This window comes from Geotalea daltonii FRC-32 (assembly GCF_000022265.1).
Classification (GTDB): Bacteria; Desulfobacterota; Desulfuromonadia; order Geobacterales; family Geobacteraceae; genus Geotalea; species Geotalea daltonii.
The window spans coordinates 3,727,476-3,785,146 of sequence record NC_011979.1; the positions used below are offsets into that span (position 1 = coordinate 3,727,476).

Sequence of the window (57,671 nt, forward strand, 5' to 3'; positions counted from 1 at the left end):
CCGTTGGGCATTTTGCATGGCGCCGGCAGAAATCATCTGTTTCAGTTCATCCGGCTCAGGGGATCTTCCCAAAGCATCATCAACGGATATGATACGTCTTTTATAAAGGGTGAACAGGCATTGATTCATGGTCTGCATGCCGAACTTGTCCTGGCCTACTTGCATCTGGGAATAGATCTGATGTACTTTATCTTCCCGGATCAGGTTGCGGATGGCCGGGTTCGGCACCATTACCTCCAGGGCCAGTGCTCTACCTCCCCCGTTCATTTTTGGGATGAGGGTCTGGGACAGAACTCCTTCAAGAACGAAGGAGAGTTGCGTCCTTACCTGGGTTTGCTGATAAGGCGGAAACACATCTATGATGCGGTTGATGGTCTGGGCACAGGAATTGGTATGGAGAGTAGCAAAACACAAATGACCTGTTTCGGCCAGGGTCAAGGCCGCTTCAATAGTTTCAAGGTCTCGCAGCTCACCGACAAGCACAATATCAGGATCCTGGCGCAACACATATTTGAGTGCATTTTTGAAGCTTTTGGTATCGGCCCCCACCTCTCTCTGGTTGACCAGACACCCCTTGTGGGGATGCAGGTACTCGATGGGGTCTTCAATGGTGATGATATGATCGTGACGGTCGGTGTTGATCTTGTCGATGATTGACGCAAGGGTGGTTGATTTGCCGCTGCCGGTAGGCCCGGTAACCAAGATCAAGCCTCTTGGCCGCTCGGACAGGTCCTTTACGACCGGCGGCAGGCCCAGTTCCTCAAAGGTGAGAATTTTATAGGGAATGACCCTGAACACCCCGGCCACTGCGCCACGCTGGACGAAGACATTGCCCCTGAACCTTGACAGCCCTTTGACGCCAAAGGACAGATCCAGCTCGCTCTCTTCTTCGAATTTGTGTTTCTGTGCATCAGTGAGAATGCTGTAACAGAGTTGTTTTGTTTCGATGGCAGTTAGCGGAGGAAAATCCATCGGGGTGACTTTGCCGTCGATCCTTATCTGGGGTGGAGTATTGGTCGTGATGTGGAGGTCCGAACCACCTCGCTCAACCAGTTCTTTCAGTAATTGATGTAAATTAGCCATCTTTGGATCTCCCCCTAATCGTCAGCAACGGTTACCCGCAGCACCTCTTCGAAAGACGTAACCCCTTCCTTCAGCTTGGTCAGCCCCGATTGGCGCATGGTTTTTATGCCCAGGCGCATGGACTCCCGCTTGATCTCGGCTGTGTTCGCACCGTTGAGAATAAGTTCCCGTATTTCTTCCAGCATGGGCATGACCTGGTAAAAGCCAACCCTCCCCTTGTAACCGGTACCGTTGCATTTGGGGCAACCGGCCCCCTTGTAACAGACAAAGGAGGAGGCTTCCTCGGCTGGAACGCCTGCGGTGATCAAAGCGTTGACAGGAATTTCATCGATAATCTTACACTCTGAACATACCCTTCTGGCGAGCCGCTGTGCTGTAATCAGGTTTACTGCAGAGGCAACGAGAAAGGGTTCAATGCCCATGTTCAACAGACGGTTGATAGTGGACGGTGCATCGTTGGTATGCAGGGTGGAAAGTACCATATGGCCGGTCAATGCCGCCTTGACGCCGATTTCTGCCGTTTCGAAGTCACGGATTTCGCCGATCATGATAATGTCCGGGTCCTGGCGCAAAAAAGAACGGAGGGCTGCGGCAAAGTTGAGACCGATATCCTCGTGCATCTGCACCTGGTTTATCCCGGCAAAGTTGAATTCGACCGGGTCCTCGGCAGTTGATATATTTTCACTTATCTTGTTGAGCTCGGATAGGGCTGAGTAAAGCGATACGGTTTTGCCGCTGCCGGTTGGGCCTGTGACCAGAACCATACCAAACGGCTTATGGATTTCCTTTTGAAAGGCCGCCAGAGCGTCCTCTTCATATCCCAGCTTGGTCATATCCAGCTGCAGGTTTGATTTGTCCAGAAGCCGCATAACGATCTTTTCGCCAAACAGGGTAGGCAGAACGGAGACGCGGAAATCCATGTCCTTGCCCCCGCCCAGCTTGATCTTGATGCGGCCGTCCTGTGGCAGGCGGCGTTCGGCGATGTCCAGCTCGGCCATGATCTTGATTCTCGAAGTAATGGCATTTTTGAGCTTCATCGGCGGTTTCATGACTTCATACAAAATGCCGTCAATCCTGTATCTGACTCTGAAACTTCTTTCATATGGCTCTATGTGAATGTCACTGGCCTTCTTCTTGATCGCGTCGGTAAGGATCAGGTTCACCAGTTTGACAACCGGAGCATCCTCTGTGGCCCGCTCAAGGGACGAGACATCTATGTCCTCTTCATCCCCGACAACTTCCAGGTCATCCAGCTCGAAATCGTTCATTACATCGGCCAAAGAGGCCGACTGATCGTACAGCTTGTCAATGGCAGCTTTGATCGAGGTTTCAGACGCCACAACCACTTCAATGTTGTAGCCGGTCATGAACTTGATGTCATCTATGGCGAATATATTGGAAGGATCGCACATGGCGATTATCAGGGTGCCACCTGATCTGTTCACCGGCACGATCTGGTACTTCTGGGCAATGTCGACTGGAATAATCTTGACGACAGCAGGATCGACTTCAAAATCCTGCAGGTTTATGGAAGGGAAGCCGTATTGCTTGGAGAGAAAGGATGTCAGGTCAGGTTCGGAAATAAGACCGTTTTTTATGAGAATAGAACCCAAGCGCTGCTGGCCGCCCGCCTCCTTCTGTTCCTGGAGAGCGTTGGTCAACTGCTCTTTGGTTATGATGTTGTTTTTGACCAGGAGCTCTCCCAGCCTGCTTACATGCATAAGAAATCCTCAGATTAATTAAGTCGAACCCTACGAATAGTATTTTGTAACGACTATTAAGTCAAGCATTAGTTCCCCTTCACCGCCGTCAAAAGACAGCTTTTCATAAGGCCTCTCGGGGGGGCTAAGCCAGTCCAGTGTGAAAAAGCAATTTCCCCTTGTGCCGCAAGCATGCCAAGTCCGTTGGCCGTTCTGCACCCGTGTAAGCGAGCCAACTCAAGAAAGGGGGTTATGGGAGGTGCATAGACCATGTCGTAAAAGGAGGCAGATACCCCTTTTATTGAGGATCCGGAAAATCCGTTAAAAGACGTATTATTCATTCCCACCGATGTGGTATTGATCACCAGATCGAACCGTTGCAAGTGCTCTGCCGATAAGAGCACCTCCAAAGAAATGGAATGGAATTCGATCTTGTTGAACACCCCTGCAAAATGGCCGATCAGCTCATTTGCCTTCTCTCTGTTTCTGTTTGCCACAGTGATCGAAACCGCCCCCCCATTGCCAAGGGCAGCAAGGGTGCCCCTTGCGGCGCCACCAGCCCCGAGAATGAGAACCTTCGCTCCGCCAGGCTCAAATGCCAAATCTTCTTTCAGGGAAACCAACAGACCGGCGCCATCCGTATTATATCCCACCAGCAAGTCCCCTTCCCTGTTGACGGTATTGACAGCCCCCGCCAACTCAGCCTCTGGGCTCAATCTGTCAAGATATGGAATAATGGCCGATTTATGGGGAATAGTCACATTGAAGCCGACTATTCCCAGGCTTTTCAATCCTTGGATCGCCTCTCCCAACCGATCTGGAGAGACAGGAAAAGGAACATAGACATAATCAAGGCCAAGCGCATCAAGGGCAGCATTATGCATGAGCGGAGAAAGGGAATGGCTCAGCGGTGAGCCTATGATGCCGAGAACCTTTGTCCAACCTGAGATTGCTGGTTTCATCTGATTCCGTACCCACTGAGGATCTGTGCTACCTGCATCTGCATCTGCGGTGCGATTCTCTCAGCAGCCCGCAATTCCGCCACTCCCTGACCAAGCTGGCGCATTCGCAGCAATGTTTCTCCAGATTCCAGATGACTGTTTGCATAAATGAGGATCGCCTTGCCCGTATCCAGATCTCGGAAAAACATCTCACCGGAAATGCCACGCAGGATATAGTTGTCCCAGACGGTGAGATCGGGGTAAAGCTCTTCCCCCTTTCCTCGAATCAATTGATAGCAGATACCCCGTTGTAAAAGCCGGTAATCCGGAAACTGAATCGAGTAGCGAGTGGAGAAATCCACAAAGACCGGCTTTCGGTCGTATTGTTCCACAATGACCAGTTGCAGTGCATTTTCCGGGGCCTGCGACTCCAGTGGAATGGACCTGAGCATGCTGTGTCGGAAGAGCTGGGGAAAAGTGTCGAGGTACCAGTTGAAAACCAGATGTGGAGTATGGGGAAGATCCAGGTCTTCTCGCATTTTTTCCACGCCCTGCAGGTACCAGAGCGGAAACGCACCGCTGTCACCCCAAGTGAAGAGAATGGCGCCCTGTGGCAGGGACCGGAGCGTATTGCTGGCATAGTCATAGGCTATATAGTTTTCATGTTGGTCGTTTTCAACGTAGTGCAGGGCGCATACAGTTGCTGGAAAAGCAAGCAGGAGAAGTGCGACAGCTGTTTTAACGGGCAAGGTCGAGACAATCGAGGAGGGAAATAGAGCCAGTGCATTCTGCACCAGGGCAAAAAGTCCCAGGCCGATGAGGACCGCAGAAAGCAAATACAGGGGGGTGAAAAATTCCTCCGTAAGGAAAATCATGTCAAGGGGGGTATTGAAATACCCGGCAATAACCAGCAGAAAAAACAGGATGCCTATCAGGTAAGCCAGGATCTCGTCCCATCTCTTTTTCAGAAAAGCAAAGACTCCGATTAAAACCAGCACCAGCCCGACCCAGGTAAATTCATAGGGTATATTGAAGGCATTTATCTGGTCCCAAAGCAGGCTCAGGTCCCTCACCGGCTTTTCTGAAGGATAACCCCTGCGCAGCAGGTTCCAGAGAAACTGGGTCAAGGTCTTCGAATCACCCCAGTTAAGAAGCGGGTTTTGCATCGCCCTGACCGGCAAATGAAGATGAACCGCAAACCCGAGGACGCCGAAGAACAGGGCAAGGATAAATTCCTTGATCCGCCAGATCAGCCGCCAGTTCATGGTAAGAATAAGGACCGCATAGGAAGGTAGCAAAAGAACGATCGTCTGATGGGCGCCAAAAGCCAGTCCGCAAAGAAAGGCACCCAAATAGATATAGGCAGAATGCTCCTCTCCCTGACGGTAACGATCTCTCCAGAGAAGGAGAAGATAAAAGACCATTGCGGACAAGAAGGCTATCAGAGGGTAAGGCTTGTCGTGATTGGACTGCAGCCAGAGTCTGGCTGAAAAGGCAAAGCTGGTTGCAGCACAGAGAGCGATGATTTTTTTATAAATTTCGGACTGCCTGGCATTTGCATCTAATTCTTCGCCGGCCAGCAGATGACAGACAATGAGATAAACGCCATAGCAAGCAGCAGCTGCAGAAACAGCAGTGGCAAAGTTCACACGAAAGGCAATACTGCCAAAGGGCAGATAGGTAAAAGGTTTGGCATAGTTGACAAATAACGGGTAGCCAGGGGAGTGGGCGGTACCCAGGGAGAAGATGGCCGTGAGAAATTCGCCGCTGTCAAAGAATGTGACACTGGGAGCGAGAGTCAGCAGATAAATGGTAAGCGGCACCGTAAAGGCAAGCACCGCAAATGGATCAATTCTCTCAGTCCACCTGAAATTACTCAATCAATTTCTCCTTTGACCGCTGTTTTCGCTTATTTTTTTCAGAGAAACCTTGTCGCGCCAGAGATAGTAGAATCCTGCCACGATCACAGGGAAAAAACCGGTCCCGTGCATAACCAGAGCCACACTGAGAGACTGCTCCTTGGAAATGTTGAATGCCATAAGGCCATAAACGCACGCTGCGTGGTAGGTTCCCACATAGCCCGGCGACGCCGGCACCATAACGGCAAAGACAAGAAAAACCATGATCAGCATGGAAGCGGTAATGGGCAGAGTTATGTTGAACGACTGAAGAATCAGATGCAACGGCCAGATGCAGGTGGCCCAGACAGCGAAGGAAGTAAACAGGAGGATGAGTATTTCCGAGGGCCTGGAAGAGAGACGAATGCCGGAGATGAATGACCCCAGGAGAGGTATCACCTTCTCTGAAACCTTGGCAGGAAAAGGTCTCAGCAATACGCCCACCACATGTATGGTGCGCATGGTTCTCTTTTTCAGCAGAAAGAGAAATGCCAGCACCACAAGGTAAACGCCGAGGGTGACGTAGCCTCCCATTTTCAGGCCATCCTGGACATTTTCCATGCCGGCCGGCAGCTTTACGGTAAAAAAGGTTATGAGCAGTATGAGCAGAACAGTGAAACCATCGAAGAGCCGGTCCACAACCAGCGTCGCAAAAACAGCGCTGGTTTCGATCTCCTCTTTCTGTCCCAGAACATATGCCCTGACGAATTCACCCAATCGCGCCGGCAGGATGTTGTTTGCCATGTAGCCGATAATGGTGGCGGGGAAAAGGTTTGCCATGACTGTCCGCTTGATGGGCAAAAGCAGATATTTCCACCGTACCGCTCGCAGATAGTAACTGACAAACGTCAGGAACACCACGGGCAACAGATAGCGGTAGTCCATCGCCCTGAAGGCCTCTAATACCTTGTCGAAGTCTATCTTGCGAAAGAGCAGCACCATGAAGCAAAGGCTGATTCCTACCCCCGCCAGAAGCTTTTTGTCGATCGTTTTCCCGGACAAGTTCAATCCTTCAGGTATTCGTCGTATTCGATAACGAAAGCCTTGCTCAAAATGTCACGGCACCGCTGAATATCATCGGCTATGGCCTGCTGCAGGGAAGAAACGTCCGCAAAGCTTTTTTCATCGCGGATCCTGTCGATGAAGTAGACCCTGATTTCCTTCTGGTAGAGATCCCCCTCGAAGTCGAAGAGAAAGACCTCGACAGACAAGGCGTGGTTTTTGAACGTGGGATTGGTTCCGATGTTACAGGCGCCGGCATAAAAAACCCCATCCACTTTCACCTTGACTGCATAAACACCGTCTTTAGGCAGTAACTCCTTTTCCGTCTCCAGGTTTGCCGTGGGGAAACCAAGCCCCTTGCCGCGGTGATGGCCGTGGACAACCGTGCCACCTACCGAGAAATGCCTCCCCAGCAGGGGAACCACCCCCTTGACGTCGCCGCTTGCAATCATCTTTCTGATGGCCGTGCTGCTGAAAATGGTACTCCCATTGCTTATCGGTTTCAACTCCTCGACCTTAAAGGAAAATTCATCTCCCAAAAGGGTAAGTAGCGACACATTGCCTTCACGGTTGCGGCCGAATGCATAATCGTAGCCTATGATCAACTTGCTCATCCCCAGCTTGCCAACCAGAATATTTGCGACAAAGTCTCTGGCTGTGGTCGAGGCAAATTGATGATCAAAGGCAATCTCCACCAGATAATCGATGCCCGACGCCTCGATAAGTGTTTCCTTCTCGGCATAGGTATTGATCAACTGCGGGCTTTTCTGGGGAGCCAGGACCTTCAATGGATGGGGGATAAATGTCACGACTACCGACACTCCTCCCGAATCGGCTGCAGCCTTTTTTACCTTGCGGAATATTTCCCGATGCCCCAGGTGTACACCGTCGAAATTGCCGACAGTGACCACGGCATTGGTCAATGGCTCTGTTATCCGGGAAAGATCTTTTATTATTCTCATAGATTTGTCTGAAGCCAAAGGCTCAGCCTGTCCTGGTTTCGCTCGGATTGATTTTCTTTTTGCCGAAGATAAGCGCCACCCAGACACTGACCTCGTACATGAGGTACAGTGGCACCATGATGACGAACATGGTGATCAGGTCCGCATGGAAGGCAGCTATTATGGAACTGGCCAGGAGGGCGTATTTGCGGTTTCTGGCCAGCAATTGATAGTTGACGATGCCGAACCGGGCCAGCAGGAGGGCCAGCACCGGCAGTTCGAAGATCAGGCCGAACATGAGGATCAGACGGAGGCAGAAGTTGACATAGGCGCTGAGATTGAACCAGCTCTGAAGTCCCTGTGCCTCATAGGAAAGGGAAAAGTTGATGATGACGGGCCAGATGACGATGAGAAAAAATGCTGCACCGGCGCAGAAGCTGATGGTACTGGCCGTAACGAATGGGATGACCATTCTCCGTTCCCTGCCGGTCAACCCAGGCGCCACAAACAGCCACACCTGATGGAAAAGCACCGGCAGCACCAGGATCAATCCGGCAATGATGGAAATCTTGCACTGGATAAAGAAAGGCTCAAGGGGCGCACTGTAATTGAGTACCCTCTCCTTTGCGGAGGTCTTGAATTCCTCATCCAGTTTATAGCGGCTGTAGATCGAGGGATAGCGTTCCTTCACCTCGTTATAGACCTGTTTTTTCAGTTCGGTCAGATAGGTCTTGCCAGTCAAGGGCTTTTCGACAAAAGTAAGCAGATCGTTGGAAAAGTTCCATGATATTCCCATGCCGATGACAACAGCAATGAAGGAAATGATGATCCGTTTTCGCAGCTCCACCAGATGTTCTATAAACGGCAGGACTTTCTCATCGGCCATGGAATACCCTCTTTTCGACCACCTTGACAGCACCGAGCTTTATAACACAGCAGAAAGCCAAAGCGCAACAGCTAAGAGGGCTCGTCCCGTGAGCCGGAGGTTTATTCCAACGCCGGAAAAGTTTGCGGGTCAAAAGGACCGGATCATGGTCTCTGCCACCTTGTCGAGAAGAATTTCACCATCTATATTTACAGTATCCATAACCGCTTTGGGCATGCCGAAAACGATACAGGTTTTCTCCGACTCGATAAAAACTTTGCCTCCTGCATCCTTGACGGCTTTGGCGCCCGAGGCTCCATCCCTGCCCATTCCGGTCAGGACAAAGGAAAGGATTTTACCGCCACAGGCAGCTGCTGCTGATTCAAAGAGCACATCTACCGAGGGCCGGTGCAACGTCCCCTCCGGAAGGGAATCCAGGACAACGAGCAGGTGATTCCCCTCCCTTTTCAACTTCAGGTGACTTCCGGCCGGAGCGATATAGACCGTACCGGGCATTACCGCCTCATCGTTTTTCGCTTCCTTGACAGGTACAGCACAAAGGCGATCGAGCCGTTCCGCTAATGGCGCAGTGAAACCGGCAGGCATGTGCTGGACGATCAGTATGGGACAGGGGAAAGAAGCGGGAATCCTGGTCAGAATGTTCTGCAATGCCGGTGGCCCACCTGTCGATGTACCGATCAGCACGACCTCCGTTTCCCTCTTTTCCGCCACCACCTGGACCGGCGGCGAGACCTCTCTTCCCTCCCCCACCCGGAGTTTGTCCACATCCACCTGGGCCGCCATCCTGATTTTGGAGATCAGTTCCCGGGCAAGCACGGAAATATCCATAGCACCGCCTGCGGCAGATTTGTCGACAAAATCCACTGCCCCCAGTTCCAGGGCGCGCAGTGTGTTGTCGCCCCCTTTCTCCATCAGGGAGCTGAGCATGATCACCGGCGCCGGGCATTCCTTCATGATCCTTTCCAGGGCGGACAGACCATCCAAAACCGGCATCTTCACATCCAGGGTCACCACGTCCGGTTTCAGGGATTTGATCATATCTATGGCCATTTCTCCATTGGAGGCCACATCAATGACCTGGATGTCCGAACTGTTCTCGAACATCCGGACTATGGCCCTTCTCACGAAGGCCGAATCATCGACCACCAACACCCGTATTTTCCGTTGCCCATTTGCGGTCATGTGGGATTTTTCCCTTTCAGCTGGTAGATAATTGCCTCCGGCAAGCGCAGAGGAAGATAACAGGTAGTAATCCTGGACAGGGATTCGGAATGGCCGAGAAAAAGAAGCCCCTCATCCCTCAGAGAGTGGGCGAGATTTTCCACGATGCTTTTGATTGTTTCATCCCCGAAATAGATCAGCACATTCCTGCAGAAGATAATGTCCAGACCACCTTCCGGCAGGAGGTCCACATCCAGCAGGTTGCCCACCATGAAGCGGGTAATGCTTCGAACCGCCTCATTTACCTGATAGCCTTCACTGCATTCATTGAAATAGCGCTTGAGATACCGAGCAGGTGTCGATTGAAAGGCTCGCCCCGCATAAATGCCCTTCTTCGCCTGTGCAATAGCTTTATGGTCCACATCAATGCCCGTTATGCGCACATCCCAACTCCAGGCAAAACAGCCCGATTCCAGAACAAGCATGGCCAACGTATAGACCTCTTCCCCCGTAGAGCAGCCTGCTGAAAGGATCCGCAGCGTTTTATCGCCATCTCTCAGCTTCTTCTCTTTCAGGGCAGGAAGCATAGCTTGGGAAAAAGCATTCAATTGACTCTCTTCCCTGAAAAAATAGGTCTCATTGTTGGTCAGGAGGGAAATGAAGGTGTTGAGCTCTTCCGCAGCTTGCGGGCCGAACTTGAGGTAAGCATAATATTCGGAAAAGGTGGAAAGCCTGAGCTGTCGGAGGTGGGGTAACAGCTTGAGAGACAGTGCCTCCCTCCTGCTGCTCTCCAGTTTCAGACCGAATTTCGACGCCACGTAGTCCTTCAAAAGCCTGAACTCTTCTGAAGTCATGACCGGTTTGGCAGAGCTTCCCATCATTTAGTGTCCCGTTTCTCCAGGACATTCGTCCTGGCCAGCATCAGGCCCGGCCTCCTCTGAGGACAAGAGCATGACTGGCTGCTGTCCGTATCTCTTCAACAGGGTCATTTTTTACCAGGTCAGCCAGGACTCCCATGCTCTGCTCATCATCAAATTTGCCGATTACGGAAAGTACTCCCTGACGCAACAACAACGGTTCATTGCCTCCAGCCAATGCATGGAGCTGGGAAAGATGAGCCGATCCCAGCTCATAAAGCGCTTCACTAGCGTATTTGACAAGTTCCGGGTCGGCAAGGCATTTCGCCAGTTCCGGCACGGCAAGACAGTTTCCCGTTTCTGCCAGAGCAGACACGGCATTTTTCTTCACCATAATATCAGGATCTTTCAAGGCTGCGGCAATAAAAGGAATAGCAGAATCGGAGCCAGATCTTCCCAGTCCCTGCAATGCCGCTGCCCGCACACTCCAGTGCCGGTCCTGTGTGGCTTCGGCAATTTCCTCGACAAATTCGCCAGCCGCAATGCTTGCCAGGGCCTGGACGGCCAGCCGCCTGATATCGGGATCGCCATGACCAAGGTATCGGGACAGGGTTTGCCATCCTCCTCCTTTTCTGCTGCCGATCTTGCCGAGGGCTTCAATGACGGCAAATTCCAGGCGGGTGGAAATGCCGCCATCTGCCAGGTAGTCTACCAGTGTCATTTCAGCTTCTGTCCTGCCGATTCTGCCCATGGCCATGATGATCTCATAATCGAGCCGCTCATCCTGCCTGCCAAGTTGCTCCAGGATATGGTTCACAGGCATAGCCTCCCCATACTCGGTCAGGGAAAACAGCGCTTCCCGCCTGACCAGTTCTTCTTCATCCGAAAGTGCGGAAACCAATAGGGACAAGAACTCCTTTTTCTTCCATTTTCCGGCCGCTTTCACCGCTTCCAGGCGGACAAGAACTTCCCTGTCGTCAAACAGCCCCGACAGGTGATCGGTGAAGATATCAGCTTCGGCATAGCCTGAAACGAGGGCGGCAACCATTCTCTGCTGCAGATCGGCAGATTGGAAGAGATGATTGCACAGAGGGCTGATCCTGTCGGGAGAGAATCGCGAAATCACCTTTGCTGCCATGTCAGTCATGGAGTTGGCGGTACTGCCGTTCTCCAGCATGGATTCCGCCAGCTTGAATACCTCGGGCTCCGTTGTGCCGGCCAGAGAAGCAAGCACCTCCAGCTGGACCTCGGGAGAGCCCTGATGAAAGAGGGACAGCAGGTGATCCACCGAAACCTTGCCGTTCAGATTGCGCAACAGACACAGGACTACCGCCTGGACCTTCTGACTGTTGCGGAGCAGTCCTTCCTCAAGGGTGGTGGCGGCAGAGGCCATGCCTGTTATGGCTTTTTTCACGACTTCCTCGTAATCGTGCTCTTCCAGGAGTCTCAACAGTGTCGGGATTGCAGCCTTCTCGCCCACAAGCCCCAACAATGCCACAGCGGCCCCCTTGCCATCCCCGTTTCCGCTGGAAAGGTGCCGCAACAGGTTTTCTATGCCTCGCCTGGTAATGGAGGACACCAGGTAGTCCTTTGCAACAGCGCCCCCCTTCTCGACAACGGCAACGATGGCCCCGGCAGCTGCAGCAATGTGCTTCTCCGGATCGTCACAAAGAACTTTCAGCAAATGGGGCAGCGCCCTGGCATCGCCAATCTTGCCCAGAGCCTTCAATACCGGGTCCATCAGCAATTCATGGTCAAGGAGAGGTATCAGGTGGGGTACTGCGCGGCTGTCCGCCATTTCCCCCATGGCGACCACGGCAGGATATTGCAGCCAGAAATCTCCTTCCAGCAATTGGATGAGGGGCAGCAAAGCGGCATCGTCACCGATTTTTCCCAGTGCCTCGGCTGCAGCATGACTGACATTGATATCCGGGTCCCGCAAAGCTTCGATCAATGGGTAAAGGGCCTCGCGACTGGCGATATCCCCGAGCATTACCGCGCTGAAATTCCTCACTTCCTCATCCGCATCCCGCAAAAGCGCAATCAGGGCAGGAACCGCCTGTCGGCCGAATCTGACCAGGACTTCCATTGCCCCGTTCCTCAGGTCGGCATTACCGTCGTTTCTCACCGCACTTTCCAGCACTGGATAAATTTCCGGAAAGCCAATGGAAAGTGCCTGATCCATGGCCTCAGCCCTGAATCCCAGATCCTGATCCCCCACAAGCAGCAGCAAATCTTCGACAGATTTGTCGGCCATGCAGGAATCAATCGGCTTTTTACCCTCAAGCGGCTTTGCCATGTCCATTTTTCTCCACTCTCGTATAAATCAGGCATTCAGCATCATTAACCGTCTGAAACCCGTGATCGTAAATATGCAGGGCCTCCGCATCACCGGTAAAGAGGAACCCGCCGGGCAACAGCAGGTTGTACAGGGAATTTACCAGGCGCTGCTGGGTATCGATCGAAAAATAGATCATCACGTTTCTGCAGAATATGAAATCAAAACCACTGAAGCCGTTTTCCACCGGCAGAGACTCGCCATTGACAACCCCAAGCAGGTTGAGCGGAAAAAAGCGGATCAGTTTCTTCACCTCTTCCCGAACCATGGCACCGCCGTCAACACATTCCAGGTACTTCTCGCGAAATGCCGGCGGCAATCCCTTCAACCGTTCTCCCTCATAAAAGCCCGTTTCCGCCTTTTTCAGACAGGCCGAACTCAGATCGCCGGCAAGGATCTCCACGTCCCATGCCTTTGGATAGCGCAGGGATTCAAGCAGAGCCATGGCAATGGAATAGGGCTCTTCTCCGGTGGAACAGCCCGCGCAGAGTACCCTGATTTTCATGATGGAAGCAGAAGGGGGCGATTCTGCCTTTCCCCAGGAACTTATGATTTGCATCCCTCTCTTTATTTCCATAGCCGGGATGATGTTCTTCATCAGATAATCGAATTGGGAGCCGTTTCTGAAAAAGAAGGTCTCGTTGGTGGTAACCAGATCCATGAGAGCAGATTCCTCACTGCCGGAATTCTGCAGAAAATCAAGGTAAGAGGCCAGGTCCGGCAGGCCCAGAAAAGCCACGCGCTCCTCCAGCCTGGCCTTGAGGACCTGCCTCTTGTTTCCCTTGAAGTAAAGCATGCTCCGGTCACGGATGAACTTCTCAATGGCAATAAACGCAGTATTTACCAAAATTTCACCATCTAGTTGACCTTGAACTCAGCCACCAGGCCAGCCAAGTCAACCGCCTGTGCCGAAAGGTTCTGGGCAGCTTTGGAAAGCTGCTCCACCGAAGACAGATTTTCGCGGGTGATGTCGCTGATGTTCTCCACAGCCGCAACAACCATCTCGCCCCCTTTCTTCTGCTCCGCCGTGGCATTGGCAACCGACTGGGTCATGCTGTTCATGGTTGTGATGGCATCGGCAATCTGGCGGGCAGAAAGGGCCTGTTCCTTTGTGGCAATCGCCACCTGGCCGGTGACATGATTCATGTTCTCCACCGCCACCCTGATCTGGCGGCTACCCTGTGTCTGTTCCTTGGTGGCTCCGGTTACTTCCTGGGTGAGGTTGTTCATCCTCTCCACGGCCGTCCTGATCTGACGTCCTCCCAGTGCCTGCTCCTTGGCAGCATTTGCAACGAGAGCCGATGACTTGCTCATCCTGTCCACCGCCTGCAGCACCTGGGTCGAGGCCTTCGCCTGCTCGTTGGCGGTTGCAGAGATGGAGGTCATCAGGTTGCTGGTCTGCTCCACGCTACTGACGATGTTCTCCAGGGCATTTCCCGCCACATTGGAAAGCTCCATGGAGGCCTTGGCTTCCTTGGATGCCAACTCCCCGTACTTCACCGAATTGCTGGTATCCACCTGCACCTGCTTGATGACCAGGCCGATTTCCTTGGTGGCATTGACACTCCGCTCCGCCAGCTTTCTCACCTCTTCGGCGACGACGGCGAAACCTCTCCCCGCATCGCCGGCCCGGGCCGCTTCGATGGCAGCATTGAGGGCCAACAGGTTTGTCTGATCTGCAATCTCGTTGATGACCTTGACGATGCTGCCGATCTCCTCCGAACGCTTGTCCAGATTGAGAATGGAGTCGGCGGTCTTTTCGATGACCCCTGCCACCCTGTTCATGGAAGCAAGTGCCTCTTCAACGGCCTGCTTACCCGCATAACCTTCCTTTGCCGCCGTTTTGGCCACAGAGTCAGCCTCTTCCACATTTTTTGCCACCTGGCCCACCGATACCGCCATCTGTTCCACTATGGCCGCTGTTTCCGTTACCACGCTCTGCAGCTCCTGGGAGTTGCCGGCAACCTGGTCTATGGATACGGTCATCTGCTCTATGGTGGAAGAAGTTTCCGCTACGGATGAAGCCAGCTCTTCGGCATTCTGCGCCACCTTGTCGATGGAAACGGTCATCTGCTCGATGGTTGCGGAAGTCTCGGCGACAGAGGAAGACATGACTTCCGCCCCCTTGGCCAGCTGCTCGCTGGTCGCCCCCAGCTCCTGAACCGTGGATGCCACCTCATCGGCGTTGCTGGCCAGGGAATCGGCATTGCCCGCCACCGTCTGGATGGAGGCCGCCATCTGCACCATGGTGCTGGAGGTTTCCTCGGCCGCCGATGCCTGGCTGTGGGCTGCCTTTGTCAGCTGGTCGGAGCCGGCGGAGATCTGGTTGGCAGCTGAGGCCACCTGGTCCGAGCTTGTCATTATCTTGCCGATCATACTGCGCAGGCTTTCGGTCATGGTGTTCATGGCCGACATGAACTGACCCACCTCATCCCTTGATTTCACCAGTACTGTCGCGGTAAGATCGCCTGCGGCAAGTCGGTTGGCAGTGTCAACGGCTATGCTCAGGGGTCCGGTGATACTTCTGGTCAGCAAAACGCCGGTCAGAACGCTCAAACAGAGTGCCACAATGATGCAGATCACGATGATCGATACCGTCTGCCGGGCAAGCTCCGTCATCACCTTTTGCATGGATTGCATGCGCTCGATGCCCTGTTGGGCCAGTTCCGTGGCCACTGCTTCCAGCTTGTGAATCGGCTCTTTAAAATCAGATATCGCCTTGTTACCCTCCTCCGGCGTTTTCACCTCTCCGGCGGCTATCATGGCCATGACACCAGCCATCCCCTTGTCATACTCAGCCATGTCACTTTTCATGCTTTTTACAGCATCCTTGTCCTTGTTCGAGCTTACCACCTTCTCCAGATCAGCTATACGAGCAGCCAGGTGTTCCTGCATCTCCTTCCATTTTCCCTTGTATTCAGTGACCTTTGCACTGTCCTTCACATTAAGGAACAAGTCCTTTTCGAAGCGGCGCAAGGCCAGTACGTCTGCCCTGGCCCTGGCTGAATTCTCAGCGATCTCGGAGTCGGTTTGCAGCATCCTGATAGTGGCGCCGGTACTGGTCTTGACCCCCCAGTACCCCACTCCGCCCACAATAATCATCAGCATCAGCAACAGCAGAAAGCCCAATCCCAACCTGACTCCGATTCTCATGTTTGCCAACATCATATACCTCCCTTTTTTCCCTATGTGACTATTCAAAAATGATTTAAATTGCAGCGCCATCGGTAAGGAAGAGCGAACGATTCAGATCGAGGATGATGATCAGCCGGCCGTCCAGTTTCCCCACCCCTTTGATGTAATTCTGGTCGACACTGATTGCCTCTTCGGGAATCTCCTCGATAACGGAAGCGGAAAGCTTGAGCACCTGGGAAACGCCGTCTACCAGCATGCCGAGCCTTTTGTTCCTTATGTCGATGACGATGATCCGCTGCTCTTCCGAATCCTCCACCTCAGCCATGCCGAAACGTGTGCGCAGGTCCACCACCGGAATGATCTTGCCCCGCAGGTTGATAACCCCACGCACATGGGAGGGTGCACCCGGCACCTGGGTAATATCGGCAGCTCGGATGATTTCCTGGACAGAGCTGATATCGACACCATACTCCTCCCGTCCCAGCCTGAAGGTGACCAGGTGGTGGAGCAGGTCCTCCTGTTGTGCGGCAGCCACAACCAGATCCGAATCCAGCGACCTTTGCGCCTTGTCCATGTACTGGGCCAGGATGTCTTCAGCCAGTCCCGAAGACGGCAGTGTTTTCGTGTCATTTTCCTGCATCGATTCTCCCTCCTTTTGCCTTGCCGATAAGAGACGCTATGTCAAAGATGAGCGCTATTTTTCCATTCCCCAGTATCGTTCCCCCGGCAATGCCGGGCAGTGCGCCCAGATAATCGTCCATGGCCTTGATGACGATTTCCTGCTGACCGATCAGCCGGTCGACCACGAGACCGCCCCGACGCTCTCCGCTGCCGACAACGACCACATATTCCGTCTCTTCCTGCTTTAGCTGGGGAAGCCCGAAGAAACTGCCGACGCGTACCAGTGGTAGGAGCCGGTCCCGCAGCTGTATCACCTCACCGTCCGCCACCTCATGAATATCACCCCTGTCAACCTTGATGCTCTCCAGCACACCCGAAAGGGGAATGGCGTAAGTATCACCGGACACCTCCACCATCAGCGACGTGATTATGGCAAGTGTGAGCGGCAGCTTGATGGTAAAGGTGGTGCCAACCCCCATGGCGCTCTCGATATCGATCATGCCGTTGAAGGAAGCGACAATATTCTTGACCACATCCAGGCCGATACCGCGCCCCGAGGTCTCGGTAACCTCCTCCTTGGTGGAAAATCCCGGCAAGAACATCAACTGCAGCGCTTCATGATCCGACAGTGCACGTGCCTGCCGGCTGTCGATCAGCCCCTTGCTGACTGCCGCATTCCTCAATCTTTCCGGAGAGATGCCACTCCCATCGTCCTCAACGGATATGACCATATGATTGTTTTCGTGACGTGCCCGGAGCGTGAGGATTCCCTTGGCAGGTTTACCGCTCCGCCTGCGCACTTCGGGGTTTTCCAGGCCATGATCCACCGCATTGCGGATCAGGTGAAGAAGCGGCTCCCCTATCTCATCGATAACGGTCTTGTCCAGTTCAGTATCTTCACCGATAAAAACCAGGTTCACCTCTTTGCCGTGGCACTGGCACAGATCCCGAACCAGGCGGTTGAACCGCTGGAAGACCACCTTTACCGGCAGCATCCGCGCCTTCATGATGGCTTCCCTCAGTTGCGCCGCGGTATCGCCGATCAGCTGGCTCGACTCCGTGAATGCCTCCACCAGTGATTTGTCATTGATCTCCCTGATGCGAGACTCCAGGGCGAGAAGGCCGGTACGGCGGATTACCAGTTCGCCCACCAGGTTGAGCAGATCGTCCAGTTTCTCGAAATTTACCTTCAGGGTACTGCTTTTCTGGCTGATGTAGCTGCTATCCTCTTTCTTGTCCGCCGTGGCAATGAACCCTTCCTTCTCCACCGCTCCGCTGGAAACACATTCCACCAGCATGGTGATGTCACTGAAATCGGCCTGGTACGCAGGGTTCTCAACCAGTTTTGCCAGTGACTCCCGGATATTGTTGAGGGCCGCAAAGATAGCTTCGAAGAAGCCGTTGGTAAGGTGGATATTTCTCTCCAGAACCTGCTTGAAGGCCGCCTCAAGCTTGTGAACTAACTGCTGAATGCTGCCGAGTCCCATCATCCCAGAATTGCCCTTGATCGTATGCAGATTTCCCAGGATCTGGGTAACAAGCGCTTCATCGGTGACACCCCGGCCATATTGCTTCTCAAGCTCCAGCAGTGCATTTTCCACCGCATCCAGGTGTCCTGTTGTGTCCTCAACGAAATCGGCCAGCAATACCGACAAATCTACTGTATTGTTCACCATTCACTCCATGTTCATGAATTGCCAGACTGCGGCCGCTCGGGAATGATCTTGTCAATCAGTCCGTGGAGGTCCGACGGGTTGAAAGGTTTTCGCAGATAGGCCTTCGCCCCCATCTTCAGACAGCGAATGGTATCCTCTTCTTTCCCTTCCGTGCTGATGACGATGATGGGTATCCGGCTGGCGATCCCCAGAGCCGAGGCCTTTTCCAGGAATTGAACGCCGTTCATGACCGGCATGTTGATATCCAGGAGTATCAGCTGAATGTCCTTATCCTCGGCAAGCTTGTCCAGAGCTTCCTGACCGTTCATTGCATCCACGAGATCACAGTTGTAGCGAGATAATACCAGGCGGTACATCTGGTGAATCAAAGAGGAATCATCGACTAAAAGAATTTTGCTGAGCATGGGAACCTCTTGTCACTTTTGATTTTTAAATGCAGTAAAGCATTGATCAGCAAGTAAAGGTACTCTTGACCGGGATGCCGATTTCGGCCACCTTTTTCACCAGTTCGCCCAAGTCCACCGGTTTTCTGAAATAACACAGGGCTCCGCGCCTATAGGCCTCAGCCTCCATTTCCTCCGTACCGTAGCCGGTCATGATGATCACTTCCGAGTGGTAACGTTCCCGAACATAGGTCAGAAGCTCCAGCCCCTCGATGCCGTTGACACCCGACATGCGGATATCGGTTATCACCAGGTCGAAGCGGGTGCTTTCCAGAGCTTCTTCAGCCTGCTCGATTTCGCTGCAGGCCAAAACCTCCACACCATCCATCTTCAGGACATAGGAAAGGCTCTTCAGGATTGACTGCTCATCATCCACAATAAGAACTTTCTTCAATGACTTGCTGTTCATATAGCCTCCGCTTAAAAAAGTGCAAGAAGGCAGAGCACAGACCATGCCTCACAGGAGATTTAATCTATAAACCCTTAAGGATCGATTAGTTGAAATTCAAAAGGAAAAGCTGGGGCGGTAATGGACCAATGGGAGGTGTACAATTTCACTACAGCAGAAAGGATGGCAAAGAAGGGGCAAACGTGTGGTAACTAGTTTCCATCCGGAAACTCCGGATGAGAAACTAGTGGTTTCCGATTCGGAAAGAGGATGGTACGTGGCCTTGCTGTCTCAAAACAGGACACTGTACGATTTCGCTACACCTTCCTCTTCTTCAGCTTGGCCAGAAGTGTGGAGCGGCTGATACCCAAGGCTGCGGCAGTACGGGAATGATTATGCCCCGTGGCCTGGAGAACCCGGGAAATATATTCATCCTCCACCTGGCACAATGGCCGCAGCTGTTCAGCCCCTGCTACAGCCGCCGGAAAGGCCGGGCTCCTGCGCAGTTCGAAGGGCAGGCAATCGGGGGTGATTTCACTGCCTGTCGTCAGGATCAGCCCCCTTTCGATGACATTTTTCAGTTCCCGCACATTGCCCGGCCATTGATATTCAGCCAGGCACCTCATGGCCTCGATGGAGATGCCTGCTTTGCCCTTGCCCATCTTTTTGCCCATGGTGCGGACAAAATAATCGGCAAGGATGACCACGTCGGTGCCCCTTTCACGTAAAGGAGGCACGGTTATAGGCAGGACATTGATGCGGTAGAACAGATCTTCGCGAAAGGAGCCCTCTTTGACCATTGCCGCCAGGTTTCTGTTGGTGGCAGCCATGAACCGGGCTTCGGTCCGCTTGTCGACGATGCCGCCTACCCTGCGAAAGTTTCTCGTGTCCAGCACCTTGAGCAGCTTGGCCTGGATGGCAAGGGGCATTTCCGCCAGCTCGTCAAAAAAGACCGTGCCGGAATCGGCCACTTCCAGAAGCCCCGGCTTACTCTCCCTGGCATCGGTAAAAGCTCCTTTTTCATGACCGAACAGCTCCGATTCAAGCAGCTGCTCCGAAAGGGAAGCGCAGTTGATCTCCACCAGCGGTCCCGGCACCTGGCTCTGGCGATGGATAGACTTGGCAACACACTCCTTGCCGGTGCCGGACTCCCCAAGGATCAGTACCGGGGCGCTTTTATTAGCTGCCATGAGTGCTGCCAGCCTCTGAATTCTAATGATCTGTGGTGATTCACCGATCACTACTTCTTCGTCAGAAGGATCGCCACTGGATTTTCTGCTGAATTCCACCTCCTGTTTCAGCTTCAAGGTTTCCTCGATGCTCGTCAATATCTCCGCAACCTGCTCCAGGTCGAGAGGCTTGGGAAAAAAGTAGGCTGCTCCATTCTTCATGGCCTGAACGGCCTTGTCCAGGTCCACATAGGCGGTCATCATGATCACTCGGGCTCCCACCTCCGGCGCCGTAAGGGGGTGAAGCAATGCCTCCCCGTCCATATCAGGAAGCCGATAGTCAAGAAAAACCACATCCGGCATGTTGCCGCGTGCCAAAGCCAAGCCCTCTTCTCCGGTCGCCGCCTGGGTCACAGCATAACCCCTTTTTGCGAGAAAGTGGCCAAGGGCAAGCCTGATGCTTTTTTCATCATCTATGACAAGTGCTCTCATGCCGAAAGCCCCCGGGGGAGAGTAATGGTGAAGACCGCCCCGCCAGGCCCGTTTCCCGCCACAAGGGTACCATCATGGGCCTCGATAATCTTTCTGCTGACCGCGAGCCCCAGGCCGGTCCCGCTTTTTTTCGTGGTATAGAAAATATCGAAGATTTTCTCAAGGTTCTTTTCAGGGATGCCGGGCCCTGAATCCAGGATGCGGATCAGAACCTTGCCATCCTTCCCCTCCATTTCGATAGTTATGCTTCCCCCCTCAGATACGGCATCGACAGCATTTTTCAGCAGGTTTACCAGCACCTGCCTGATCCTTTCCTGATCGGCTGTAACGGTAACCTCCCCTTCAGCAAAGGACTTGTGCAAAAAAAGCCTCTTCTCCATGATCAAAGGTTCGTTGAAACTGATGGAGTCCCGCACCGCCTTGACCATATCGAAAGGGACCTTCTTCAGTTTCATCTCCTTGGAGCAGTCAAGGAGTTCATCCACCAGTCGATTCATGCGTCGGCCTTCCACGAGGATGGAATTCATCAGCTCCTTCTGCTCCGCCGTCAGGGGCAGTTCCATGGCCAGTATCTGGGATGAGGCGGTAATGCCGAAAAGTGGATTGCGCATTTCATGGGCAACCCTCGCCACCACTTCTCCCATGGTGGCGAGACGATCCTTCTGGCGCATTTCCTTGCGGACTTTTTCCACTTCCGAAATGTCGATGAAGGTGATGATGTGGCCGGCAGGCAAACCATCGGCCTGCTTCAGGTCGAAGCGTTTGTATCCGACTGTCCTCTGTTGCCGCCCTGATTCACTGACTTCGGCAGCATAGGTGCCGGTACGGATAAGGTCGTAGATCATCGGGCATACCGTGTCAAGTTTTTCCCCGACCAGTTCACTCCCCTTTCTGGCAAAGAAGTCAAGGGCGTATTCATTGGCAAGATTGATTCTCAGTTCCGGGTCGGTGACGATAATACCGCTCTGGATATTCTTCAACACCGACTCGATGAAGGTTTTACGTTCGTTCAGCTCAAAAAATGCTTCTTCCAGATCGGCCTGGAATTCCGCGTGTTCGGCATTTTTCTGCACCAGTGGCCTGACAACCAGGAAATAAAGTATGGGAGAGAGAAACAGCAGGAGAAAAGCTCCGTCGAGAAAGGTCTTCTTATTGTCCGGCAATGAAGACAGGGGATACTGCATCAACAACATAACCAGGGTTTCCACGATGAAAACAGCAGCCATTATCTTGAATAAAAAAAACCAGACCCGTAACAGGGCGTTTGCCGAATTCCTCACCAATACCTCACTCATTCATTCATCAGGTTGCAGCAAAATTCACTTGCGCCTTCTGCCCTTCTTGGAACCACTATCCCTTCGATCCTTTTCACCGGAGCGGCGGTCCTCTTTCCTTTCGATTTTTGGCCATTTGCCCCGCACCGGAACTTTGGGAAATTCATCCCCGCCATACACTTCAGCCACAGGTGCAACCCTTTCATCGTGACGGGCAAGGACGAATTCCACCTGTTTCTTTTCCAGGCTGACGGCGGCCACCCTGATGCGCACAGGATCGCCGATCCGGTAGATGGTACGGCTCCGTTCGCCGATCAGGGCATGCTGTTTCTCCACATATTCGTAGAAGTCCTGCTTCAGGGTCGAAATATGCACCATCCCCTCCACGAAGATTTCCACCAGTTCCACAAAAAAGCCGAAGGAAGCAACCCCGGTAATGATGCCGTCTAACTCTTCCCCCACCTTATCCTGCATGTACTGCATCTTCTTCAGCTCGACTATTTCCCGTTCCGCCTCCATGGCCACTCGCTCCCGCTTGCTGGTGTGCAGGCCGGTCTCCGGCAGGGTTGAGGCCAGGTTTTCCCTGTCTTTTTCACCGATCTTTTTGGCCAGCTGTTTTTTCAGTATCCGGTGCACCACCAGGTCCGGATAGCGGCGTATGGGAGAGGTAAAATGGGTATAGGAAGCGGCAGCCAGGCCGAAATGGCCGACATTTTCCGCAGAGTAGCGTGCCTGCTTCATGCAGCGCAACAGCACCTCGTTTATCATTCGCTCTTCCGGTTTCCCTTGGGCCTGGTCAAGTATCCGCTGGAACTCTCCAGGGCTTACCTTTTCTTCCTGCAGACGCAGCTCATAGCCGAAATTGAAGATGAACTCCTTGAAATCCTGCAGCTTGGCAAACTCGGGTGTCTCATGGATCCGGTAAAGGAAGGGAAGCTCCCGCTCTTCAATATGGGAGGCAACCGCCTCGTTGGCGGCAAGCATGAATTCTTCGATGATCTTGTGGGCCAGGTTGCGCTCGGCCCGGACAATGGCCGTGATGCCGCCGGTCAGATCCAGCAGGATCTCCGGTTCGGGCAGGTCGAAATCGATGCTCCCCCTTTTCCGGCGCTTGGCCATCAGGCGCAGGGCCAGTTCCTCCATGGTTTTAAGCTCGGGCACCAGTTCCGCATATTCCTTGACCAGCTCTGGGTCGTTGTCGACAACGATCTTTTTCACCTTGGTATAGGTGAGCCTGGCCACACTCCTGATGACGCTGGGGTAAAAGGCCGCTTCCAGTATGGTGCCGCTTCCATCGAAGAGCATCTCCGCCGTCATCGTCAGGCGGTCCACCTGGGGATTCAAGGAACAAATGCCGTTGGAAAGCTCTTCCGGAAGCATGGGAATGCAGCGGTCGGGGAAATAGACCGAAGTGCCCCGCAGGTATGCCTCCTTGTCCAGGGGAGAGCCGGGCTTCACATAATGGGAAACGTCGGCGATGGAGACCCAGAGGCGAATGGCGCCCTTTCCCTCTTTTTTCACGGAAACCGCATCGTCGAAATCCTTGGCCGTCTCCCCGTCGATGGTTACCGTCAGCTGGCCACGCAGGTCGGTCCGCCCCTCGAGTTCTGAATCCTGGATAGTCTCAGGAACCGCCCGGGCAGCCTTCAGGACCGATGGCGGAAAAACGTCGGGAAGTTCGTGCTTTCTGATGATGGTCTGCACTTCCACTTCCGGCTCATCGGGCCAGCCGAGAACCTCGATGATCCGTCCTTCCATGGAACGGCCGGCACCGGCGTAGGAGGTTATCTCGGCGACGACCACCTGGCCATTTGTCGCCTTGCCTGCGGCTTTCGCCGGAATTATGATGTCCTTGCCGATACGGACCTCATCGGGTATGACGCGGGAGACCTTAGCTCCCTTTTCAAAGCGGCCGACGAGTTTCGAAAAACCACGCTCCAGCGTTTTGACGATTCGCCCTTCCTGCTTACCGTCCCGCTTTTTGGCCACGATCTGCACCTCGACCCGGTCGCCGTGCATGTTTTCCCTGAGATAACGGGCGGGAATGAATACATCCTCCCCTTCTTCCGGCATGACGAAACCGTAGCCGTCACGGTGGACGCTCAACTTGCCGGTCAGGCCGGTGCCGGAGGCCGGCAGAATGAAAAGTCGCCCCCTCAAGCGCAGAAGCGCCCCTTCGTCGACGAAACCGTCGATGATCGCTTTGAACTTTGGGCGCTCAGCCTTGCTGATGCCGAAAGCCTGCATCATTTCCCTGAATTCCATGGGAACTCCGGCATTATTCTTCAGCAGTTTTACAACGGCTTCTTTTTTTATCTTCATATGACCCTCTCATGCTCATTAAAAAAAACTGTACTCAATATGCTAAAATTTCTTCAGGCTTGTCAAACATTTTACACGTTTAAGGCAAAAAGCTTTGCATTTTTACGGACGATGCAGTTAGTATAAGCAGCTGTGTGACCCTAATTCATTGTAATGACTACTAATTTACCACTTCAAATGAATTTGTCATAAAAGGAGTTTTCGATGTTGTTCCGCAGTCTCACCGCCCTTGCCCTGATCATCCTTTTTTCCATCTCCGCTTCGGGCACGACCCTTTTTCCACTGCCCGACGAGGCGTTGCAGGAGGCATCGAAACATTTCCGCGACAAGGATTATGGCCCCGCCCGGGAATCGGCACTGAAAGCGCCCCAAAGCGGCATCCGCGACTTCATTCTCGGCATGGCTGCCATAAAACTGGAACAGTGGCAGGAGGCCATCTCCTATCTTGGCTATGCCGCCCATAATTTCCCCCTCCTTGGAGATTACGCTCTCTATAATCAGGCAACGGCTTTTTCCAGACAGGACAAACATCCTGAGGCACTTGCTTCTCTGGGAAAGATGCTGAAGGTCTATCCGGAAAGCCCGATCAACCGGGCCGCCATTTATCTCAAGGGGAACGAACTCTATGCCAGCGGCAATTTCATTGACGCCTTGAAGACCTACACCGACTTCATCGAAAGATATCCCCAGGGGGCAGATTCCCTGACAGCACTTTACAGGTCGGCACTCTGCCGGGAGCAGCTTGGCGACCCCGCCGCTGCAGCCTCCATTCTGCGCTCCATCCCCATCAATTATCCCGCCTCCTCGCTGACTCCCAAGGCATCCCTCGACCTGGAGCGGCTGGCACAGACGGGAATTAAAATCGAGCCTCTTTCCACCAATGAGATTTTTCGCCAGGGAACCATACTCTTTGATCTGGGTAAATATGCTCAGGCCATAAAGACCTTTGACTCGGTACTACAGAAGTCCTCAAATCCCGAAATCAACGTCAGATTCCAGTTCAAAAAGGCGCAGGCGCTTTTCAAATCCAGACACTACAAGGATGCGGAACAGCTGTTCACAGCACTGGGGAAAGTGAACTCAGGAAAAGTGCTGAATGGGGAAATCCGCTTCTGGCTGGCAAGAACACTGGCAAAAAACGGCAAGGAAGATGAAGCTGTCAGTGCATACCTGCTGCTGGCCGATACCTGGCCCAAAGCTGCTCTTGCCGACGATGCCCTGCTGGAAGCGGCCCAGATCAGGAAATCGCAGAAAAAGACCGATGAAGCCCAACAGCTGCTGCAAAGATCACTCTTCCTTTATCCGGAGTCCGGCCTGAAAAAGAGCCTGCTCTGGGAGATCGCCTGGGAACGGTACCAGGCAAAAGACTACAAGGCTGCAAGCGACTGGTTCGGCAAACTGGCCGGTTATGAAAATGCCCGCGACCGGGCCCTTTACTGGCGAGGGAAATCCCTGGCGGCAGCCGGCGACCAGGAAGGAGCCAAGGCCTCATTTTCCCAACTGATGACCGAATTCCCCCTGGGTTATTATGCCCTTACCCATGCCAAAGAAGCCGGAATCGCCAGTACCGAAACAACTCTGCCGCCAGTTGACCTGACCGAAGCTTTGCCGGTACCGGCCGGTTTCGAGCGGGTAAAGGCACTGATAACCCTCGGCTTTTATGATGAGGCCCAAAAGGAACTCTCCGGCCAGAAAAAGCCGAAAATGCAGCAGGGAATCGCCCGTCTCTACCTGGAAATGGGCAACTACAACGCGGTGGTCCATCTGTTTAAAAAGGAGCCTCTGAGCCGACTGGACAAGGAATCCGCCCTGGCATGGGGACTCAACTACCCCCTTGCCTTCAGGGACTATGTCACCAAGAATGCCGGCGACAGCAACCTGCCCGAAAGCCTTGTGTACGCCATAATCCGCGCCGAGAGCACCTATTCCCCCACGGCCCTCTCGCCGGTGGGAGCAGTGGGGTTGATGCAGCTGATGCCAGCAACCGCCTCAGCCGTCGCCAGGGGCAAACTGGACAGAAACAGCCTCACCGTGCCGGCCGTTAACATCCGTTTCGGCTCGAAACATCTGAAAGACCTGCTCGACTACCACAACGGCGACCTGGTCAAGGTGATTGCCGCCTACAACGCCGGCTCAGGCAACGTGGGCAAATGGGAAAAAAGGCTGGGGGATATGCCCAGAGATCAATTCATCGAGAATATTCCCTTCGGCGAAACCAGGGAATACGTGAAAAAGGTACTGGCGGGCATGGAACTGTATCAGCGGTTTTATGGGCTGGACCGGAAACCGGTGGAAAAAGCTGCGACCCCCGCGGAGAAGACAGCAGCGGTTCAGTCGGAACTGCAGCCGGCCCAATAACACCCACTGCTCGCTCCGCTCGCTTCCCCCCTATGAAATAAACAACACCCCACTGCTCACTACGTTCGCTTCCCCCCTATGAAATAGAGGGGACTGAGGGGGGTCCCTACAGCATCCCCTTCAGGTAGCCCTGCCGCCGTTCCTCGGCAAAGCGCTCAATGGCATAGCGGAGCATGGTTCTGGGCATCTGCCGGTAATGGGCGGCAAGAAACGCCTCTTCCGCCTGCAGGTCGCGCTTGCCCACTTCCCTGAGCATCCAGCCCACCGCCTTGTGGATCAGGTCTTCCCTGTCCTGCAGCAACATCTCCGCAATTTCCAGGGTCTTATCAAACCTGCCCCGGCGGATAAAATGGAACGTCGCCATGATGGCGATCCTTCTTTCCCAGATTATGCCGGACCGGGCCAGCCCATGGAGCGGCCCGCAATCCCTCTCCAGAAGATAACCGCCGACGATATGCTCCGCCGAGGCATCTACCAGATCCCAGTTATTGATGAAGCGGGTGTTCTGAAGATAGAGCCGATAGATGGCATCCCGCTCCGCCTCTCCCCCCAGCTTGAACTTGCCCACCAGGATCAGGAGCGCCAGAAGCCGGTCCTCGTGATAGCTGCTGGATAAAAGCAGCGCTGCCTGCCCCATGGGCATAGCCAGGTAAGCCGCCGCAAGCTTGCGCAAGGGCGGCACTCGAATACCGCGAAACATGTCCCCTTCCCCATACTGGCCGGGGCCGGTCTTGAAGAAGCGCTGCAAGAAGAGGCCGTCGGCTTCATCGGCAAGTGCGGCAAGTTCGTTTTTAATTTCCTCGATCATGTGGCCCTCAATTTAGCGTGGAAATATAATCCGCCTGCAATTCAAAGTCAAAGGAGATTACCTGCTGCTTTTTGTCCCGACCTCCTTCACCTTAAAAAACTTGGGCTGACAGATTGACAGCATACTGACCATGTGGTTGAATGTGCCTTATTTATGAAGGATTACGCAATGATAGACATGGAAAAAAATGTCGGTTTTCTATTGGCAAAGGCATACCAGAGAGCCTGTGCCATATTTAAGGAAATGTTCGAGGGATATGATTTGACCACGCAGCAGTTCGGTCTGCTCGGCTTTCTCTGGCAGGAAGACGGGCTTTCCCAGGCGGAGCTGTCGACACGAAGCCAGATTGACCGCACCACCATGGGCGGGCTGATAGATCGGCTGGAAAAAGAGGGACTGGTCCAGAGACTGCCCCATCCCAAAGACCGCCGTGCTTATCAGATCTGCCTGACCGAACAGGGAAAAGCCATGAAAGAGGAGCTTTCGCCCCTGGCAATGAAGGCGCTGGCCCGTTTTACCGCTCCCCTTACCGACCAGGAAGTGGAAACCCTGAGACAATTGCTGCAGAAACTCCGCCGCTGATCTGGAGAAACCATGATGAAACCGACCGTAGTCGCCATACTGACAGTGGCCCAGCTGTACCTGAGCGCCACATCGGCCTTTGCACTGACCTTGAAAGACTGTTTGACGCGGGCGGCTGTTGCCAATAGCCAGCTCAAGGCATCATCCCATGATGAGCAGGTGGCCACCGAAGCTGTCGGAATAGCCACGAGCGGTTACCTGCCACGGGTGGACCTGCAGGCGGGGTACACGGCACAGCAGGCTCCCCAGGCGGTGAAATTCACCGCGGAACCCATACCGACCCAGCAGGCTGATTATGCCTTCGCCAACCTGTCCATTTACCAGACCCTCTATGATTTCGGCCGCACGCGGGCTCGCAGGGAACAGGCGATCATGGCCAGCGAGGCGGCTCAACAGGCCTACCGGGGAGAGGAGCAGGATGTCTTTCTCCAAGTGGTCAGGGCCTACTACGGCATTCTCGCCGGGCAGAAATACCTGGTCACTGCGGATGATGAGGTAAAGCAGATGACCCATCACCGGAAAGTGGCCCAGGACATGTACGAACAGGGAGTGGTGACGCGCAACGACCTGCTCCAGGCCCAGGTGAAACTGGCCAACAGCAAACAAAAGCGGCTCTCTGCCGCCAACAGCCTGGAAAACAGCTGGCTCTATCTGAATTTTCTCACCGGGCAGGAAACAGGCTTTCGTTCTGAACTGGAAGAACCGGAACAGCGCACGGAAACGGCCGATCTGCATATGATGATGGAGATTGCCCTGCGCAAGCGACCGGAAATTGCCGCCCTGAAGAAAACCATTTTGGCCGATGAAGCCGCCATCAGGGAATACAGGAGCAACTATTATCCGGAGCTGTACGCCAAGCTGGCCATGGACTATCTGGAAAATAACCGGGTCCAGGAACAGACGATTCTATCGGCAACGGTCGGCTTCAAGATCAACCTCTTCGATGGTCTGGCCACTACCTCCCGCAAACGGCAGGCGGTGAAGATCAGGTCGCGGGAAGAGGAGCGGCTGCGTAACCTGGAAGCAAGTGTCCGCCTTGAGCTGGAGACCGCTCTGAATGACCTTAAGGTTGCCGAAGAGCGCATTTTGGTCTCGGAGACCGCCATCCGCCAGAGCGAGGAAAACCTGCGCATCAACAATGACCGCTATGTGGAAAAGGTGGGGACGGCCACCGACGTCATCGATGCCCAGACCCTGCTCACCCAGACGCGGAACGACTACTTCAGCTCGATTTTCGATTACCAGGTGGCGGCGGCGAGGGTGAAGCGGGCGGTGGGTGAGTTGTAGTACCCACCCCCCTGCTCACCGGGTTCGCTTCCCCCCTATGGAATATGGGGGATAGATGGGGGTCTCTGGCATCCAACAGAATCTGCGGTATAATTAAATCATTATAATTATAATCTGCCACTGCCGGGTGCCCAATGCTCCGCTGGCCTGGACGCGTAAAACTGACCCCCATGTCAATTGTGCTCATCTACACCCTTACCGGTGTCCTATGGGCAATTACGGCCATTAATCTGCACACGGGCGATCTGGGGCAATATTTTACCTTCATCAGGTTCGAAATCGCCAACCACACCTTCTTCATCCTGGTCACCGCCCTGATGCTTTACTTCCTCATCCATCACAGCCTTGAAGAAATACTGCAGCGGGAAGAATCCCTGCACCGGGTGGGCCGGGCCTTTAAATCCCTGAGCGAGTGCAACAAGGCGCTCATCCATGCTGCCGACGAGGTACAGCTGATGGAGCAGATCTGTCGCACCTTTGTGGAGATCGGTGGCTACCGCCTGGCCTGGGTGGGCATTGCCGAACATGATGAGGAAAGGACCGTAAGGCCGGTTGCCCAATGGGGAGACCGGAATGGCTACCTGAAGAACCTGAAGCTATCCTGGTTTGATAACGAATGGGGACGGGGACCGACCGGCACGGCCATCCGCAACTGCAGCACAATCGTCGTCCAGCATATACCATCCGATCCCACCTGGAGACTGTGGCGTGACCGTGCCATGGAGCATGGCTTTGCGGCATCCATTTCCCTTCCCCTATCGGGAGATGAAGGCCCTTTTGCGGCTCTGGTCATCCTTGCCGGTGAAGAGGGGGCCTTTGACAACACCGAGGTGAAGCTCCTGGAAGAACTGGCCGCTGATCTTTCCTTCGGTATTCGGGCACTGCGCAGGGATGCAGAACGGAAAAAGGCGGAAAAGGAACGCACCCTTTTCGCATCGGTAATCCAGCAGGCCCAGGAGGGTATCATTCTCATGGACGACAGCGGCCTGATCCGCTATGCCAACCCGGCAGTGGAGGCAATCATCGGCCATGCACCGGAGACCATGACCGGCAGGAACATCCGGGAGATCGACTGCGAGCCCCAAATGCACGGCTTTTACACCGCCATCTGGGATGCCGTTTCCCGCGGGGACATGCGCATCACCAACGCCATCCAGAGGGGGGGAGAGCCGCTGCCGTACTATTTCGATGCCACCCTCTGGTCCATCTCCGATGAAGCGGGTATTGCCAATACCTATGCGGCCCTGATCAGGGATGTGACCCACGAGATCCTGCTGGAGCGCCAACTGAGCCAGGCCCAGCGCATGGAAGCCATCGGTACCCTGGCCGGCGGCATTGCCCATGATTTCAACAACAGCCTGGCGTCCATCATCACCTGTACGGAATTGGCACGGGATGATGTGGCGGAAGACGACCCGGTGAGGGAACTTCTGGACGTGGTGCTCAAATCAAGCTACCGGGGCAGAAACCTGGTCAAGCAGATCCTCACCTTCAGCTGCCAGGTTGAACAGGAACGGCAACCGGTCCATGTGGAGCGCATTATCCATGAATGCCTCAAACTTCTGCGCGCCTCCTTCCCCACCTCCATTACCATCCGCCACGACATCTGCAGTCAGCCCGGCATGGTCATGGCCGATCCCACCCAGATCCACCAGATCATCATGAACCTGTGCACCAATTCAGGCCATGCCATGCATGACAGCGGCGGCTTTCTGGACATCAGGCTGGCAAATGTGGATCTGGATACCGCCGCCGTCTCCGGCTTCCCCGACCTTCCTTCGGGACGTTACCTGAGATTGAGCGTCCAGGACACCGGGCACGGCATGGACCAGGCTACCATGGAGCGGATCTTCGACCCGTTCTTCACCACCAAGACCAGGGGGGAAGGAACCGGGCTGGGGCTGTCGGTAGTCCACGGCATCGTCAAAAACCATGGCGGATCGATCATGGTTACGAGCGAACCAGGCAAGGGAGCGTCCTTTCACATTTTTCTACCCCGCACCGACACCCCGGAGACGTCACTCGCCGAAACCTGGCAGCCTCCGCCGCTCCATGGGCAGGAAAGAATCCTTTTTGTGGATGACGAAGAGGACCTGCTCTTTGCCGGCAAAAAGATGCTGGAGCGGCTGGGATACCAGGTGGAAGCGTGCCGTGACGGCAATGAAGCGCTGCAGACTTTCAGGCTGCAACCCCATTGTTTTGACCTGGTGATCACCGATCAGACCATGCCCCAGATGACCGGTACAGAACTTACCAGGGCAATTCTGCAGATCAGGGAGGACGTGCCGGTGATCCTCTGCACCGGCTTCGGCCATGCATCCAAAGAGTTCGCAACCCGGGAAGGCCAGGCGGCAACCGGAATCCGCGAGCTGGCCCTGAAGCCTTTCGAGCGGGCGGAAATGGCGAAGCTGATCCGCCGGGTGCTGGATCAAGGATAAAATAAAGAAATTTAGCCACGAATGACACGAATCAACACGAATAAAACCTTTTCTCTTCATTTTCCATCCGCAACCTGATTCTCCTGCAGTGGGAGGGGGAACAGAAGAACGATGTTAAATTCGTGACCATTCGTGTCATTCGTGGCGAAAAAGGGTTTTCAACATTATGGCGAACATCCTCATCATCGACGACGACGACCTGATGTGCCAGTCACTGTCCCACGTGGCGAAACGGTGGGGGCACGAGGTAACCTGCACCCATACCCTGGCGGCAGGGCAAAAGCAGGTTTCAGACCATGATTTTGACGTGGTTTTCCTTGATGTGCGGATGCCCGATGGAAATGGGTTGATGGTTCTTCCCCTCATCCAGGCTGCCTCTTCGGCGCCGGAAATCATCATCATGACCGGCTACGGCAATCCGACCGGTGCAGAACTGGCCATCAACAACGGCGCCTGGGACTACATCGAAAAAGGTTCTTCCGTAAAAGAAATTACCCTTTCCCTGGTACGGGCACTGGAATACCGCAAGCAGAAGCAGAACAGCAACGCAGCAAGAAACGTGGTGATGCTCAAGCGGGATGGCATTATCGGCTCAAGCCCGCGCATCAACGCTTGTCTGGAGCAGGTAGCTCAGGCTGCAGGCAGTGACGCCGGTATCCTCATTACCGGCGAAACCGGCTCGGGCAAGGAACTCTTTGCCCGAGCCACCCACGCCAACAGCAGACGGGCGGAAAAGCCGTTTGTCGTTGTGGACTGCGCAGCCCTGCCCGACACCCTGGTGGAGAGCCTGCTTTTCGGCCATGAAAGAGGTGCCTTTACCGGAGCGGAGCAGGCGCGCCCTGGGCTTGTTGCCCAAGCAGACGGCGGTACCCTCTTTCTCGATGAAGTGGGCGAGCTTCCCCTTACCATGCAGAAAGCCTTTCTGCGTGTTTTGCAGGAACACAGATTCCGTCCGGTGGGCAGCCAGCGGGAAGTTACCAGCGATTTCCGGCTGATTGCCGCCACCAACCGAAACCTGGACGAGATGGTGGACAGGGGAAGCTTCCGTCAGGACCTGCTCTATCGCCTCCGTACCTTTGCCATCGAACTTCCCCCCTTGCGAGAGCGTCGGGAAGACCTTAAAATCCTTGCCAGAGGATGTGTAGACAGGCTTTGTGACCGGTACTCCCTTGGCGCCAAGGGCTTTGCGCCCGATTTCCTGAGGATGCTCGTCTCGTATCCGTGGCCGGGAAACGTGCGAGAGCTGTTCAATGCCATGGAACGTACTGTTGCCGCTGCAGGCACCGAGGCCATCCTTTTCCCCAAGCATCTGCCCACCCACATTCGCATTCATGTTACCAAAGCCACCGTCGGCAATGGCCAGCCCCATGCAGAATCCCCTCCCCGGTCCATGGCTCCCTTTCCCAAATACCATGATTTCCGCGAGTCAATCCAGGTCCAGGCGGAAAGGCAATACTTCCTGGACCTGCTATCCCTTTCACAGGAGAACATTGCCGAAGCTTGCCGCATCTCCGGCCTCTCCCAATCCCGCCTCTATGCATTGCTGAAAAAACTGGAGCTGCCGAAAAACTGCTGAAAGTTACCTGGTTTCCATCCGGAAAGGGTTCTTTTCTGCCCTGGCGGCGTCAATCTGCGGGCTTTCTTGTGCGACGTACCGATGTACGTCTCCGCGCAAGCCCTTGATTTCCTTGTCAGAACAAAAAACCCCCTCTTTCCGAATCGGAAACCACCAGTTTCTCATCCGGAGTTTCCAGATGGAAACTACCTGCCAGGGATCATTCCTGTGCAACGGGAATTTCCCGAAATGCAGGAATGATCTAACCAGCTGATAAGGCGATACTTTCATCATAAGCCTCGTTCGATCAAATCCATCCGTAGGAATTGTCCTGATTAATCCAGCTATCCACCATTGCCATAACCAACCGAAATCATTAACTAATTTGTAAAAAATTAATTTGAATTAATTATGGCATTACCGTTGCTCTACCCTGGTTGAGACCAACGTAAATCGTGAAAGGAGAGCGTCATGAAAAATCCAGCCGAAAACAGCAAGACCTGGAAAATCGCCAGCGCCCTGATAGTCGGGCTGATTGCAACCGGCACCCTGCTCGTGGCGGGGGTGGCAAATATGCCCGCCGATAGCGGGATGCTGGGCAATCTCTTCATCTTCTTCATCGGCGCCATCATTGCCCTGCAGCTGGTGCCGGGGCTGATGCTCTTCGGCGCCATGGCCAAGGGTGTCTACAACGCGCTGCGCAAGGAAAAAGAACTCTGAAGGAGAAGACCATGAACGAGCGGGAAATCCTCATAGCCGACAGGGACAGTGAATTCCGTAACCAGATCGCTGAGTATTTCCGACAGGCGGGTTACCAGGTGGAAACAACCGATTCCGCTATCCATGCCTTCTGCAGCATCCTTGAAAAGCACATCCCCGTAATTCTTCTTGGAGATGATTTCGATGGCAAACTCGCTTCTGCCGACCTGGTTCCTCTCCTGAAAAAATGCAACCGGCAGCTGGCCATAATTGTCGTATCCGACGAAATGCCCCTGTCGATGGCCAGGAAAATCAGGCAAGAGGGCATTTTTTATCACGCCTTTAAACCAGCCGGTCCAGCCGACCGGGAAGAGCTGCACCAGGCAGTCAGATGCGCCCTGAAGAAAACCTTTGCAAGGAGCCGGATTGATTAAACTTCCAGGGAGGAACAGACCATGAGACTAAAAGCTGAAATCATTGGGGTAGTTGCAGGTACGGCCACCTCCACTTTCGCGGCAGGTGAGCCAAGGGAGGATGGCAGCGGCCTGGCTGTCATCATCTTTCTTGCTTTCTGCGCCCTGATTGTTGTCGGCCAGCTGCTGCCAATCTTCCGCACCCGCATCAACCAGAGGAGAGCGCAACTGGCTGCAAAAGAGGCCGTCACCGGTGACAATGGAGAGGATCGATGACCCCCCTGCTCACCTGCGTTCGCTTCCCTCCTATGGAACAGTGGGGATCGAGGGGGGTATGGAAACTAACTAGTTTCCATCCGGAAACTCCGGAAGAGAAACTAGTGGTTTCCGATTCGGAAAGAGGGGATTTTTTGTTCTGGCTAGGAAATCAAGGGCTTGAGCGGAGACGTACATCGGTACGTCGCACAAGTAAGCCCGCAGATTGACGCCGCCAGAGCAGAAAAGCACCCTTTCCGGAGAAACTAACTATTTTGTGAGGAGGTAAACCGTGAAAGATATAGAAATTGCACCCTTGAATATCTTGCTTACACTTGCCGGCCTTGCTTTCTGTGCCGTGGCCACCAGTGCCGACGCCGAGAGTTTTTCCTATGGCGGCACGGACGGCAAAAGCAGCAACTGCCTGGTCTGCCATGAAAATAGCAAAACCATCGGCGCACGCTATGCCATCGATCGCGAGCAATACAGCCACACCAGTCACGCCAGGATTGGCTGTGTCGCCTGCCACGACACGGTTTCACCAAAACATCCGGCCGACGGCATCGCCTCGAAAAGATCCGAATGCAGCCAATGCCACGATGACACGGCTGGGGAATATGCCAGCAGCAAGCACGCCGCCAAGGCCTCCTGCCGAGACTGCCACAACCCCCATCGGGTCAGCGCCCCCAAGGAAATATCCGGCCAGGAAATGAACAGGATGTGCGCCGGCTGCCACAATCGGGAAAGCATGGAAGCCAGGCATGCAACGTGGCTGCCCCAGGCCGACCTGCACCTGGGCATGCTCCCTTGCGTCACCTGCCACACCGCTTCCGAGAACTACCTGATCACTCTCCATGTCATAAAAAGGGATGGGAACAACCGCTACGGCGAGTTCAGGCTGGCCACATTCGCAGAGCTGGACAAGCTGGCAGGAGGAAAGGATATTCGCTCCCTGGTCGACACCAACGGCGATACATATATTTCCCTGGCGGAACTGCGGCTGTTCAACGAAAAGCAGGATCAGAGGATGTTCAGGCTCCAGGGGGTGATGGTTCCCGAGAAGGTGACCCATGACTTCCAGACCCTGGAGAATCGCTGGGACTGCACCTTCTGCCATGCATCAGGTCCCCGGGCCATGCAGAGGAGCACCCTGGCCCTGCCGGAGAAAAACGGCACCTTCACCCGCATTGACGTGGAAAAGGGAGCCGTCCTAGAGGCGCTGGGAAGCACACCGGATTTCTATATGACTGGAGCCACCCGCAACGGGGCCCTGGACAGGATCGGCCTGGCAATCATCGCCGGAGGGCTGGTAATGCCGGTGGGGCACGGCTTCCTGCGATTTCTGACACGAAAAAACAGAAAAGAAAGGAGTCATCGCCATGAGTGAAAAGAGGATGATCTACCTGCAGCCGACCCCGGTACGCATATGGCACTGGCTCAATGCCCTGGGCATCATCACTCTCTGCGTCACCGGCATTCAGATTCGCTTTCCCGAATTCCTGGCCATCTTCGGCAGCTACAAGACGGCCATCATGCTCCATAATACCGCCGGCATCGTCGTCTCCCTCTCCTTCTCCCTCTGGTTTTTCTACTACAAATTATCGGGGAAGCTGGCGAAGATCTATGTGCCCAATTCCGACGAGCTCAAATACGGGTTGGCGCGCCAGGCATTCTTCTATTTCTTCAGGTACTTCCGTGGCGATCCCAGCCCCCATCACGCCACGCCGGACAACAAGTTCAACCCCATGCAGAAGTCGGCCTACCTGGCTATCATGTTCGTCCTCATGCCGCTGGTGGCCCTGACCGGCATTCTGCTCATGAACGTATCGCCGCTACGCGAGCTGGTGCTGTTAAGCGGCGGCCTGAAGATCCTCGTCACCGTTCATTTCCTGCTCGCCTGCTCCCTGTGCGCCTTCCTCTTCACCCATGTCTACCTGGCGACCTTGGGGCACACCCCCATGGCATACATCAAGCCCATGTGGAGCGGCTGGGAGGAAACGGAAGGGGATGAGGCAGTAACTCACCAGACCATAGGGAAAAGGAAGAATCCAGGATCAGTGCCGGAACCCGTTGAAGAAAGGAGGTTGCCATGACAGGACAGATAACCGACACCAAGCAGGGGAACAAATATATCAAGCAACAGGAAAATGAAAAGGCTCTGACCTCCCATTCCCGCCGGGGCCTGTGGGGCATGGTCCTCTTTCTCGGCATCAGCCTCGGTGCACTGGCATTACGGGATGCGCAGCTCCTCGCCGCCCTGCCGGACACGGTGCGGGCACTTTTAGGAGATACCCCGCCACCGGTGCTGGTCCACCTTGCCCTGGCAGCTTCCACCGTTTCGGCGCTGATCCTCATCCTGGGCAGGATCACCGGCCACACCCGGCCAGACTACAACTGGATCAACATCGCCCTGCCGGTCCTCTTTTACCCCCTCTATCTCATCGCCGATACGGACCGCAGCAGCTTTATCTCCGTCATGGCGGTGGGGCTAACCCTGTTGTTGCTGGAACATCTCACCGTGCGGCACTGTGCGGTTAGAGAAGATAAGAAATCGTCGAGTGATATGCATTGATTGTAGGGGCGATCCTTGTGATCGCCCGGTTTTCAATAGTCCCGTGGTCCGTAGGGGCGAACCTTGTGATCGCCCGGTTTTTCAATGGCAATCGGATCAGGGCGAACACAAGGTTCGGCAACACCCAAAGGCGGGCGAACACAAGGTTCGGCAACACCCAAAGGCGGGCGAACACAAGGTTCGCCCCTACCGGACATGACGATAATTCCGTGGAAATGGTTGGGCATGACCACGTATTCATCCCATTCCCGCGCAACCTCGCAAATATTGACAGACAGAACAAATTGAGATACAAAATGTATTACAAAACAGAGTACAGGAGTTACTTATGCCTGCATTGAGCCTGCGCCTGCCCGAAGATCTTGATAATCGACTGGATGAAGAAGCCAATCGGGAGGGCCTGCCCAGATCAGAAGTAGCCCGCCAGGCCATATCCGAGTATATTACCCGCCGTGAAAAAGAACGTTTCATGGCCGAACTGGTGGCCGAGGCCAGCGCGGGCTATGCAAACGAGGCTATCCGCAACGAATCCATCGAAATCACGGAAGAATTCCTTCCACTGGACAACGAGGCCCTCGATATCGCCGAAAGTCGCAAGCCTGGTGAACCCCGCCCCGAGGAAACAGGCGAGCGGTGGTGGAAATGAAGCGGCGCGGCGAGATATGGACAGCCAACCTCACCCCCGGACGCGGTCGTGAAATCGCCAAAATACGGCCTGTTCTGGTCATCCAGGATAACGCCCTTACGGCAAGAGGCACGCCGATGGTGGTTATTCTGCCACTTACCACACAAGTTTACCCATCCTTCAAACTCTGGCGCATAATGATCGAGCCGCGAGACCGGCTGCTCAAGCCTTGCCAGGTCGTCGTCGACCAGCCAAGAGCCCTCGATCTCGATCGTTTCGGCGATGGCCCTTTGACCAGCCTCACCCCAGAAGAAATGGCAGCGGTGGAGAAGAGCCTAAAAGGGGTGCTGGGGCTGCTTTAACGTCTGGGCGATTTTATGGTCGGCAGTGGCGCCCCGCTGGAGGTTCAATCCTCGTCCGCCTTTGCAGACGGGCGCTACAATTACAAGGAGGAGCGGAGAGATGGAACCTATTGTTTCAATCCTCGCCCGCCTTTACAGACGGGCGCTACGTGGTAGTTTCAAAGACATGGTGTTACCCCCTGAGTTTCAATCCTCGCCCGCCTTTACAGACGGGCGCTACGAGAGAGCCAGCCGGGGGCGTGACAGCAGGCACAGTGTTTCAATCCTCGCCCGCCTTTACAGACGGGCGCTACGTCCCCGATTTTGCTGACACTGACAAGTAGATAGTTTCAATCCTCGCCCGCCTTTACAGACGGGCGCTACTAAGGGTATTATTACCAAGGCTCTATCCGATGTAGTTTCAATCCTCGCCCGCCTTTACAGACGGGCGCTACACAAGGCAGCCGATGATCCGAACTCCCAGCACACCAGTTTCAATCCTCGCCCGCCTTTACAGACGGGCGCTACTGCAGAAGAGTTCCTCGTCGGCGTGTTCTTTGTAGTTTCAATCCTCGCCCGCCTTTACAGACGGGCGCTACCCTTGTTATCGCCGCCGTAGTTGGCGTTGGTGATGTTTCAATCCTCGCCCGCCTTTACAGACGGGCGCTACAGTTCCCTATGCTCCATGCTGTGCTGGTGGATCTGTTTCAATCCTCGCCCGCCTTTACAGACGGGCGCTACAATGGACATCAACCGCACTTAAAGCATCGACGGTGTTTCAATCCTCGCCCGCCTTTACAGACGGGCGCTACATGATGTGCCTCCTGCCCGTCGCCGGGTGTGATGTGTTTCAATCCTCGCCCGCCTTTACAGACGGGCGCTACGCTGACGCCGAATTTGCCGTCGCGGTAGGTTTTGGTTTCAATCCTCGCCCGCCTTTACAGACGGGCGCTACTTCGGTGATTGCACCGTTGAAGGTATATCCTGCCGGTTTCAATCCTCGCCCGCCTTTACAGACGGGCGCTACATGAGGGCGGCCCGGCTGGCGCTGTAGGATGCGGTGTTTCAATCCTCGCCCGCCTTTACAGACGGGCGCTACCTTTGATAGCAAAGGGATATCCGAACAAATAGTGGTTTCAATCCTCGCCCGCCTTTACAGACGGGCGCTACGAACAAAAAGGGATCATCCAAAAGGGGCATGGCTTGTTTCAATCCTCGCCCGCCTTTACAGACGGGCGCTACGCGCTGGAGGTCTGCGCGCTGGCCGCCTTCCTTACAGTTTCAATCCTCGCCCGCCTTTACAGACGGGCGCTACGCCCACGCCAAGGCCTTCACCGTCGCCAAGGTGATGTTTCAATCCTCGCCCGCCTTTACAGACGGGCGCTACTTCGGTGATTGCACCGTTGAAGGTATATCCTGCCGGTTTCAATCCTCGCCCGCCTTTACAGACGGGCGCTACATGGTCCGCCATTTGCTGGGAGGTGACGAAATTGTTTCAATCCTCGCCCGCCTTTACAGACGGGCGCTACATGATAAATCACCTCCGTAGATAACCACTCGCCGGTTTCAATCCTCGCCCGCCTTTACAGACGGGCGCTACCTACCGTACCGTGGGCCGGCAGAAATCACCTGACCCAGGGGTTTCAATCCTCGCACGCCTTTACAGACGGGCGCTACGTAGTTTTCCCGCCGCTTGTAGATATCGACCTCTTGTTTCAATCCTCGCCCGCCTTTACAGACGGGCGCTACCAGGCTCAGAAGCTCATTGGCACTGCCGGCATTGAGTTTCAATCCTCGCCCGCCTTTACAGACGGGCGCTACCGGCGGTGCCGGACGTACCGCTCCTAATACTGACCTGTTTCAATCCTCGCCCGCCTTTACAGACGGGCGCTACCCCCAAGCCCACGCATGCCCGGTACGTTGCAACGTTTCAATCCTCGCCCGCCTTTACAGACGGGCGCTACCGCCCCCTCTAAAAGGGGTCAGTTTCCAGCATGTTACCAGCCTGTTTTCGCGAAACAGGCGTTTGCAGCCTAAAAACAACTTTCTGCCAAAAATTGCAGCGGCAAAAACACTGTAATTCATGACAGTTACAATTCCGCGAATCCCCCCGGTTTTCCGCATGTGCAACAGGTTCGCGTTTCATACGATCAGCGGATCATCATCAAAAAATACCTGCTCAAAAATCCCAAACGTCTCCACGTTCTTTTCACGTGGCTCGGTCAGCCGATACAACCTGAGGTTATCCTCCTTCTCTTCGATCTCCCGGAGCAGCTTGCGGCGCAGGTCTTCCAGCTTCATCTCATTCACCTGACATTCAAATACCGACTTCTGCACCCGCTGACCGTAGTTCTTGCACACCTGGGCCACTCGGCGCAGCCTTTTCCTTCCCTGCCTCGTTTCCGTGTTCACATCATAACAGACGACAATCCACATATATCCCCCGCTACAGCTCAGGTATATAAAACCGGCGTATATTCCTCCAGATCGCCGCGCAAGTGGCGGGCCAACAACCGGGCCTGCACGTGGGGTACGATGCCGAATGCAACCTTTTCCCCAAGGATCGGATGAAAGAACTCTTCCTGTTTCCGCTTCTGATAGGCGACCACAACTGTCTTGCGACCGTCTTCATTGAGATATACCGCCCCGCCGGGACGTGGTTCGAAATCCTTCTCGGTGATCTGTTTGCGGTTGATGAGGGTCAGTGCCAGCCTATCGGCAATGACTGCTCGGAATTCTTCCATGAGATCCAATCCCAGGGACGGCCTGCCGGGACGCAAGGCATGCAGGAACCCCATTTGACTGTCCAGCCCCACGCTCTCCACCGCGCTGATGCAATCGTTCAGTACCAGGGTATATAGAAAGGAAAGCAGGGCATTCATGGGATCAAGGGGGGGCCGCCGGTTGCGGTTATCCATGGCAAAGGCCGCCCGATCCCCATCCTTGACCATCTGATCGAACACGGCAAAATATGCCGCTGCCGACTCCCCTTCCAGGCCGCGCACCTGATCTATTTCGCAAATGCTTTTGAGCCTGAAAAGCGTATCCGCATGGATTTCCGAGGCCTTGCGCAAGGCCGTTTCCTCTTCGGGGCTATCGCTCTCACGGGCGCCGCGCATGAGCACCTGGCGGGCATTCTTCACCTTGCCTGCAACCATATTCCGGGCAATCGCTGCCGCTTTTCCCTTATCCCGCACCGCCTCGTACTGGGCCTGGCGCAGCAGGACGTTGCCGCTGGTCTTGCCCACCATGCGGCATTTGTACCGCCCGCTCCGGCTGAGAATCACCACCGGCCTGCCGTCATCGGCACATTTGCCGAGGAAAAAGGGACTGATCATCACATTGCCGAAGGTAACGACAGAACCAAGATGGTGAAGGGGCACCTGCATCTGCAGCTTGCCATTCACCTCCACCCGCACGGTTTCATGATCCAGGCTCAGGTATGAACCTTGAGTCATGACATATAAGGTATTCAGAAGCTGTTTCATGGTTTCACCTCGAATAATTCCCGGTAAGCCAGACGTTCACGATCTTTTTCCGCCACTACTGACGGCAGACACGATTCCTTCAATGAACAGCCCTCACAGCGTTTGTCGTTGACCGGCGGCGGCACAATGCCCTTTTCCAGCATCTCCCCAACGGCGGCAACCACTCGCACAACCTGCTCCCGCATGGCAGCAGTCATGCCGACTTCCTTCCGCTCCCGAGAACTGTGCCAGTAGAGCGCCCCTGTTTCTACCGGCACACCGAACATCTCCTCCAGACAGATCGCCTGGGCACACAGCTGAAGAGTCTCAGGGTCGCCCCGGCGCCGTCGTCCGGATTTATATTCCACCGGATAAGGAACATTGTCATGAAACTCAACCAGATCCGCCTTGCCTACCAAGTTGAGTCTTCTGCACCAGATTGGGAGCGCCCGCTCATATCGCACCCCCGCCAATTCATGGGCCGAGACTTCGTCCACTCGCTCGTGCACGTCACGCCCGCGCATGGTGTAAATGTTCTCGCTCCACACCTGTTCCACATGAATTAGGGCACACTGACGCGGGCAGTAGGCGTAGTGCTCCAGGGCCGAGATCATGACTGGATCGACATTGTCAGGTGTCATTAATTCTCCCCCGGCTTTTGCCGTGCTTCCATCTGCTTCAGTGCCTCCAGAAAATCCCTGTCAACCGGGCGGGGCAATGCATCGATCATGATACGATATCGTTCATATTCCAGTTCCGCCTTTTCTTTTGCAGCTTCAGCTGTAATCGTACCGGCATGATCCAGTAGGTCATGCTCCGAGAGCTTCAGGAAATCATCCAGCTTGCCGATCCAGTTATGCATGGTCATCGGCTTGCGACGTAGCGCTTGGAGTTCGGCGAAGTCGAGATACGCTGCCACAATACGGTTCAGCGCCTGAAGTTCCTCTCCCGTAAGGTAGTTCTTGGCGATGGCAACATCCTCTTTCCGCACTATGCCGCCGGGGCGGGTCGAAACAAGCCCCATGTGCGGCTTGTCTGCATCTGGCCGCCGGTAAATCACCTCTGCCGCCGTCTGACCATGACAGGCCCAATGCATCTTGTTCTGCACAGCGGCAAAGAATTGCTGTGACAGATCAATATTCGGCGAATAGTCAACGCTGGTCGCATAAATATCGAGTACCTTCTGATAAAATCGTCGCTCGGAAGAGCGGATGTCACGAATCCGCTCCAACTGTTCATCGAAATAATCCTTCTGCCCTTTTCCCGGCGGATTTTTCAGGCGTTCGTCATCCATGGTGAAACCTTTGAGCAGGTATTCACCCAAGAGTGCCGTTGCCCACTGGCGGAACTGGGTGCCACGATGACTGCGGACCCTGTAACCGACGGCAAGGATGGCCTCAAGCCGGTAATGCCGCAAGCTACGGGAAACATCCCGGCCCCCCTCCTGACGAACTTGTAAGTAATCCTTACAGGTTGCCCCTTCGTCCAATTCACCCTCGGCAAAGATGGCTTTAAGGTGGAGCGTCACGTTCTGGGGTGTCGTCTGAAACAGCTCTCCAATCTGCGCCTGGGTCAGCCATATGGTTTCGTCGGCAAAGCGGCACTGAATACGAGTGCGCCCATCTTCGGTCTGGTAGAGAAGGAATTCGCCGGAGGAGGGGATGAGGTCTTTCTGTTTTTTCATGTGAGTTGCCTTTGTAGGGGCGGCCCCCTGTGGCCGCCCCGGATTTTGGGCGTTGCGTGGACGCTCCCCGCAATCTCAGACCCCGTCAATTATTTCAGGTACCGGCCCATTCAGTTCATTGAACGAAATCAATAAATTCAGATCGTCAGTGTCCATGACGTTCAAGCTTCTGTGCACCTTGGCGGAAGAGCATTGGCCACTTGCGCAGTTGTGCTGCCACCATACCACTTTCAAAACCTCCATACTTCCTTCGGGACGGGCGGATGAGGCGTCATTCTCGAACAAGCGAGGGAGGACAGCCTTGATAGCCGCTGCGTCAGCATCACTGAATCCGGTCTTGACGGCCAGTTGCGGGTTCATACTGCCGTAAAAGGTATAAATGCCACGATCCACGCGGTGTTTCATCCCCATGGTGTCAGAACCACGCTTGGTGCCGTCACCTTCGCCGCTAACACTCTTGGTGATCTGGGTGCTGGTCAGGCTGACCGGGGAAATACTGAATGCCGACTGAACGCTGACAGGACCGCGAATGCCGATAGATACGCCTTTATCATCGCCGGGCTCTTCTCCCTCTTTGGCCTTGCCTTTCTTGCCACCGGCTGCCTTGAAAGCAAAGAGCTGCCCAAATGCACGGACATCAAACCAGGTTTCACAGGCTTTTTTCGCTTTCTCATCTGCTGCCTTTATCCCATCAAGCACTTCATCGGCGCGCGATTTGAGGCTTGGATGCTTGTCGTTTTTGCTGTCATCGGACTGAACAAAAATTCGTTGTCCCGCCTCCATCAAACGGTTGCGAATCTTGCGCTTGATGCAGACATCGGAAACCTCACCGTTTCCTTCGTAGATGGTGCGGGGACGGTTGCCGTTGAGGGGGTCACCGTTCGGGTTGGCGTTGGTCACTTTGAAAACTACTGCGAAATCGATTTTGTTTGACAGGCTCATATTCGTTCTCCTTTTATGTGATTTGTTGGTTAGTCGTCAGAATTATCGAGGTCATCATTGGCCCCGGTTGCCTCGCTCGCGACAGCTGGTTTCAGTGCTGCTCGCTGGCAGTGGTAACCCAGCAGGAATTCGCCGCTCAACCTGTCGTCTCTGGTGAATTCCTCGGGCGGGTCAAACTTGACATGAACGGCGTCCAACAACGATTTAACCTTGTGCGCCTTGTCACCCAGCCTGACTTTATAAGGGAGCAGCGAAAGTTCGAGAGTCCGCCATGTGCTATAAGGTCGATCAGCAAAGCGCTGCATCATCCTTTCCGCGTTGGTCGGCCTGCTTTCACCTGCCGTCCGAATCGCCCAGTGTTCCAAGTTCTCCGCTAGTGCCAGCAACCTGCCATACAGATAATCCCGAGTCGTTCGATTCTCATCAAGCGCCATAGTGTACCCCTCCTTTTCATGTCGTTTTCGATAAAGCGCACAAGCTATTCCAAGGGCCTTTTCCCATTCCCAGTACTCGATTCCGTTTTTATTGCTTGCCCGCCTGACGCACGATTCCACGAGGTCGCGAGGGATGGGCGCGCCATCCACGATGCATGGGAGCAATCGTTCTATGGTTGCTTTTCGTAACTTGTCGTCAATGCGTCGGCCATATGCCACTTCGGCAATGTCACGCGGCGCAGGTGCGCCGACGAAAATCCTGTCTTTACCGAAATATTGCAGCCAGCAACAGCTGGTATGCCACGACTCGATCCGCTCAAGGAACTCGGAGCCTAGCAGTTCACGGTAGTAGCTGATGGCCATACGACCAGGTGTGGCGGAGTCAAGTCCGAGGACAACGACCTCGTCAGTTGGTTTCAGCTTTGCCCCATAGCCAGCCAACTTTTTCGACAATGCCACGCCAACTTCCTGAGCGGTGTAGCCGGTCTTTGGCGACGCCGGTGCATCCTTGCCTCCGAACAAGAAAGCAAAGGTGTCCGCCTGAGGATCTGGGACATCCGCCCCGGACACGGCCCAGGCAACCACAGCTTGATCTCCGTCACGTCTGCCTTGGCGCTCAATCAGCCACCGCAAAGCACTATGAGCTTTTTGCGTTACCTCAATCCCTATTCCACAGGCTTCCGCATCAGTTGTGAATCGCCCCAGATAGGTAAATCCTTCCGAATCGTTTGACGAAATCAGTTTTGCTCCGTCACCGGGATAGCGAATGTTTTTCGGATGATTAGAAGCAAGGCCAGCTGTTCCACCCGTAACCATACAAAGATCGCGGTTGGTCTGCAGGCCCGCATAGTAACTGCGCCAAGAGTCCCAAAGCGATGCATCCTTCCACAGTTCGGACTGAGTATCTCCGGAGATCTCAACAGAAAACCTGACAAAAGCTTCAAATTGGCCCTTTTTGTTGGCTTGCTTGATAATCTTGAAAACAGGCGGAGCATCTGCTTCATCTATCCACTCTGCAGCCAGTTGCCCGCTGTTGTCGGCATAAAGCACTTTCTTTTCAATCAAGTCCTTTATGAGTCGCCCCTGTTTCAAGTAAGCAAACACCGACTGCAATTTCCGATGTTGTGAGCTATCAACCCATGCTTTTAGCCCTTTCAGATACGGCTCAAAACCTGATTCGTTTTTCTTTTTATTGGGATTCCCCCCATACTCCAAATAATCACCGGCTACATATTGCAACGTGTCACAGAGCGCATGGGGAGCAATTTTAGCTCCTGAACGCCCGGCTGATGCCTCCGTTGCCGGAATAATGGTCTGTGCGTCATCTTTCATCACAACAGATGCGTCCAGCAAATTACCTTGTCCATCTAGCACGACATGGAGTTGTGCATTTTGCGTACTGTGGAAAAGAGGCAGTAAAGGAACTGCATCCTTTGGATTGGCAATGTTCCCGAGGTTATTCTCATACGTCTGATGCAGCTTCTCAATCCAGCTCATCTAACAGTCCCTCCTCTCGCAGCCCGTTGGAGCTGGGTGGATTAGGGATCATCTCCCGTACAAACTTGCGCACCGTACAATCTTCCGGCGTAGTAAACTCCACCACACCATCCTTCATGACCGGCCGCCAGAACCGGCTATGCAGTTCTTTCGTGCCGGTTTCATCCGGATAATCGAATCCATGAAACATCAACCCGTATTCCAGATTGCCGTACCCGTCATACTCCCCCTTCTCTTCACCGAATGTGCACGGTTCAACATATCCCTGACATTCCCTCGTTCCAAGGAATACATCCTGACGTCCACCCTTTGCAACCATCCGCTTGGCGACATGCCAATGTTTGTCGGGATCGCGGTCATCGGCCAGGTCTTCACGGTGCACGTTCCACTCGAAATGAGCCTGTACCTGGTACTCCACGTCAGCCAGATAGGTGTAAATAGCCAGCGTATTACCCTCTTTATGATAGTTAAGCGGTTTCATGCTCTTTGACTGAGTACGGATGCGCTTCATTACCCGCACCTTGTCGATCACCCAGACAAATGTCGGTTTCCAGTAAATGGACTTGGCGACCCCCTTGAGCGCCTCGTACGTCGGAATATGATACGAACATTTTTCCCCGCCTATTTTGGTCAGCGGGTCGGTGAACAGGGCAAAGCGTCCCGTCACCTTGAAGTCAATACGGCTCTTCATTGTCACCTCCTGAAACGATGAGTAACTTCATGTCTGCAACCGGTTCCATGCTTACGCCGAACTCCTCACTGTAATGGCGCTCATCAAGGCAGTAGATGCCGCTGCCGCTCCAAACCTCATACAGCCGCCGTTGTTCCTTCAACTTTTCCAGCTCGTAGGGAAACAGGTTAACCGAATATCTCTGCGCCTCCTTGAGCAGACGCCCTTTGTCATCGAAACCGGAGGCGGAAAGGTCGGCGATGATCCGTTCCCCGGCGCCGTATGGCACTATCACCCCCTGAGAGGGGGAGTCGATAGCCTTGAAGGCCCTGGCAGCGCTCATGAACGATTGGCGGAGATAAAGCGAAGGAGCCTGTTTGTGCTCATTCAGATAAATTTGGACGGAGTCTTCATTTTTTGAAAGCAGATTCAAAAGAGTATCTCGTTGTCTGGGCATATTCCTAATGTCCCTGTCAGATACTGGAAAATCCATTTCTCCGGCACGTTGAAAGAAGTAATAATCGTAGTAACGCTCCAAGGATTTTGGACTCTGCAAGTCGCGATTGAAGAAGTCTGGGTTGTCCTTGAACTCGCGCAGCACCCGCTTTGTCACGTCCTGCGCGTTCCTGATTTCCGGCAGCCTGTCCAGCCCCTCGTTTGCCGGATTGACGATCAACACCCTGCCAATCTTTCGCAAACCATTGCGGTTGCACCGCCCTGCCGCTTGAGCAATAGAGTCCAGACCAGCCAGATAGCGGATCACCGTGCCGAAGTCCACATCAACACCGGCTTCTATCAGTTGGGTACTGATGCAGATAACCGGTAGCGGATTTTCCGGGTTGAGGCAGGCTTTAACCTTGTCGAGGATAGCCGTGCGATGAGCGGGACACATACTCGTACTCAGGTGATAGACATGGTCCAGCTTGTCGTGCAGGCGCTGATAGAGCGCCTTTGCCTGGGTCTTCTTGTTGACGATGATGAGCACGCTGCCGGATGACTCAAGCTCTTGGAGCGCGGTTTCCGCCACCGCCTCTTCCGTCCACCCGGTGTCTTTGCAGTGGTCTTCAATCCTGGCACGATGCAGGTCCCGGAACAGTTCGCCCACGTTCGGCATCATCTCCGCATCGGACGCAAGCCGCGCCGCCCCTTTCTTCGGATCAACCCTGTCCAGAATCGGCTGCGTCGCAGTGCAAAACACGACTGTCGAACCGCATTGCCCAACCATAAAATTGATGGCGTTGTTGAACAGGTGAATCGTACGGATCGGAATGGTCTGTATTTCGTCGAAGATGATAACGGCATTAGCAAGCTGGTGGAGCCGCCGTACACCTCGGGTTCCGGCGGCAAAGAGCGTTTCAAGAAATTGTACGGCAGTGGTATAGATGATGGGTACATTCCAGTTCTCAGCCAGTAGTTTGCTCTCGTTGGTGTCCTGCTCCGGGGTAAGATTTGAGTGATGCTCCAGCACGATTTGCCTGCCGTTTTTTTCAAGTGCGGCAAACACGGACCGGGCAACACGGGCATTCTGGTCAATTATGGAGGTGTAAGGGACAACGTAAATGATGCGGTCCATCCCATGCTTGGCGGCATGATGCAGGGCAAAACGGAGGCTTGCCAGTGTTTTGCCGCCACCGGTGGGGACGGTAAGTTGAATTAACCCTTTCCCCCTGGCAGCAGATTGCAGGCATGATTCGGAAATATCAGCCCTGATCTCATCTATCCGATTTCTGACCGTAAAACCTGCAAGATGGATTTCGAGTAAGTCTATCAGTGGTTGCCAATCGGGTTTATTTGCAGGTTTACGCTCCGCTGAATTCAGACGGTCTGCATCGATCAAAGCACTGAAGAGAAAGCGCGTCAGGAAGCCGAGCATGAACTGACCGATTTCCAGAGAAGGCATGTCTTTACCAAGCCGTTCAAGGAGACGACGCATTTCATTTTCTATCTGAGTTGAAGTCAGTAAAGCCTGAACACGGTTTCGCACCTGTTCTTCCAGATTCCGATCCACTTCAGCGAAATGAGTCTTATCTCCAGGCTTTTGCATACGCTTTGTGAACACATCCGCACCATCAGACGCAAGACAGTCGATCAATCCGGAATGGTGCGATGCAATGCAAAGCGCCATGATGTCCGTGGCTATCTGCCAAAACCGGGAATCCTTCTTTCCCTGTTCACGCAGATACTGAGCCCCGGCTGTGGAATGGTCAATTTTGCCTTTCATCCGACCGGCATCGACATACTCCTCCTCGTCCGGCTCAATCTTCCCTTCTGAGGATTGGAGATAGGACTGGAAGGCCGCTGAGTACTTGCCAAGATCATGAAGCAGCCCCATTAGCTCACCTATAGTCGGAAGCCCTATTTTGCCGGTATAGCTCGCGGCGAGCGTGGAAACACCTTCAAGGTGATCTTGCACACTTTGCGGCATTCCATCGGAATCACGATACCTGGCGACATATTGACTGTCATGCCTCAAAACAACCTCCTAAAGATTTCACTTATGCTCTCACTGTAAAAAATTTTTACAGTGTAAAAATTTTTTACAGTTCTTTCAGCCAGTTACACAACCCCAGCCTTTTTATAGTCCCATCATCCGCCCCCTTACAAGCCCAAAATGATCCAATCCACATTATTTATTTTTTATTTTTCAGACGTAGTGTAACCTTGCATTGCGACAGAATACGTCTTTTTGATAAATATTTTTCTAACATCCCGGTTTCCAACTACGGTGCGTTATGCTAAATTGCGTCCATCATAATGGTGAACGGGGGGAACTTGTCGCGGCACCTCTTTAATCTGTTTACGAGAAAATCAACGCATGGAAAAAATAGCGGACGTCATCATTTTAGCCGCTGCTACCAATAAGCCGGTAAAATCTTCCACACCTTCTACTTTTTCCAGTCATATTCACGCCCTTCTTTCGCCTTGACCTTCTCACCACCTATTGTTAGATTCGTTTGCATAAATTTGTTCTGATGCTTTACCCGCAAAAATGAGGTCACCGCCCATGAGTGAGATTGTCAAAATCACAAAAGAGACGGCTTTACCCACCGCCAGAGGCCGCAACATAACCGCCGCCAAGAATGATGGGCGGCGCAAACTGCTTCTTGAAAGCGCCATTCCTGCCATGATCGAGGCGATACCCGATTATGTGCTGGTCCTGGACCGGCAGTACCAGGTGCTGGCCGTGAACAGCCGGCTGCTTGACGCCTTCGGCATCGATGATCCGCAAATGCTCGTCGGCCTTAAGCCTGGCGAGGCGCTGCACTGCATCCATGCCGATCAGAACCCCGATGGTTGCGGCTCCGGCAGGCACTGCCAGAAATGCGCGGCAGTCCTGTCCATTATCGAAAGCGAGCAGACCAATGCCCAGGTGGCGAAGGAATACCGTATTACCATCGATAACGGCCAATGGAGCGCCCTGGATCTTGAAGTGGTTGTTTCTCCCCTGAAAATCGGTGATCTGCAGCTGATCCTTTTCGTTCTGAAGGACATCAGTGCCGAGAAGCGACGGAAGGTGCTGGAACAGGTCTTCTTCCATGATGTGATCAATACGGCGGGAGGGATTCGCGGCATGGCAGAGGTGCTGGCCAAGGGAATGCTGCAGACTGCCGAGGACGAAAAATACTATAAGGAGTCGATGGTAAGCCTCTCTGCCAGACTGATTGATGAGATCGTCTACCAGCGGCACCTGCTTGCTGCGGAAAAGGGGGAGTTCAGGCCGGACCCGGGCATGGTGGATGTGCCAAGGCTGCTGCAGGAGGTGCAAACCCTTTATGCAAACCATGATGTGGCAGAAGGGCGGAACCTGGTGCTGAACTGTTCGACCAATGCCAACATCATCACCGATGCTGCCATTCTGCGACGGATCCTGGGGAATATGGTCAAAAACGCCCTGGAAGCCTGCGGCCCTGGAGAGACGGTTACCCTTTCGTGCACCGAAGACGAGGAGTCCATCACCTTCATGGTCAACAATCCGGGAGTTATGTCAGAGGATGTGCAGCTGCAAATGTTCCAGCGTTCGTTCAGCACCAAGTCGGCCGAAGGGAGAGGTATCGGCACTTACAGCATCAAGCTGTTCGGCGAGCGCTACCTGAAGGGCAAGGTTTCCTTCACCAGCAACGACAAGGAAGGAACGACCTTCAGCTTTACCATTCCCAGATATTTTTCTATGAAGGGGGATGAATAGTGATTGGGGATTGGGGATTGGGGATGGGGATTGAGGGGGGTCGGCTGATGGGCCTTTTCTGAACGCATAGCGCCTGATCAGACGGAGCCGGATTCGAGATGATAACAAGGCGGCAAGGAGAAAACGACGGAGCCAACGCAGATATCGGCATAAGGTGAATTCGAGAAAAGCTCCAGCTGCAAGGCTTGCTAGTCCTGAGGACTGAGGCGTACATCAGGTACGCCTCAGGTACGAAGGGTGAGCGTAACGCAGCAGATGGATTTTATCGAATTCACGAATATTTGACCAGGTCGACCATGTCTCTAACCGCCCGATCCAACCCCACCAGCACTGCCTTTGAAATGATGGAGTGACCGATGTTGTACTCTTCGATCCCCCCAAGTGCGGCAACCTTCCTGATGTTGCTGTAATTGAGCCCGTGGCCGGCGTTGACTCCCAAGCCCAGCTTTCCGGCCAGCTTGATGGCATTTTCGATCTTTTTCAACTCTTCCTGCTCTGCTTTCCAATCGGACGCCTCGGCAAAAGCGCCGGTATGTATCTCGATGTAATCGGCGCCGCTCTTGTCGGCGGCCTTGATCTGATCGGTATCGGGGTCGATGAAGAGGCTCACGATGAGCCCTCCATCCTGGAGTTTCTGCACTGCGCCCCTGATTGCATCTAGGTGGAGCCGTACATCGAGACCGCCTTCAGTGGTGAGTTCCTGGCGTTTTTCCGGTACCAGGGTACACATGTCCGGCTTGACGGAAAGGGCGATGGAAACCATTTCGTCGGTGGCGGCCATTTCCAGGTTCAGGCGGGTCTTGATCGTCTGACGCAGAAGACGCAAGTCCCGGTCCTGGATGTGGCGGCGATCTTCGCGCAGATGAATGGTGATGCCGTCGGCGCCGGCCAGCTCGGCAATGGCAGCTGCAGCCACCGGGTCCGGTTCTGCTCCCCCTCTTGCCTGGCGGATGGTTGCCACATGGTCGATATTCACTCCGAGTCTAGCCAACTTTACTTCCTCCAATGTTCTTTTCAACCAGATCGGCTATCTCTTTGGCCCAGCCGGAAATCTGGTACTTATCCTGCCCCTCCAGCATGATGCGCAACAGCGGTTCGGTGCCGGAGTAACGGATAAGAATTCTCCCCTCGTCCTTTACCTTTGCTTCGATGTCGCCGATGAGGCCGGCCACTGCAGGGATGGTCATCACATCACGCTTTTCCGCCACCCGCACATTTACCAACACCTGGGGCAGGGCAAACATTACTTCGGCCAGCTCGGAAAGGCGCTTGCCCTGGCGCTGCATCACCGCCAGCACCTGGAGGGCGGACAGGATGCCGTCACCGGTGGTATTGTGGTCGAGGAAGATCATGTGGCCCGACTGCTCGCCCCCGAGGTTATAGCCACCCTTCTGCATCTCTTCCACCACGTAGCGGTCGCCGACAGCGGTCTTTATTACCCGCCCCCCTGCTCTTTTCACGGCAATGTCCAGCCCCATATTGCTCATGACCGTAGCCACAAGTGTCTGTTTGTTCAGCGTACCCTTCTGCAGCATGTCGGTAGCGCAGATGGCCATGATGTTGTCGCCATTCACCTCATTGCCGAATTCATCGACGAATATGACCCGGTCCGCATCGCCGTCCAGGGCAATCCCCAGGTCGGCGCCATGTTCTTTCACCGCTGCGCTGATCACCTCCGGGTGCAGGGAGCCGCAGCCGGCATTGATGTTGGTGCCGTTTGGCTTGACGCCGATGGCGATCACTTCGGCCCCAAGTTCCTCGAAAACGGCAGGGGCAACCTTGTAGGCAGCACCGTTGGCGCAATCGAGAACGATCTTCAGGCCGGAGAGGTCCATATCCTTGGGAAAGGTGCTCTTGAGGAAGACAACGAATCGCCCGGCGGCGTCGTCGATGCGGTATGCCTTACCCACTTCGTTGGCAATGGGGCGCATGGAGTCCATGTCTCCGGAAAAAATGAGCTCTTCGATGCGCAGTTCCATTTCATCGGGCAGTTTGAAACCGTCACGGCAAAAGAACTTGATGCCGTTGTCCTGAAAAGGATTGTGGGATGCGGAAATAACCACCCCGGCATCGGCCCGCATGGAAGAGGTAATGTTGGCAATGCCGGGGGTAGGAAGGGGTCCCACCTGAAGCACATCCACGCCCATGGAGCATATGCCTGCGACCAGTGCATTTTCAATCATGTAGCCGGAAAGCCGGGTATCCTTGCCGATAACAATCCTGTGCCTGCTCTTGCCGTTCCTGAAAATATGTGCGGCTGCCCTGCCAATCTGCATGGCCATTTCCGTTGTCATCGGGTAAACATTGGCCACCCCCCTGACGCCATCCGTGCCGAAAAGTTTTTTCATCGTCTGAACCTCCTGAGCTTTTAGGAGAAGTGAACTCTACTCTACACCTAATTTATATACTACAGCTTTGCTTTTTAATCTGGCTTTTTTGGCTCCGATGGCTGAGCCATTATATCAACTGCCGTCAACACTGTTTTCACCCGCAATTCATCATCCAGGGGGATAAATCTCTCAGGTTCGGCAAACCGGTTCACTCCGGCATGCAGCCCATGGAGGTCCAACTGCAGCTTTAAGCCTGTAATTTTTGCCTTGAGCAGCAGAATGCGCGGACCGGCTAAAACCATTTCAACGTAAGCAGGAGGCTTGGTTACCAGTGTCAGCCCGGCAGGCACATTACCATATTCCACCGGCACCTTCACTCTCTTTTCGCCTTGGGTCTCGCTCGTGATGAAGAGAAAGACAAGCCCCGCCAGCAGAAGGGATAGAACCCTGAGCAAGATTTTCTTCTCTGCCTGATCCATGGTCATGACAGCCACCTGGGTTCTATGAGCTTGCGCAACACCTTACGGAGAGTGATGGAGTCCAGATCATCCGATTTGTGCCCCCCGACGACAAGCGAAATGGATCCCGTTTCTTCCGACACGACCAGCACAACGGCATCCACCAGCTCAGTCAGGCCGATGGCGGCCCTGTGCCTGGTCCCCAGGTTCTTGCTGATGTCCGGGTTCTGGGTCAGAGGCAGAAAGCAGCCGGCCCTGGTCAGCTTCCCCTTCTGGATGATCACCGCACCATCATGAATGGGAGAATAGGGGAGAAATATGGAAGAAATCAGTTCGCTGGTGACCTTGGCGTCGATGTCGGTGCCTACGGCAATGAAATTGTCAATGGACATGGACCGCTCGATGACTATCAATGCACCGATCTGCCTGCCGGCGAGAGACTCTGCAGCAGTGGCCAGTTCTTCGATAATGGAATCCACCTCTTCCACTTCCCGCTCTTTCCCCTGGCGTCCCCGATTCATGGTAGCGAACGCCAGCCTGATATCCGTCTGGAAAATCACAACGAGAGCAACGAAGGAGGAGGCAATTACGGCCTTCAGCAGCAGGTGCACGGTATGCAGGCCGGCAAGGCGTGCGGCCATGGAGAAAATAAGAAGCAGGGAGAGGCTTGCGAGGATTCGTACTGCCAGTGCGCCGTTAATGAGCAGGCTTAGCCTGTAGATGACGAAGGCTGCAAGTGCGATATCCAGTGTCTGTAGTATAAGGCTCAAATTTTGCGGAAATTCCGTCATTCATTACCTGTGGTCAGGATTGCAGATGGTGCTGCCATGCTAACCGCTGTATCAGTTTCTTTTCCCATAAAGCGCACCGGCCATATCGGCAACATCGCGCATTTCCAGGACATCGTGCACCCGGACAAGGGCAGCACCGTTGTAAATGGCGACAGCGACTACAGCAGCAGTGCCGAAAAGACGTTCAGCCGGTTCCTTGCCGGTGATCTTGCCGATAAAGGTCTTTCGGGAGGCAGCCAGAAGAACAGGACGGCCAAGCTCTGAAAATTCGCTTAGGCGGCGAATGATCTCCAGGTTTCCCTCCATGTCCTTGCCGAAACCGACTCCGGGATCGATGATGATCCGTCCTGCCGGGATTCCGGCATCCTCAGCCAGTTTAAGAGACGAGCGCAGCGCAGCCGAAACCTCGGCAATAATATCTCCATAGGTAGTATTCAGCTGCATTTCCTGGGGGGTCCCCCTGGTGTGCATGACGATCAGTCCGGCACCGGCTGAAGCAACGACCTCTGCCATACGGCTGTCGAAGGTGAGACCACTGATATCGTTAATGATTTCGGCCCCCGCTGCCAATGCAGCCTCGGCAACGGAAGCCTTGTAGGTATCGATGGAGATGGGAATTTTAAGACGGCCAGCCAGCGCTTCAACCACAGGGATAACCCGGTTCAGCTCTTCCTGCTCGCTTACCGGCGGCGCATTGGGACGGGTACTTTCACCGCCGATGTCGATGATGTCGGCCCCCTGGGCTTCCATTTCCAGTGCTCTGGCAACAGCTTTTTCATAACTGAAGAAGCTGTTGCCGTCTGAAAAGGAATCGGGGGTGACATTGAGGATACCCATGACACAAGGTCGTCCGGAAAGGTCGATGGTGCGTCTGCCGATGGACCAGGAAAGCGGGAAATCAGCCATTATGCAGGGGTCACCTCGGGTGTGGCCTGTACCGGCGCGTCCGACCGAATGATCCGGTCAACCTCATCGCCACTCAGGTTTTCCTTTTCGATAAGTTCCAGGGACAATTTGTGCAGAGTATCGATGTTGTCGGAAAGCAGCTTGTACACCCGGCCGTAGTTGTCGTCGATGATGCGCCTGATCTCCACGTCGATTTCAACCGCTGTCGCTTCACTGTAATTCTTGTGGGTGGACATTTCGCGGCCAAGGAAGATCTGTTCGTCTTTCTTGCCGAAACTGACCGGCCCAAGCTTTTCGCTCATGCCCCATTCACAGATCATCTTCCGGGCAATCTCCGTAGCCCGTTCGATATCATTGCCGGCGCCGGTGGTCATGGAACTGAAGATAATTTCTTCTGCCACCCGGCCGCCAAGGAGAACGGCGATGCGGTCCAGCAGCGACTCCCGTGAATAGCTGTGCTTGTCCTCTATGGGCAGCTGCATGGTAACGCCAAGCGCCCTGCCCCGTGGAATTATGGACACCTTGTGCACCGGATCTGTACCGGGGATGAGTTTCGCCACCAGGGTATGTCCGGCCTCATGGTAGGCAGTGTTTTTCTTTTCCTCATCGGAAATGACCATGCTGCGCCGCTCTACCCCCATCAGGACCTTGTCCTTGGCATCGTCGAAGTCCTGCATGTCGACGACGCTTTTATCCTTGCGGGCGGCGAGCAGAGCTGCCTCGTTGACCACGTTTGAAAGATCGGCTCCGGAGAACCCGGGAGTACCCCTGGCAATGACCGCCAGGTCGATGTTGGGGCCAAGGGGTGTTTTCTTGGTATGGACCTTGAGGATCGCCTCGCGCCCTTTCACATCCGGGCGGGGCACCACCACCTGCCGATCGAAGCGCCCGGGGCGAAGCAGTGCCGGATCGAGGACATCGGGTCGGTTGGTGGCAGCGATGAGAATAACTCCTTCGTTTGATTCAAAGCCGTCCATCTCCACCAGGAGCTGATTCAGGGTCTGCTCGCGCTCGTCGTGCCCTCCCCCGAGACCGGCGCCGCGGTGACGGCCGACGGCATCGATCTCATCGATGAAGATAATGCAGGGAGCGCTCTTCTTGCCTTGGACAAACAGGTCGCGGACCCGGCTGGCGCCGACACCGACGAACATTTCCACAAAGTCGGAACCGGAAATGGAGAAGAAAGGTACCCCCGCCTCCCCGGCTATGGCTCTAGCGAGCAGGGTTTTACCGGTACCCGGAGGTCCCATGAGAAGGACCCCTTTGGGAATACGGCCACCAAGCTTGGTGAATTTTTTCGGCTCCTTGAGAAAGGAAATGATCTCTTCCAGTTCTTCCTTGGCCTCTTCAATGCCGGCCACATCTTCGAACGTGACCCTACCCTGGGCTTCAGTCAGGAGCTTGGCGCGGCTCTTGCCGAAGGCCATGGCCTTGCCGCCGCCCCCCTGCATCTGGCGCATGAAGAAAATCCATACTCCCACGAGGAAGATGATGGGGAACCAGGAAATAAATATCGAGAACCAGGAGAATTTCTCTTCTTCAGGTCGCGCGTTGACCGGAATCTTTTTCGCTAGGAGGAGGTCGGTCAGCTTGGCGTCGGCCGGTTTGTAGCTGCGGAATTCCTTGCCGTCAGCGAACTTGCCGATGATCTCGTTGCCCTGGATGGTAACGCTGGCCACCCGCTTATCCACATTCTTGATCTTGCCGGTCTCCACAGATTCTATGAAATCACTGTAGTCTAACTTTTCCTGGGATGGTTTTGGCTTGTTGATCAGATTGAACAACAGAATCATCATCAGGCTTATGACAAGCCAAAGGGCCAGGTTTTTATAAAACTGATTCAAGTTTACCCCCGTGATAGGTTGAAAAGCTTATTTTGCCGCGTATAAGGTTGAAAAGTTACCATAAAGGACAGTTGTTGACAAGTGCTTAAGCTGTGGAATCAACAATCTCCAGCTTCAGCACCGAGGTGGTATCCGCCGTTATCCTGCCTGAGGCTGACGGCATGACCCCCCCCACCCAGAACAGGGTGTCACCGGAAAAGAA

At 54.3% G+C, this 57,671-nt stretch carries 49 protein-coding genes and 1 CRISPR repeat array (2 of these 50 cut by a window edge); of the genes, 14 read left to right on the forward strand and 35 right to left on the reverse strand.

The features are described from left to right. From GEOB_RS16775 to rnr, 19 genes are all read right to left on the reverse strand, one after another. Positions 1 to 1,083 carry the 5' portion of a type IV pilus twitching motility protein PilT gene (locus GEOB_RS16775; RefSeq protein WP_012648444.1) on the reverse strand. Its footprint begins 9 nt before the window's first position, so only the first 1,083 of its 1,092 coding nucleotides appear in the window; its start codon is at positions 1,081 to 1,083; the stop codon falls past the left edge of the window. Positions 1,084 to 1,097: 14 nt separating this feature from the next. Then, positions 1,098 to 2,804 (reverse strand): type IV-A pilus assembly ATPase PilB, encoded by a 1,707-nt coding sequence (gene pilB / locus GEOB_RS16780; protein ID WP_012648445.1) that lies wholly within the window; start codon positions 2,802 to 2,804, stop codon positions 1,098 to 1,100. A gap of 68 nt (positions 2,805 to 2,872) precedes the next feature. Beyond that, on the reverse strand, positions 2,873 to 3,745 hold the full coding sequence (gene aroE, locus GEOB_RS16785; RefSeq protein WP_012648446.1) for a shikimate dehydrogenase: 873 nt from the start codon (positions 3,743 to 3,745) through the stop codon (positions 2,873 to 2,875). After that, complete coding sequence (locus GEOB_RS16790; protein ID WP_012648447.1) at positions 3,742 to 5,604, reverse strand: protein O-mannosyl-transferase family; 1,863 nt, start codon at positions 5,602 to 5,604, stop codon at positions 3,742 to 3,744. Before GEOB_RS16790 ends, aroE begins: the two co-directional genes overlap by 4 nt. Further along, a complete protein-coding gene (locus GEOB_RS19990; protein WP_012648448.1) occupies positions 5,605 to 6,624 on the reverse strand; it encodes a lysylphosphatidylglycerol synthase transmembrane domain-containing protein in 1,020 nt (339 codons plus the stop codon). Between the two features lie 2 nt (positions 6,625 to 6,626). Further along, entirely contained in the window at positions 6,627 to 7,586 is a 960-nt protein-coding gene (locus tag GEOB_RS16800) for a bifunctional riboflavin kinase/FAD synthetase (protein WP_012648449.1), read from the reverse strand. Between the two features lie 22 nt (positions 7,587 to 7,608). Next, complete coding sequence (gene tatC / locus GEOB_RS16805) at positions 7,609 to 8,451, reverse strand: twin-arginine translocase subunit TatC (RefSeq protein ID WP_012648450.1); 843 nt, start codon at positions 8,449 to 8,451, stop codon at positions 7,609 to 7,611. A 129-nt stretch (positions 8,452 to 8,580) separates the two neighbouring features. After that, positions 8,581 to 9,633, reverse strand: coding sequence for a protein-glutamate methylesterase/protein-glutamine glutaminase (locus GEOB_RS16810; protein ID WP_012648451.1), 1,053 nt, complete (start codon positions 9,631 to 9,633; stop codon positions 8,581 to 8,583). Next, positions 9,630 to 10,493 (reverse strand): CheR family methyltransferase, encoded by an 864-nt coding sequence (locus tag GEOB_RS16815; protein ID WP_012648452.1) that lies wholly within the window; start codon positions 10,491 to 10,493, stop codon positions 9,630 to 9,632. The genes GEOB_RS16810 and GEOB_RS16815 overlap by 4 nt, the downstream gene beginning before the upstream one ends. Before the next feature lie 40 nt (positions 10,494 to 10,533). Next, positions 10,534 to 12,768, reverse strand: coding sequence for a HEAT repeat domain-containing protein (locus GEOB_RS16820; protein ID WP_012648453.1), 2,235 nt, complete (start codon positions 12,766 to 12,768; stop codon positions 10,534 to 10,536). Beyond that, positions 12,752 to 13,654 (reverse strand): CheR family methyltransferase, encoded by a 903-nt coding sequence (locus tag GEOB_RS16825; protein ID WP_012648454.1) that lies wholly within the window; start codon positions 13,652 to 13,654, stop codon positions 12,752 to 12,754. Before GEOB_RS16825 ends, GEOB_RS16820 begins: the two co-directional genes overlap by 17 nt. A gap of 11 nt (positions 13,655 to 13,665) precedes the next feature. Then, the gene (locus GEOB_RS16830) at positions 13,666 to 15,975 is read right to left on the reverse strand and encodes a methyl-accepting chemotaxis protein (protein ID WP_230198976.1); all 2,310 of its coding nucleotides are present in this window, start codon (positions 15,973 to 15,975) and stop codon (positions 13,666 to 13,668) included. A gap of 40 nt (positions 15,976 to 16,015) precedes the next feature. Next, positions 16,016 to 16,582 carry a chemotaxis protein CheW gene (locus tag GEOB_RS16835; RefSeq protein WP_012648456.1) on the reverse strand — a complete coding sequence of 189 codons (567 nt, stop codon included), beginning with the start codon at positions 16,580 to 16,582 and terminating at the stop codon, positions 16,016 to 16,018. After that, complete coding sequence (locus GEOB_RS16840) at positions 16,569 to 18,239, reverse strand: chemotaxis protein CheA (protein WP_230198977.1); 1,671 nt, start codon at positions 18,237 to 18,239, stop codon at positions 16,569 to 16,571. Before GEOB_RS16840 ends, GEOB_RS16835 begins: the two co-directional genes overlap by 14 nt. Before the next feature lie 11 nt (positions 18,240 to 18,250). Beyond that, entirely contained in the window at positions 18,251 to 18,643 is a 393-nt protein-coding gene (locus tag GEOB_RS16845) for a response regulator (protein ID WP_012648458.1), read from the reverse strand. Positions 18,644 to 18,689: 46 nt separating this feature from the next. Beyond that, positions 18,690 to 19,091: a response regulator gene (locus GEOB_RS16850; RefSeq protein ID WP_012648459.1), complete on the reverse strand. Its 402-nt coding sequence runs from the start codon at positions 19,089 to 19,091 to the stop codon at positions 18,690 to 18,692. A 296-nt stretch (positions 19,092 to 19,387) separates the two neighbouring features. After that, on the reverse strand, positions 19,388 to 20,731 hold the full coding sequence (locus tag GEOB_RS16855; protein WP_012648460.1) for a sigma-54-dependent transcriptional regulator: 1,344 nt from the start codon (positions 20,729 to 20,731) through the stop codon (positions 19,388 to 19,390). Next, on the reverse strand, positions 20,728 to 22,026 hold the full coding sequence (locus GEOB_RS16860; RefSeq protein WP_041267185.1) for a sensor histidine kinase: 1,299 nt from the start codon (positions 22,024 to 22,026) through the stop codon (positions 20,728 to 20,730). Before GEOB_RS16860 ends, GEOB_RS16855 begins: the two co-directional genes overlap by 4 nt. Before the next feature lie 24 nt (positions 22,027 to 22,050). Beyond that, complete coding sequence (gene rnr / locus GEOB_RS16865) at positions 22,051 to 24,327, reverse strand: ribonuclease R (protein WP_012648462.1); 2,277 nt, start codon at positions 24,325 to 24,327, stop codon at positions 22,051 to 22,053. A gap of 204 nt (positions 24,328 to 24,531) precedes the next feature. On the opposite strand from rnr, the gene GEOB_RS16870 reads away from it, so the two are divergent. Then, positions 24,532 to 26,685 carry a tetratricopeptide repeat protein gene (locus GEOB_RS16870; RefSeq protein WP_012648463.1) on the forward strand — a complete coding sequence of 718 codons (2,154 nt, stop codon included), beginning with the start codon at positions 24,532 to 24,534 and terminating at the stop codon, positions 26,683 to 26,685. A 106-nt stretch (positions 26,686 to 26,791) separates the two neighbouring features. Here the strand turns inward: GEOB_RS16870 and GEOB_RS16875 are convergent, their stop codons facing one another. Continuing rightward, positions 26,792 to 27,493, reverse strand: coding sequence for a DNA alkylation repair protein (locus tag GEOB_RS16875; protein WP_012648464.1), 702 nt, complete (start codon positions 27,491 to 27,493; stop codon positions 26,792 to 26,794). 168 nt (positions 27,494 to 27,661) lie between these two features. On the opposite strand from GEOB_RS16875, the gene GEOB_RS16880 reads away from it, so the two are divergent. From GEOB_RS16880 to GEOB_RS16945, 12 genes are all read left to right on the forward strand, one after another. Continuing rightward, entirely contained in the window at positions 27,662 to 28,075 is a 414-nt protein-coding gene (locus tag GEOB_RS16880; RefSeq protein WP_012648465.1) for a MarR family winged helix-turn-helix transcriptional regulator, read from the forward strand. Positions 28,076 to 28,087: 12 nt separating this feature from the next. Continuing rightward, positions 28,088 to 29,362, forward strand: a complete 1,275-nt coding sequence (locus tag GEOB_RS16885) for a TolC family protein (protein WP_012648466.1) — start codon at positions 28,088 to 28,090, stop codon at positions 29,360 to 29,362. Positions 29,363 to 29,496: 134 nt separating this feature from the next. After that, the gene (locus tag GEOB_RS16890) at positions 29,497 to 31,800 is read left to right on the forward strand and encodes a hybrid sensor histidine kinase/response regulator (protein WP_012648467.1); all 2,304 of its coding nucleotides are present in this window, start codon (positions 29,497 to 29,499) and stop codon (positions 31,798 to 31,800) included. Between the two features lie 166 nt (positions 31,801 to 31,966). Then, entirely contained in the window at positions 31,967 to 33,376 is a 1,410-nt protein-coding gene (locus tag GEOB_RS16895) for a sigma-54-dependent transcriptional regulator (protein ID WP_012648468.1), read from the forward strand. Between the two features lie 450 nt (positions 33,377 to 33,826). Next, the gene (locus GEOB_RS16905) at positions 33,827 to 34,075 is read left to right on the forward strand and encodes a hypothetical protein (protein WP_012648470.1); all 249 of its coding nucleotides are present in this window, start codon (positions 33,827 to 33,829) and stop codon (positions 34,073 to 34,075) included. 11 nt (positions 34,076 to 34,086) lie between these two features. Continuing rightward, the gene (locus GEOB_RS16910) at positions 34,087 to 34,488 is read left to right on the forward strand and encodes a response regulator (protein WP_012648471.1); all 402 of its coding nucleotides are present in this window, start codon (positions 34,087 to 34,089) and stop codon (positions 34,486 to 34,488) included. A gap of 21 nt (positions 34,489 to 34,509) precedes the next feature. Beyond that, positions 34,510 to 34,743: a hypothetical protein gene (locus tag GEOB_RS16915; RefSeq protein WP_012648472.1), complete on the forward strand. Its 234-nt coding sequence runs from the start codon at positions 34,510 to 34,512 to the stop codon at positions 34,741 to 34,743. A 271-nt stretch (positions 34,744 to 35,014) separates the two neighbouring features. Beyond that, entirely contained in the window at positions 35,015 to 36,109 is a 1,095-nt protein-coding gene (locus GEOB_RS16920) for a cytochrome c3 family protein (protein WP_012648474.1), read from the forward strand. After that, positions 36,102 to 36,815: a cytochrome b/b6 domain-containing protein gene (locus GEOB_RS16925; RefSeq protein ID WP_012648475.1), complete on the forward strand. Its 714-nt coding sequence runs from the start codon at positions 36,102 to 36,104 to the stop codon at positions 36,813 to 36,815. Before GEOB_RS16920 ends, GEOB_RS16925 begins: the two co-directional genes overlap by 8 nt. Further along, on the forward strand, positions 36,812 to 37,294 hold the full coding sequence (locus GEOB_RS16930; RefSeq protein WP_012648476.1) for a hypothetical protein: 483 nt from the start codon (positions 36,812 to 36,814) through the stop codon (positions 37,292 to 37,294). The genes GEOB_RS16925 and GEOB_RS16930 overlap by 4 nt, the downstream gene beginning before the upstream one ends. 328 nt (positions 37,295 to 37,622) lie before the next feature. Further along, positions 37,623 to 37,940 (forward strand): ribbon-helix-helix protein, CopG family, encoded by a 318-nt coding sequence (locus GEOB_RS16940; protein ID WP_012648478.1) that lies wholly within the window; start codon positions 37,623 to 37,625, stop codon positions 37,938 to 37,940. Beyond that, positions 37,937 to 38,281 (forward strand): type II toxin-antitoxin system PemK/MazF family toxin, encoded by a 345-nt coding sequence (locus GEOB_RS16945; RefSeq protein WP_012648479.1) that lies wholly within the window; start codon positions 37,937 to 37,939, stop codon positions 38,279 to 38,281. The genes GEOB_RS16940 and GEOB_RS16945 overlap by 4 nt, the downstream gene beginning before the upstream one ends. A 41-nt stretch (positions 38,282 to 38,322) precedes the next feature. Next, positions 38,323 to 40,224: a CRISPR direct-repeat array (repeat unit 37 nt; unit sequence GTTTCAATCCTCGCCCGCCTTTACAGACGGGCGCTAC). A gap of 178 nt (positions 40,225 to 40,402) precedes the next feature. Here GEOB_RS16945 and cas2 read toward each other — a convergent pair. The 8 genes from cas2 to GEOB_RS16985 form a co-directional block, all read right to left on the reverse strand. Further along, on the reverse strand, positions 40,403 to 40,696 hold the full coding sequence (gene cas2, locus GEOB_RS16950; RefSeq protein WP_012648480.1) for a CRISPR-associated endonuclease Cas2: 294 nt from the start codon (positions 40,694 to 40,696) through the stop codon (positions 40,403 to 40,405). Between the two features lie 17 nt (positions 40,697 to 40,713). Further along, a complete protein-coding gene (gene cas1c, locus GEOB_RS16955) occupies positions 40,714 to 41,748 on the reverse strand; it encodes a type I-C CRISPR-associated endonuclease Cas1c (RefSeq protein WP_012648481.1) in 1,035 nt (344 codons plus the stop codon). Continuing rightward, entirely contained in the window at positions 41,745 to 42,368 is a 624-nt protein-coding gene (gene cas4, locus GEOB_RS16960) for a CRISPR-associated protein Cas4 (protein WP_012648482.1), read from the reverse strand. The genes cas1c and cas4 overlap by 4 nt, the downstream gene beginning before the upstream one ends. Next, complete coding sequence (locus GEOB_RS16965) at positions 42,368 to 43,411, reverse strand: virulence RhuM family protein (protein WP_012648483.1); 1,044 nt, start codon at positions 43,409 to 43,411, stop codon at positions 42,368 to 42,370. Before GEOB_RS16965 ends, cas4 begins: the two co-directional genes overlap by 1 nt. Positions 43,412 to 43,486: 75 nt before the next feature. Further along, on the reverse strand, positions 43,487 to 44,353 hold the full coding sequence (cas7c, locus tag GEOB_RS16970) for a type I-C CRISPR-associated protein Cas7/Csd2 (RefSeq protein ID WP_012648484.1): 867 nt from the start codon (positions 44,351 to 44,353) through the stop codon (positions 43,487 to 43,489). Positions 44,354 to 44,382: 29 nt separating this feature from the next. Next, a complete protein-coding gene (gene cas8c / locus GEOB_RS16975; protein ID WP_012648485.1) occupies positions 44,383 to 46,284 on the reverse strand; it encodes a type I-C CRISPR-associated protein Cas8c/Csd1 in 1,902 nt (633 codons plus the stop codon). Beyond that, the gene (gene cas5c / locus GEOB_RS16980) at positions 46,271 to 46,975 is read right to left on the reverse strand and encodes a type I-C CRISPR-associated protein Cas5c (protein ID WP_012648486.1); all 705 of its coding nucleotides are present in this window, start codon (positions 46,973 to 46,975) and stop codon (positions 46,271 to 46,273) included. The genes cas8c and cas5c overlap by 14 nt, the downstream gene beginning before the upstream one ends. Then, positions 46,959 to 49,427, reverse strand: coding sequence for a CRISPR-associated helicase/endonuclease Cas3 (locus tag GEOB_RS16985; protein ID WP_012648487.1), 2,469 nt, complete (start codon positions 49,425 to 49,427; stop codon positions 46,959 to 46,961). The genes cas5c and GEOB_RS16985 overlap by 17 nt, the downstream gene beginning before the upstream one ends. Before the next feature lie 531 nt (positions 49,428 to 49,958). On the opposite strand from GEOB_RS16985, the gene GEOB_RS16990 reads away from it, so the two are divergent. Beyond that, a complete protein-coding gene (locus GEOB_RS16990) occupies positions 49,959 to 51,140 on the forward strand; it encodes a PAS domain-containing sensor histidine kinase (protein WP_012648488.1) in 1,182 nt (393 codons plus the stop codon). Between the two features lie 271 nt (positions 51,141 to 51,411). Here the strand turns inward: GEOB_RS16990 and GEOB_RS16995 are convergent, their stop codons facing one another. From GEOB_RS16995 to tilS, 7 genes are all read right to left on the reverse strand, one after another. Continuing rightward, positions 51,412 to 52,131 (reverse strand): pyridoxine 5'-phosphate synthase, encoded by a 720-nt coding sequence (locus GEOB_RS16995; protein WP_012648489.1) that lies wholly within the window; start codon positions 52,129 to 52,131, stop codon positions 51,412 to 51,414. After that, positions 52,124 to 53,488: a phosphoglucosamine mutase gene (glmM, locus tag GEOB_RS17000; RefSeq protein WP_012648490.1), complete on the reverse strand. Its 1,365-nt coding sequence runs from the start codon at positions 53,486 to 53,488 to the stop codon at positions 52,124 to 52,126. The genes GEOB_RS16995 and glmM overlap by 8 nt, the downstream gene beginning before the upstream one ends. Positions 53,489 to 53,562: 74 nt before the next feature. Then, a complete protein-coding gene (locus tag GEOB_RS17005) occupies positions 53,563 to 53,955 on the reverse strand; it encodes a hypothetical protein (protein ID WP_012648491.1) in 393 nt (130 codons plus the stop codon). Continuing rightward, complete coding sequence (gene cdaA, locus GEOB_RS17010; RefSeq protein WP_012648492.1) at positions 53,952 to 54,719, reverse strand: diadenylate cyclase CdaA; 768 nt, start codon at positions 54,717 to 54,719, stop codon at positions 53,952 to 53,954. The genes GEOB_RS17005 and cdaA overlap by 4 nt, the downstream gene beginning before the upstream one ends. 51 nt (positions 54,720 to 54,770) lie before the next feature. Further along, a complete protein-coding gene (gene folP / locus GEOB_RS17015; protein WP_012648493.1) occupies positions 54,771 to 55,625 on the reverse strand; it encodes a dihydropteroate synthase in 855 nt (284 codons plus the stop codon). Then, the gene (gene ftsH, locus GEOB_RS17020) at positions 55,625 to 57,469 is read right to left on the reverse strand and encodes an ATP-dependent zinc metalloprotease FtsH (protein ID WP_012648494.1); all 1,845 of its coding nucleotides are present in this window, start codon (positions 57,467 to 57,469) and stop codon (positions 55,625 to 55,627) included. The genes folP and ftsH overlap by 1 nt, the downstream gene beginning before the upstream one ends. An 85-nt stretch (positions 57,470 to 57,554) precedes the next feature. Then, positions 57,555 to 57,671: the 3' end of a tRNA lysidine(34) synthetase TilS gene (gene tilS / locus GEOB_RS17025; protein WP_012648495.1), read on the reverse strand. 1,263 nt of this gene lie beyond the right edge of the window; 117 of the gene's 1,380 nt are visible here — the last part of the coding sequence; its start codon lies beyond the right edge, outside the window; its stop codon occupies positions 57,555 to 57,557.

Bases quoted from the DNA above. Each gene is read 5' to 3' on its own strand.
- GEOB_RS16860 (WP_041267185.1), bottom strand. From the start codon at position 22,026: ATGAGTGAGGTATTGGTGAGGAATTCGGCAAACGCCCTGTTACGGGTC.
- cdaA (WP_012648492.1), bottom strand. From the start codon at position 54,719: ATGACGGAATTTCCGCAAAATTTGAGCCTTATACTACAGACACTGGAT.
- GEOB_RS16880 (WP_012648465.1), top strand. From the start codon at position 27,662: ATGATAGACATGGAAAAAAATGTCGGTTTTCTATTGGCAAAGGCATAC.
- tatC (WP_012648450.1), bottom strand. From the start codon at position 8,451: ATGGCCGATGAGAAAGTCCTGCCGTTTATAGAACATCTGGTGGAGCTG.
- GEOB_RS16855 (WP_012648460.1), bottom strand. From the start codon at position 20,731: ATGAGAGCACTTGTCATAGATGATGAAAAAAGCATCAGGCTTGCCCTT.
- GEOB_RS16915 (WP_012648472.1), top strand. From the start codon at position 34,510: ATGAGACTAAAAGCTGAAATCATTGGGGTAGTTGCAGGTACGGCCACC.
- cas8c (WP_012648485.1), bottom strand. From the start codon at position 46,284: ATGAGCTGGATTGAGAAGCTGCATCAGACGTATGAGAATAACCTCGGG.
- GEOB_RS16875 (WP_012648464.1), bottom strand. From the start codon at position 27,493: ATGATCGAGGAAATTAAAAACGAACTTGCCGCACTTGCCGATGAAGCC.
- cas1c (WP_012648481.1), bottom strand. From the start codon at position 41,748: ATGAAACAGCTTCTGAATACCTTATATGTCATGACTCAAGGTTCATAC.
- GEOB_RS16930 (WP_012648476.1), top strand. From the start codon at position 36,812: ATGACAGGACAGATAACCGACACCAAGCAGGGGAACAAATATATCAAG.
- cas4 (WP_012648482.1), bottom strand. From the start codon at position 42,368: ATGACACCTGACAATGTCGATCCAGTCATGATCTCGGCCCTGGAGCAC.
- GEOB_RS16945 (WP_012648479.1), top strand. From the start codon at position 37,937: ATGAAGCGGCGCGGCGAGATATGGACAGCCAACCTCACCCCCGGACGC.
- pilB (WP_012648445.1), bottom strand. From the start codon at position 2,804: ATGCATGTAAGCAGGCTGGGAGAGCTCCTGGTCAAAAACAACATCATA.
- GEOB_RS16910 (WP_012648471.1), top strand. From the start codon at position 34,087: ATGAACGAGCGGGAAATCCTCATAGCCGACAGGGACAGTGAATTCCGT.
- aroE (WP_012648446.1), bottom strand. From the start codon at position 3,745: ATGAAACCAGCAATCTCAGGTTGGACAAAGGTTCTCGGCATCATAGGC.
- GEOB_RS17005 (WP_012648491.1), bottom strand. From the start codon at position 53,955: ATGACCATGGATCAGGCAGAGAAGAAAATCTTGCTCAGGGTTCTATCC.
- GEOB_RS16835 (WP_012648456.1), bottom strand. From the start codon at position 16,582: ATGCAGGAAAATGACACGAAAACACTGCCGTCTTCGGGACTGGCTGAA.
- GEOB_RS16925 (WP_012648475.1), top strand. From the start codon at position 36,102: ATGAGTGAAAAGAGGATGATCTACCTGCAGCCGACCCCGGTACGCATA.
- GEOB_RS16830 (WP_230198976.1), bottom strand. From the start codon at position 15,975: ATGATGTTGGCAAACATGAGAATCGGAGTCAGGTTGGGATTGGGCTTT.
- GEOB_RS16890 (WP_012648467.1), top strand. From the start codon at position 29,497: ATGCTCCGCTGGCCTGGACGCGTAAAACTGACCCCCATGTCAATTGTG.
- cas5c (WP_012648486.1), bottom strand. From the start codon at position 46,975: ATGAAGAGCCGTATTGACTTCAAGGTGACGGGACGCTTTGCCCTGTTC.
- GEOB_RS16800 (WP_012648449.1), bottom strand. From the start codon at position 7,586: ATGAGAATAATAAAAGATCTTTCCCGGATAACAGAGCCATTGACCAAT.
- GEOB_RS16820 (WP_012648453.1), bottom strand. From the start codon at position 12,768: ATGGCAAAGCCGCTTGAGGGTAAAAAGCCGATTGATTCCTGCATGGCC.
- folP (WP_012648493.1), bottom strand. From the start codon at position 55,625: ATGGCTGATTTCCCGCTTTCCTGGTCCATCGGCAGACGCACCATCGAC.
- GEOB_RS16965 (WP_012648483.1), bottom strand. From the start codon at position 43,411: ATGAAAAAACAGAAAGACCTCATCCCCTCCTCCGGCGAATTCCTTCTC.
- GEOB_RS16845 (WP_012648458.1), bottom strand. From the start codon at position 18,643: ATGCTCAGCAAAATTCTTTTAGTCGATGATTCCTCTTTGATTCACCAG.
- GEOB_RS16850 (WP_012648459.1), bottom strand. From the start codon at position 19,091: ATGAACAGCAAGTCATTGAAGAAAGTTCTTATTGTGGATGATGAGCAG.
- GEOB_RS16895 (WP_012648468.1), top strand. From the start codon at position 31,967: ATGGCGAACATCCTCATCATCGACGACGACGACCTGATGTGCCAGTCA.
- GEOB_RS16815 (WP_012648452.1), bottom strand. From the start codon at position 10,493: ATGATGGGAAGCTCTGCCAAACCGGTCATGACTTCAGAAGAGTTCAGG.
- GEOB_RS16905 (WP_012648470.1), top strand. From the start codon at position 33,827: ATGAAAAATCCAGCCGAAAACAGCAAGACCTGGAAAATCGCCAGCGCC.
- GEOB_RS16810 (WP_012648451.1), bottom strand. From the start codon at position 9,633: ATGACCGCAAATGGGCAACGGAAAATACGGGTGTTGGTGGTCGATGAT.
- GEOB_RS16885 (WP_012648466.1), top strand. From the start codon at position 28,088: ATGATGAAACCGACCGTAGTCGCCATACTGACAGTGGCCCAGCTGTAC.
- rnr (WP_012648462.1), bottom strand. From the start codon at position 24,327: ATGAAGATAAAAAAAGAAGCCGTTGTAAAACTGCTGAAGAATAATGCC.
- GEOB_RS16990 (WP_012648488.1), top strand. From the start codon at position 49,959: ATGAGTGAGATTGTCAAAATCACAAAAGAGACGGCTTTACCCACCGCC.
- cas7c (WP_012648484.1), bottom strand. From the start codon at position 44,353: ATGAGCCTGTCAAACAAAATCGATTTCGCAGTAGTTTTCAAAGTGACC.
- GEOB_RS16870 (WP_012648463.1), top strand. From the start codon at position 24,532: ATGTTGTTCCGCAGTCTCACCGCCCTTGCCCTGATCATCCTTTTTTCC.
- GEOB_RS16940 (WP_012648478.1), top strand. From the start codon at position 37,623: ATGCCTGCATTGAGCCTGCGCCTGCCCGAAGATCTTGATAATCGACTG.
- GEOB_RS16840 (WP_230198977.1), bottom strand. From the start codon at position 18,239: ATGGTGAACAATACAGTAGATTTGTCGGTATTGCTGGCCGATTTCGTT.
- glmM (WP_012648490.1), bottom strand. From the start codon at position 53,488: ATGAAAAAACTTTTCGGCACGGATGGCGTCAGGGGGGTGGCCAATGTT.
- cas2 (WP_012648480.1), bottom strand. From the start codon at position 40,696: ATGTGGATTGTCGTCTGTTATGATGTGAACACGGAAACGAGGCAGGGA.